Origin of the sequence: Mesorhizobium sp. M0563 (genome assembly GCF_040321065.1) — a bacterium.
In the GTDB taxonomy this organism is placed as follows: domain Bacteria; phylum Pseudomonadota; class Alphaproteobacteria; order Rhizobiales; family Rhizobiaceae; genus Mesorhizobium.
Genome location: NZ_JAMYQV010000034.1, coordinates 1 through 43337 on the forward strand (window position 1 = coordinate 1; position 43337 = coordinate 43337).

The following is a 43337-nucleotide window of genomic DNA, read 5'->3' on the forward strand; positions in this document are numbered from 1 at the left end:
GAGAAGCGGCTACGTTTCATGTCCTGGTCCTCTCGATGGGCCAGAACGAACTTCAAACCGGATTAGATCAGAGGGGCAAGGTCAGCAGCTGCCTTTCCCCCACTCCGGAGACTTTGTCCGCTGTCTAGTGGTACCCACCTGACTTGTACCCACTGACATAAGAGTCCGGCTCGGGATTTCCCTTGGCTACACGCGAAGGAGCGGGATTTTGCTTGGGCCAACTCAGTGGTCACCGTCGTGAAAAGTTCGAGTACCAATTCCATTCCCACGTTCTGCCTGCATCAGCGGAGAACGCACGGCTGTAAATCGGGGTTTGCGGGTTGCGCTTATCCCAGTGGAATTTTACGATAACGTCCTTGCCGGCCACAACCTCACGGCCGAAGAATTCGCCTTCGTCGCCATTGAACGAGCCCACCTTTCCGTCGTCGAGTTTGCCCGCGTTGCTGTCGGCCCAGTAGATCGTCCAGAGACGCGTCTTTGGATCGAACAATCGCACGGTGAGGCCCTCGAACGGCTTTCCTCCCAACTCCGTACGAAAAATGTCGAAGTTGCCCAAACCCACCAGGATTTGGCGGAACTCTTGGGTCGCGTCGAATTCCTCCCACTCGTCGCTGCCGGCCAGCGGTTCCTTCAACGTACGGTTCCTGATGTTCCAGTTGCCCACCAAATAGTCGAAGTCATTTTTGGACGACGTCTGGCTCGCCGTTATCGCAAGTTTCCCGTCCGATGAAAGAGAGAACGCACTCATCTACTTTCCTTTGGATCGACGTCGTGCCAGCACTGCCATCGCCGCGGACATGACGAATGTATGGGCGTTTCTGCGATGACTTCGGCGCGCTTCGCATGTCCAATCGCGGCAACAAGTGGATGGGACCCAACCGCGCGTCGTGAGGCACGCCCGCCGTCGCCTCCATGTTGCAACGCGTAAGCCGAAGACCCGTTCCGGACACGATCCGCTTCGGTTAGCTCCGCCACTCCGTCGCGAAGTCGCGTTGCTCCGCGCTCCACACAGGATTTGCTAACCGCCTTGAACCCCTGAACCGACCGCCCAACCGGATACCAAGTGTCAGATTCTGACCACTAGCGGCTGATCGGCTTGCTCTTCAGTGGACGGTGATGATGCCGTTTACGGCCCGCCATTCGGAGGGCTGGATCAGGTGATGATGGGCGACGCGCACCGAATGCAACGGGCCTTCGATCTCGCGCTCCCAGAAATCAAGGAAATGCTTCAGCGTCGGGAAATCAGGGGCGATATCGTATTCCTGCCAGATATAGAGCTGCAGCAGGCTTCGATGATCGGGTAGGCGGTAATGGATCTCCGCCGTGGTGAGGCCAAACCCTTGCATCTGGAGCTGAAAGTCCCTGCTGGTCATGCAATCTTCCTTCCGTTGAAATCTCCGTCCGCGAAAACGCCTCTTGTTCCACATAGGTTCCAGTCGCGTTCGGGAGAGCGACGAATGTGCAAGCAATTACAGTACATTGGCACTCTCATTGGTCGAGTGCTAAAATTTTTGCGTGACCCTCTTGAAAGCAGAAAAAAGCGCGACTAGTTCGTATGCACGCGATGCCTGATGAAGGGGTCGCGCACCCCGTGCCGGGCCGATATTGCCGGTCCGGTCAGGAGGATCTTCGAAAATCTGTTTGTCCCGAGAGGAGAACGACATGACGTTCCGTCCATTGCACGACCGTATCCTGGTCCGCCGTATCGAGGTCGACGAGAAGACCGCCGGCGGCATCATCATCCCCGACACTGCCAAGGAGAAGCCGCAGGAGGGCGAGGTCATTGCCGCCGGCCCCGGTGCGCGCGACGACAGCGGCCAATTGCAGCCGCTCGATGTCAAGGTCGGCGACCGCATCCTGTTTGGCAAATGGTCCGGCACCGAGATCAAGCTCAATGGCGAGGATCTGCTCATCATGAAAGAGAGCGACGTGCTGGGCGTTATCGAGGGCGCCGGCGAGATGAAGAGGGCTGCCTGAGGGGGGCCTGAACAAGCATTCCAGTCAACGAAAAGCTGCCTATTCGAAGGAGTGATCCAATGGCTGCCAAAGATGTGAAATTTCATACCGAAGCCCGCGAGAAAATGCTGCGCGGCGTCGATATTCTCGCCAATGCGGTGAAGGTAACGCTCGGTCCAAAGGGCCGCAATGTCGTCTTCGATAAGTCGTTCGGCGCGCCGCGCATCACCAAGGACGGCGTGACTGTCGCCAAAGAAATCGAGCTCGAGGACAAGTTCGAGAACATGGGCGCGCAGATGGTGCGCGAGGTCGCCTCGAAGACCAGCGACACCGCAGGCGATGGCACCACGACCGCGACGATTCTTGCTCAGGCCATCGTCAGGGAAGGGGCCAAGGCGGTCGCTGCCGGCATGAACCCGATGGATTTGAAGCGCGGCATCGACAAGGCGGTCGACGCCGTCGTCGCCGACCTGAAATCCAATGCCCGCAAGGTGACCAGGAACGACGAGATCGCCCAGGTCGCCGCCATCTCTGCCAATGGCGATGCCGAGATCGGCCGCTTCCTCGCAGAGGCGATGGAAAGGGTTGGCAATGAGGGTGTCATCACTGTCGAGGAAGCCAAGACCGCTGAGACTGAGTTGGAAGTGGTCGAAGGCATGCAGTTCGACCGTGGCTACCTCTCGCCCTATTTCATCACCAACCAGGATAAGATGCGCGTCGAACTCGAAGAACCCTATGTGCTGATCCACGAGAAGAAGCTGTCCAACCTGCAGGCCATGCTTCCTGTGCTCGAAGCCGCCGTGCAATCCGGCAAGCCGCTGTTGATCATCGCCGAGGACGTCGAAGGCGAGGCGCTGGCGACGCTGGTCGTCAACAAATTGCGCGGCGGCCTGAAGGTTGCGGCCGTCAAGGCGCCGGGCTTCGGTGACCGCCGTAAGGCCATGCTCGAAGACATCGCCATCCTGACCGGCGGCACGGCGATCTCGGAAGACCTCGGCATCAAGCTCGAGAACGTCACGCTGGAGATGCTCGGCCGCGCCAAGAAGGTGCTGATCGAGAAGGAGAACACCACCATCGTCGACGGTGCCGGCCGCAAGGATGAAATCCAGGCGCGCATCAGCCAAATCAAGGCGCAGATCGAGGAAACCACCTCCGACTACGACCGCGAGAAGCTGCAGGAGCGGTTAGCCAAGCTCGCTGGCGGTGTCGCCGTCATCCGCGTCGGAGGCTCGACCGAGATCGAGGTCAAGGAGCGCAAGGATCGCGTCGACGACGCCATGCATGCCACACGCGCGGCGGTCGAGGAGGGTATCCTGCCCGGCGGCGGCGTGGCGCTGCTGAGGGCGGCGAAGGCGCTCGATAACGTTGTCGTCGACAATCCCGATCAGAAGACCGGTGTCGACATCGTGCGTCGCGCCATCGAAGCGCCGGTGCGCCAGATCGCCGAGAACGCCGGTGCGGAAGGTTCGATCATCGTCGGCAAGCTGCGCGAGACGACCGACTTCGGCTATGGCTGGAACGCCCAGACCAACGAGTTCGGCGACCTGTACGGGCAGGGCGTCATCGATCCGGCCAAGGTCGTTCGCACTGCGCTGCAGGGTGCCGCCTCTGTTGCCGGCCTGCTGGTGACGACCGAGGCGATGGTGGCCGAGAAGCCGAAGAAGGAAACGCCCATGCCTCCGATGCCCGGCGGTGGCGGCATGGACTTCTAAGATCAGGCTTTCAAAGCGAGATTTCGAAACGGCAGATGGGCCGTGTCCGCCAACGCGGGCACGGGCTTGCCGGTTCGGGTCGAATGCTGAGCAGGTGTTGCCATGGATATGACGGACAGTTTTGGGAAGATCGCGGCGCCGACCCGCCCGAAGAACGATTTCAACTATGAAACCGATTGCAGGGCGGCGCTGGCGCCTTTGGTCGACGGCCTGCTGGATATGGCCGAGTCGGCCGGCTGGGACCGCCGCAAGGCTGCCTACACGCTGATGTTTTTGTCGGCTCAACGCGTGGGAGCCGGCAAGGAAAGAGCGTAAATGATCGCGGCGCGGATGCGCGATTGCCTGCTCTAGTGGGGAAATTGGCAGCTTCGCCGACAGTGCTCTAAGCCATCGGTAGTAACCGGCGCATAATCAGCGAGGCGTGGCCGCCCACCCCGTGTGCAGCCGGCCGGCGCTCGACCACTTCGAAACCGTGCTTGCGATAAAAGGCGATTGCCCGGTCGTTGCCCTCGATCACCTCCAGCGCGATGCTGGGAATCCCCGCATGCGCTGCAAGAACCGCGTGCAAAAGATCGGCCGCCAGCCCGGTGCCGTACTCGCTTTTGTCGATATGGAGCCGCTCGAGCATGACATCGCCCTTGTTGCCCATCGCGGCCATCGCGTAGCCGGCGAGCGAGCCGTCCGCCCGCTCGGCCACGAACCACATCTTGCTGTCGTCCCCGAGCTCGGTCACCAGCCGCTCCGGCGCGTGCTTCTCATCCGACAGCCGTGCCGTGGTCTCGGCACCCAGGATTGGCGAATAGGTGTGGCGCCAGGATTGGCCCAGCAGCCGCGATACCGAGGGCACGTCCTGTTCGGTCATGGTTCTTATTTGGGTCATTGGCACCTCGCCTCAGAAACCTGCCCCTTTTGAGCGGAGATGTTCGGCAGGACAGAGAGGTGCTGTCCCGCCGATCCTGCACGGCCGAGTTCAGCGCACATCCGCGCCGGCCGTCATGACTATGTGCTGGCAGACATTGTCGATATCGCGAATGACGTCGTCGTTCCAGAAGCGCAGGATAGTCCAGCCGCTGCTCTCCAAATAGGCGCTGCGTATCCTATCCCGCTCGGTGTGCTCAACGTCGGCGTGCTGGCTGCCATCGACCTCGACGATGAGGCCGTGCGTCGGGCAGGCAAAATCCACAATGTAGGGTCCAATCGGCACCTGCCGGCGAAAGCTCAAATCCATGAGCCGATGCGCGCGAAGCTCATTCCACAGTTCAGCTCGGCGTCGGTCATCGCGCGACGCATGGATTTTGCATTCTTGCGCTGGCGTGACGGAACGAGATCGTGCCCCACTAGGCGCTCCTGTCTTCGTGATTGGCGAAGTCATGGGTGACGATCTCCCCCCTTGCGGGGGAGATGCCCGGCAGGGGAGAGGGGGGTGCTGTCCCGCCAGCTTGTCAGCCATTTGCAGTCTAATCCTCCTGCTGGAATGGGCTTGGAAGCGGCTTACATTGAGACGTTGGCGATCCTTCCCACCCCCCTCTGTCCTGCCGGACATCTCCCCCGCAAGGGGGGAGATTGGCTGTTGCCAGCGCTTTCGCCAACCTCTTGCTGTCTTGCAGCGAAAATCGTCGCCCCCGCCATCACCGCCTTACCCGCGATTTCAGCCAGCGGTCGAAGGCGACGGCGAGGATGAGGATCAGGCCGATGACGATGCTTTGCGTGTATGACGAGACGTTGTTGAATTGCAGCCCGTTCTGCAGGACGCCGATCAGCCCTGCACCGACCACCGTGCCGCCGACGCTGCCGATGCCGCCGAACAGCGAGGTGCCGCCGATGACGACCGCCGAGATCACCGTCAGCTCGTAGCCGATGCCGGCGACGGCTTCGGAGGAGTTGAGCCGCGCCGACAAAACGAAGGCGGCAAGGCCGGCGAAGAAGCCGACGATGATGTAGACCGAGATCAGGATGCGGTCGACGCGCAGGCCGGAGAGCCGCGCGGCCTCGGCATTGCCGCCGACGGCGTAGACGGCGCGACCGTAGCGCGTGTAGCGCAGCACGATGTGGCACAGGATTGCGGCAATCGCGAAGATGATCGCCGGCACCGGCACCGGGCCGATCAGGCCGGTACCGAACCAGCGCATCGAGGCGTCGAAGCCGGAGATCGGGCCGCCATTGGAGATCGTCAGCGTTAGGCCGCGAAACACGGTGAGGCCGCCGAGCGTGACGACGAAGGGCGGTACTTTCAGCCTGGTGATGGCAAAGCCCTGGACACCGCCGGCCACGGCGCCGACGACGACGGCGGCGAGAAGGGCGGCGAACCAGCCATAGCCCAGCGTGCCCGTTGTCGACAGCGACAGCGTGTTGGCGGTGCCGCCCTTGGCCACCACCGCCGCGACCATGCCGCAGAAGGCGAGCAGCGAGCCGACCGACAGGTCGATGCCGGCGGTGAGGATAACGAAGGTCATGCCTAGCGCGATCAGGCCGGTGATCGAGATCTGGCGCATGATGTTGAACAGGTTGATCGGGTCGATGAAGCTCGGCTTCAGCACGGTGAAGACGACGATCAGCACCGCCAGGAACATCAGCGGGCCGAAGCTCATCAGCAGGCGCGCAAGATTGACGCCGCCGCGCTGGCTCCGTTCGGTCGTGCTGGTCATTGCGTTGCTTCCTGATTCTGGGCTTCCTGCTTCTGGTCGAGCGCCATCAGTTCCATCAGTTTCTCCTCGGTCGCCTCGATGCCAGGCATCTCGCCGGTGATGCGCCCGCGCCGCATGGTGACGATCCTGTCCGACACGGCAAGCACTTCGGGCAGCTCGGACGAGATCATCATGATGGCGATGCCGCGCGCGGCGAGCTCTACCAGGATCTGATGAACCTCCGCCTTGGCGCCGACGTCGACGCCGCGCGTCGGTTCATCGACGATCAGCACCTTGGGATCGCGTGCCAGCCAGCGGGCAAGGATGACCTTCTGCTGATTGCCACCGGACAGTCCCTCGATCGCCTGCTCGGGCGAGGCCATGCGGATCGACAGCATCTTCCTGTAGTTCGCCAGCGCTTCTCGCTCGCGCCGCTCGGCCATGAAACCGACATTGGAGTAGCGGTCGAGCGCGGCGATCGAGAAATTGGTGAGGATGGCGAGTGCGGCGAAGATCGCCTGGTGCTTGCGGTCTTCCGGCACCAGGCCGATGCCGAGCTCGATGGCATCGGCGGGTGAGGCCGGCGCGATCGGCCTGCCATCGAGCCTGATGGTGCCGGCGGCAATGCGGTCGGCGCCGAAGATGGCGCGGGCGAGCTCGGTGCGGCCGGAACCGACGAGCCCGGCGACGCCGAGGATTTCGCCCGCCTTGAGGTCGAGATCGACGCCTTCGAGCACGATGGCGTGCGGCGCCTGCGGATCGCGCACCGTGCGCAGGCCGCGCACCGAGAGCCGGACGTCGCCGGCGACATCGCGCTGCGTCGGCCTTGCATAGAGCTCGGAAGCGGCGCGGCCGACCATCTTCTCGATGATCTTCGGCAGTTTGATCGGCCCACCTTCGCGGTCGAGATGGCCGGCCAGCCTGCCGTCGCGCAGCACCGTCATACGGTCGCAGATTGCCGATGCCTCCTCCAGCCGGTGGGTGACGAACATGATGGCGACGCCGTCTTTGCGCAGCCGGCCCATAATCGCCATCAGCTTCTGCACTTCGGTTTCGGTCAGCGCCGAGGTCGGCTCGTCCATGATGATCAAGCGGCTCTTCAGCGATAGCGCGCGGGCGATCTCGACCAGCTGCTGTTCGGCCACCGACAGTGCGGAAACCGGCGTCGCCGGGTCGAGATCGAGGCCGACACGAGCGATGATCGCGCGGGAATCTTCCTCCATTCGCCGCCAACTGACCAGCCCGAACCGGCCGAGCGGTGCGCGGCCGATGAAAATATTCTCCGCCGCGGTCAGCGTCGGGATCAGGCTCAGTTCCTGGTAGATGGTAACGATGCCGTGGCGTTTCGCATCCTGCGGATTGTGCGGATTGAATTCGACGCCGTCGAAGACGATGCGACCGCTGGACGGCGGCATCACGCCGGACAGGATCTTGAGCAGCGTCGATTTGCCGGCGCCGTTCTCGCCGAGCAGGCCGAGTATCTCGCCGGGGCGGACTTCGAGCGAAACGTCGTTCAGCGCGGTGACGCCGGCAAAGCGCTTGGTCACGCCCTCGACGGTGAGCAGGGCGGGGGAGGGCACAATAGCGGCTGCCTTGGGCAAAGTTTGCTCCTCGATCATTCGGTCGTACGCAAGGCTGGCGGGACAGCACCCCCCTCTGTCCTGCCGGCCATCTCCCCCTCAAGTGGGGAGATTGGCAGCCTCGTTGGCCTCGCTTCTTCTGCAAGATCGAAAATTAGCGAAAGCCCGGGTAACATCCAATCTCCCCCTTCAAGGGGGAGATGGCCGGCAGGCCAGAGGGGGGTGCTGTCCCGCCGGCTTCGCCTACTTCGTCTCGCCCAGCCTCTCCGCCTTGTCGAGATTGTCCTTGCCGATGACGATCGGCGTCAAAAGCACCAGCTTTTCCTTCGGCTCGGTCTTGTCCCTGGCGTAGGCGACCGCGATCTGCACGGCGGTGCGCGACTGCTCGCCGGGGAATTGCTCGACCGTGCCGGCCAGCTTGCCGTCGCGCACAGCGACCAACGCTTCGGGAAGCGCGTCGAAGCCGTAGATCTTGACGTCGGTGAAGTTGCGCGCCGCGCAGGCTTCAACCGCGCCAAGCGCCATGTCGTCATTGGCGCAGATGATCGCGTCGGGCTTGCCGTTGGCGGCAAGGCCGGCCTCGGTGACGGACAGCGCCTCGGCGCGGGCGAAGTTGGCGGTCTGCTCGAAGATGATCTGGTACTTGTCCTTCATGGGATCAAGGACGTTGTGCACACCCTTGTTGCGGTCGATCGCCGGGCCGGCACCGGGCTGGCCCTGCAGATGGAAGATCTTGGCGCCGTTCGGGAACGCCGCCACCATGGCCTGTGCTTCGGCCTCGCCGCCCTTGACATTGTCGGCGCCGACATGGGCGAGGATGCCTTCGACGCCCTCGACGCGGCGGTCGATAGTGACGACGGGAACGCCGGCCTTCACCGCTTCCTCGATGGCTGGGGCCAGCGCGTTGACGTCGAGCGGCGAGATGACGATGGCGTTGACCTTTTGCACCAGTGCCGCCTCGATGTCGGCGGTCTGCTTGGGCGCCGAATTCTGGCCGTCGCTCTCGACCAGGTTGACGCCTTGCGCCTGCGCCTCAGCCTTGATCTGGTTCAGCATGTGCACGAAGAACGGAAAGCCGAGGCTCGGCACCGAACCGAGGATGGTCAGCTTGTCCTGGGCGAAAGCCAATTGCGGAGCGGCCAGCGCCAAGGCGCCCATCGCCGCGGTCGACAGCAGGAATTCACGTCTGTTGATCAATTTAGTCTCCTCCCAGATGAGCGCACGACCCCGAAACCGGAATGGGTTTTCCGGAAGGTTCCTTGCGTCGATTCAAAAATGGAGTGTCCTTCGAGCGCCCAACTCGTGTTTGAAGGGACGCAACGGCGCTCCAGCCGGTCCACCGCGACGTTCTCCTCCGCTCGGTGCCTGCCGGCGGATGCTAGCCAAGGCCGGAGCTTTGCGCAAGAACGGGAGAAGGCAAGACCTACCGATCGATCATCACCATGGTGCGCTCGCCGTAGCGCGGACCGGCGACCTTGCCCGGCGCCAGCGCGTCGTCGAGCACCTGCATCTCGGCGGCGTCGAGCCTGATCGAAGCCGCGGCGACGTTCTCCTCGAGATATTTTCTGCGCTTGGTGCCGGGGATCGGCACGATGTCGATGCCGAAGTCGCTCCCCTTGTGGAGCAGCCAGGCCAGCGCGATCTGGCCTGGCTTGACGCGCTTGGCCGCGGCGATGTCGAGTACCGTGGCTGCCGCCTGCATGTTGGCGTCATAGTTGGCGCCCTGGTAGCGCGGATCGCCGCGCCGGTAATCGCCCTCTGGATAGTCTTCGGCGCGCCTGACATCGCCGGTGAGAAAACCGCGGCCGAGCGGCGAGAACGGAACCAGGCCGATGCCGAGCTCCTTCAGCAGGGGAATGATTTCCGGCTCGAGATTGCGCTCCCACAGCGAGTATTCGCTCTGCACTGCCGACACCGGATGCACGGCATGCGCCCGGCGGATATTGGCGGCGCCGGCCTCCGAGAGGCCGAAGAAGCGGACCTTGCCCTGAGCAATCAACTCGCCGACAGCACCCGCCACCTCCTCGATCGGTACCGCCGGATCGACGCGGTGCTGATAGAGGAGGTCGACGTGGTCGGTGGCTAGCCTCCTCAGCGAACCTTCGACAGCCTCGCGGATATGCTCCGGCCGGCTGTCGCGCTCGGTGCCGACTTGCTTGCCGTTTTCGATGCGAAAGCCGAACTTCGTCGCGATCGTCACCTCATCGCGCCGGCCCTTCAGCGCGCGGCCGAGCAGTTCCTCGTTAGCGTACGGCCCATAGACTTCCGCAGTGTCGAGGAAGGTGCAGCCGAGTTCGATGGCGCGGTGCAGCGTGGCGGTCGATTCCGCCTCGTCGGCCGGGCCGTAGGACTGGCTCATGCCCATGCAGCCGAGGCCGATCATGGAAACCTGCAGCCCCTGGCCACCGAGTTTGCGTGTCGTCAACGTCATGTAAAGTTCTCCAGGTCAGCAGCGCGTTCCAAGCCGCCACGTTCAATATAGCGCGCCGGCTCGGTTTCCACAGAGCGAGAGACGCCGCCGCGCGAGGGTTCGCAGCGGTCGCCAAATTGACAGCCGACCCGCTCTCGGCCATCCTTAGGCATGCCGCCTTGCGGCTTTGTGCGTGAGTAACCAGCATGGCCAGTTCCGTCACCAGCCAGAAATCCAAGCGCGCCGCGGTGCGCGAGGCGCTCGACCGCCACAAGGTCTACATCACCGCGCAGCGTTTTTCCGCCGGCGGCTACAGTGCGCGAGTGCTGGTCGACGGCGAGGCCTATTGGGTCGACGAATTCCGGCTCAGCCAGCTGCAGCAGGGCTTGTCGCCGGCCGAGCTCGAATTGACGCCGGCCACCGACGATTGAGCGGCGTGACTTCCCATCCTTCGTCATCCCAGGGCGGAGCAGGAGCGAAGCGACGTCGCGGAGACCCTGGGATCCATGCCGTGACATTGGAGCGCCGCTGCGATGGGATTTTGATGCTGCGCTCGTTGCTTTTGCCCACCACCTACGCCTAGTCCATGCCAGCTCCTTCGAAGCTCAAGGCCTATCGCGCCAAGCGCGAGTTCACGAGGACGCCGGAACCGGCCGGTGGCCTGGCTGCCGGTGAAGGCAACCGCTTCGTTGTCCACAAGCACCACGCCACCGCCGATCACTATGATTTGCGCTTGCAGGTCGGCGACGTGCTGAAGAGCTGGGCGGTGCCGCGCGGCCCGTCGCTCAACCCGGCCGACAAAAGGCTGGCGGTCGAGACCGAAGACCATCCGCTCGAATATATCGATTTCGAGGGCGTCATTCCCGAAGGCGAATATGGCGGCGGACCGATGATCGTCTGGGACACCGGCGTGTGGGCGCCGATGGACGATGTCGAAAAGAGCCTGCGCACCGGCTCCTTCAAGTTCCGGCTCGCCGGCGAGAAGCTCAATGGCGGCTGGATGCTGACGCGGCTGAAACCGAAGCCCGGCGAGGATGAGGGCAAGAAGAACTGGCTGCTGTTCAAGGAGCGCGATCTCGCCGCCGATGCCACGCTCGACATACTGGAAGCCCGGCCGGAAAGCGTCAAATCCGGCCGTCGCATCGAGGAACTGGTGGCACCGCCGAAGCCGGCCGCCAAACCTGTCAGGCCGGTGGTGCTGAAACCCGGCGCTTTGCCGGGCGCCGTCAAGGCGCCGCCGCCTTCCCGGATCGAGCCGCAGCTGGCGACCTCCGTGGCCAAGCCGCCGGGCGGTGAGGATACTGGAGAGGAATGGCTGCACGAGATCAAGTTCGACGGCTACCGCACCATGGCGCACCTGGCCGACGGTGCGGTCAGGCTGATCACCCGCGCCGGCCTCGACTGGACGAAGCGCTATGGCGACCTGCCGCTTGCCTTCGCCAGGCTGCCGTGCCGGGAGGCGATCATCGACGGCGAGGTCGTCGCGCTCGACGCCAAGGGCATCAGCCGCTTTGCGCTTTTGCAGGACGCGCTGGCCGAAGGCGCCGGCAACAAGCTTCACTTCTACGCTTTCGACCTCGTCTATCTCGACGGCTGGGACCTGACAAAAGCGCCGCTTCGGCGGCGCAAGGCGCTGCTTTCGCAACTTCTGTCCGGTCTCGGCGCCAACTCCGCCATCCAGCTCAGCGATCATGTCGAAGGCGACGGCCAGGCGCTCTATGACCAGGCATCCGAGATGGGGCTGGAGGGTGTGGTGTCGAAACGCGCCACGGCGGTCTACCAGAGCGGCCGCACCAAAACCTGGACCAAGACCAAGGCGCTCCAGACCGGCGACTTTGTCATCGCCGGCTACACCGTCTCCGACGCGGCCGAGGGACTCGCTGCACTTGGCCTCGGCGAATTCGAAGACGGCGAGCTGCACTATCGCGGCAAGGTCGGCACCGGCTTCGATGCCGCGACCGCAGGCGAATTGCTGGCGCGGCTGGAGCCGTTGCGGGCCGGTGCATCCGCGCCCGAGGGCGTTCCGCGCGAGATCATGCGCGAGATGAACTGGGTGCGGCCGCTGCTTTCGGCGCATATCCATTACGCCAACCGGACCACCGACAATGCGCTGCGCCATGCCGTGTTCCGCGGCCTGCGTGACGTCGGCCTGTCGACGCCGGTTTCGGCCAAGCGCAAGCGGCTGATCGCCGAGGCCGACCTCGCCACAATCTGGGTGACCAACCCGACGCGGCGGCTGTTCGGCAAGACCGGCCCGACCAAGCTCGACATCGCCGTCTATTACGCGCTGGTCGGCGATTTCATGCTGCCGCACATTCTCGGCCGGCCGGTCTCGCTGGTGCGCTGCCCGACCGGCAAGCCGCAGGACTGTTTCTTCCAGCGCCACGCCTTCACCGGCATGCCTTCCTCGGTGGCGACCTTCGAGGCGACGAATTCGGAGGGCGAGACCAAATCCTATCTCTCGGTGGAAGACGCCAAGGGCTATCTGGCTCTGGCGCAGTTCGGCGTCGTCGAGTTCCACACTTGGGGCACCCATCGCACGCGGCTCGACAAGCCGGACCTGATCGTTTTCGACCTCGACCCGGGCGAAGGGATCGCCTGGCGCGAGGTGGTTGAGGCGGCGGTGCACATTAAGGGCGAGCTGGAAGCGCTAGGGCTGGTGCCGTTCGCCAAGACCTCCGGGGGGCACGGCATCCACATCACCGTGCCGGTGACGCAAAAGCAGAACTGGAAGAAACTGCACCAGGCGACCAGCGCCATCTCCACGCATCTTGCCGCCACCGCGCCCGACACTTTCACCACCACCATGGGCAAGGACAACCGCAAGCGGCGCATCTTCATCGATTTTCACCGCAATGCGCGCGGCCACACCTCGGCGGCTCCCTATTCACTGCGCGCCCGCACCAATTTGCCGGCCTCGACGCCGGTCAGCTGGAGCGATCTGGAATCCATCGATGCTCCACAGGATCTGAATTATTCCTCGCTGCCGGGCCTTCTGGCGACGTCAGGCGACCCTTGGGCCGACATGGAAGATTTCGCCAGGGATTTGCCGGCGATAGGCACCGCGACGTAGTTCTGCGAGCGCGGCCCAGACTCCATCGACGCTCCGGAAAATTTGAATTATTCTTCGCCACGGACCTCTTGCCTGCAGGCGGCTCCCAGCGGAGGAAGATTTCGCTAGGGATTTGCCGGTATTGTAAGGGGCAATGTAGGATTTCGGCAGCCGCATTCGTCCTCCGGACGAAACAGCGCTGCGAACAGTTCGACAGCACAAGGCCGCGTAGGAGTATTTCATGGCGCCCAGGGCAAGTTGGAAAGGTTACCTCAAGCTCAGTCTGGTCAGCTGTCCGGTCCGGCTCTATCCGGCGACCAGTGCCAGCGAGCGCATCAGCTTCAACCAGCTGCACAAGAAGACGCACAACCGCATCAACATGAAGCCGGTCGACCCTGAACTCGGGTTGGTCGAGCGTTCGGACCTGGTCAAGGGCTACGAATACGAGGACAAGCAATACATCATCATCGACGATACCGATCTCGACGCGGTGCGCATCGAATCCAACCATACGATGAACATCGAGGCCTTTGTCGACGAGCGTTCGGTCGACGTCATCTACCAGGACGCGCCCTATTACCTGGCGCCGGATGGCGCAATGGCCGAGGAGACCTTTGCCGTGTTGCGCGAAGCGATGCGCAAATCCGGCAAGCTGGCGATCGCCCGCCTCGTGCTGTCCAGCCGCGAGCGCGTGGTGACGATCGGCGCGCGCGAGAACGGCATGTTCGTCTGCACCTTGAGGAATCCGAACGAAGTGCGTGGCACGGCTGAATATTTCGGCAATATCCCGGCCGGAAACCCCGATCCGGAAATGCTGCAATTAGCCGAAGCGCTGATCAAGCAGAAGGAAACCACCTTCGACCCGAAGAATTACGAGGACCGCTACGAGATCGCGTTGATGACGATGATCCGCGAGAAGCTCAAGGGCCACAAGCCGATCATCGCGGCGGCGCCTGAGCGCGGCAACGTCATCAATCTCATGGATGCGCTGAAGGCGAGCCTGTCGCAGTCGGCCAAGCCACCGGCCAAGTCGAAGAGCAAGGCCGATGAAACAGCCAAGCCTGCGGTGAAATCCGCCAAGGCCGGCGCTGGCGCGGCCAAGGAAAACCCGCTCAAGGCGAACCTTCTCAAAGCCGTCGGCAAGAGCAAGGCGTGACGGCTCTTGCCGGCACGGTCTTCGGCATCGTCGGCGCGCTGGCGGCCTTTCCGCTCAGGCTGGCGGCGCGCGAGGTCGCGCGCCAGCACGGCCAGTTGCGGCGCGGCGTCACTCGGCGCACCACGCATGTCGTGTTGGGCCGCATGTTGCTCGCCAGGGCCGGCGACATCGAGATCGAGCGCCGCGTCGCTGCGGAACGTGCAGCCGGGCGCAGGCTGGTCAGCGAGAACGGCTTCCTGCGGCTGCTCGGGTTGATGAAGGCACCGGAAGCCTCGACGCTGTCGCGGCAGTCGCTGATCGATCAGTCGCGGCTGACCGGCGCCGATCTCGACCTTTTGTCGCTGTTCGACGCCTTCGAGCATGATTGCGAACCGTATTCCTTCCGCGACCTGATCCTCGCCCGCAAATATGCCGGGCTGGTCGCCGGCGGCGCCTCATGGGGCGCGATCGTGCGGTCGGTGCATCGCTCCGGCCCGATCGCCTCGCTCACCGCCAAATCGCTCAATGTCGGCTCGCAGCACGGGCGGGCCGACGCGATCTATCTCGAGGGCGGCCAGAGCGAAGTCAACGGCCAGCTGCTGTTCGATCTGGGAACGCAGGATGACGACACGCTGGAAGAGCTGTTCGCCGATGCCGAGGCGGCGGAAGAGGCTGAAGACCACGAGCAGGCCGCGGCACTCTACCAGCGCTGCCTAGCCATCGACCCGAGCGATGCCATCGCCGCCTTCAACCGCGCCAACTGCCTGCGCGCCTCCGGCCACGCGGCCGAGGCGGCGCACGACTATGCCCGCGCCATCAAGTGCGACCCGGTGTTCGTCGAGGCATGGTTCAATCTGGCCGGGCTGATGAGCGAAGAGGGGCGGGTGGCGTCGGCTCGGCGGCATCTGCTGAAGGCGATTTCGCTAGATGCGAAGTACGCCGATGCGGTGTTCAACCTTGCGAGGCTGGAGTTCGACGCCGGCAATCTAGCCGAAGCGCGGCGGAACTGGGCGCGCTACCTCGAACTCGACGCGGATTCCGAATGGGCACGTATGGCGGCCAAGGGTATCCAGTTCGTCGATTTGCAGCTGGCGCGGATGTCGGCGGGGTGAGGTAATCCAATGCCTGCGCTTGAACACCCCCCTCTGTCCTGCCGGACATCTCCCCCTCAAGGGTGGAGATCGGCAGCTTCGGCGCCCCGCGTGCCTTTCAGCTTTGGTGGTTGGCGAAAACGCAGACGTCATCCAATCTCCCCCCTTGAGGGGGAGATGGCCGGCGGGACAGAGGGGGGTGCGAAGGAACTCGGCCTTCATCTGCGGGCCACCCCATGACGACCTTCCTCTTCGACGGCCCCGACACCGCCCCAATCACCATCCTGCTCGCCCATGGCGCCGGGGCGCCGATGGATTCGCCCTCGATGACCGCGACGGCAAAAGCGCTGGCCGAGGCCGGCTTCCGCGTTGCGCGCTTCGAGTTCCACTACATGGCGGCCCGCCGCTACGGCCATCGCAAGCCGCCGCCGCGCGCCGAGACGGTGAACCCCGAATACGTCAAGGCAATCGCCGACCTCCGGGCGAAGGGCGTGAAGGGTCCGCTGATCATCGGCGGCAAGTCGATGGGCGGGCGCGTCGCTTCGATGATCGCCGAGGAGATGTTTTCGAAGGGCGAGATCTCGGGCCTGCTTTGCCTTGGCTATCCCTTCCATCCGCCGGGCAAACCGACACAGCTTCGGACGAAGCATCTCGCCGATCTGAAGACGCCGACATTGGTCTTCCAGGGCACGCGCGACGAGTTCGGGACCAAAGACGAGGTCGCGACCTATGCTCTGTCCGACGCAATCGAGATCTTCTGGCTGGAAGACGGCGACCATGATCTGAAGCCGCGCAAAAACATCTCCGGCTTCTCCACCGCCGATCATCTGAAGACGCTGGCTGATGCAGTGAAGGCGTGGACCGAACGGATCGTGCGCTGAAGCAGGCCGATGAAGATCGCCACCTTCAACGTCAACAACATCAACGGCCGGCTGCCAAACCTGCTCGCATGGCTGGCCGCCGCCAAACCCGACATCGCCTGCCTGCAGGAGCTCAAGGCCAGGCAGACGCAGTTTCCGCGCACCGCGCTTGCGGCGGCCGGCTACGGGGCGGTGTGGGTCGGGCAGCCGACCTGGAACGGCGTCGCCATCCTTTCGCGTGGCTCGGAGCCGGTGCTGACCCGCGAGGCGCTGCCCGGCGACGACGGCGACCAGCAGGCGCGCTACATCGAAGCGGCGGTCAACGGCATCGTCGTCGCCTGCCTCTACGCGCCGAACGGCAATCCGCAGCCCGGCCCGAAATTCCAGTACAAGCTGGCCTGGCACGAAAGGCTGGAGACGCATGCGGCGCAGTTGCTCGACACCGGCCTGCCGGTGGTGCTGGCCGGCGACTACAACATCGTGCCCGAGCCGCGCGACATCTACCCGACCCGCTCCTATGACGACAACGCGCTGGTGCAGCCGGAAAGCCGGGCATCGTTCCAGCGGCTGCTCGACCAGGGCTGGCTTGATGCGCTGCGCAAGAAGCACCCGACGGAGACGCTCTACACATTCTGGGACTATCGCCGCAACCGCTGGCCGCGCGATGCCGGCCTGCGCCTCGACCATATCTTGCTCAGCAAGAAGCTGTCGCGCCGGCTGGTAGCGGCGGGCATCGACCGCGACGTGCGCGGCGAGGTCGGCGCCAGCGACCACGCGCCGGTCTGGCTGGAGTTGAAGTGAGGCACGAAAGCTGGCGCCGCCTTTCCGGGCGGCAACCAGTCAGGTTGGCCGCGCCGCTTCGCGGGCGAACGCCTCGATCAAAGGGGCGTATCCCTCAAGGTCGGGCTGAGTAGCGAAACTGTAGGTAGCGGCGGTCGAAGCCCAGGGCAGCTTTTCCGAAGTGAAGACTTCGACGAAGGGCACGTACCAATGGTGCTCGTCCAGCATGGTCGCGCGCACGTTGACAAGGAAATCCAGGCCATGCGGACGCGTGAACATCCAGTTCTTGCAGTGCGGGCAATAGAGCTGCCGGTGCGGGCCGTGCAGGCCGCCGACCACCGGCTCGCCTTGCGTTATGGCGAAACCGTCGCTGGGCACGGCGATGGTCAGGGAATACGCGCTGGCGCTCAGCTTCTGGCAGCCGGTGCAGTGACACGCCGTCGTCAGCAAGGGCGGCGCGCTGATGCGAAAGCGTATTCCACCGCACAAGCAACCGCCGTCCCAAGGTAGCTTCCAATCGTCCATCGCTGGCCTCGCCTTAGCCTCTGCCAGCGATCTAGCGCGCGACCGCCAAGCTGCAATCTCACCCTTGAGGGTCCCAGAAGGGAGGAGATCGGCAGCTTCACGTCCTTCCCCCAGGAATCGTGAACACCACGTCGGCGCGGCCGTAGCCGCCATCGGCGACCTCCTCGATCAGCACCATCGTGTAGGGGCGCACGCCTTCGCCGAACATCTCGACGAACAGGGCTGTGGTCTTGTGGACGAGGTCCTCCTTCTGTCCGGCGGACAGCGCGCGCTCAGGCACCTTGAAATTTGCAAACGGCATGATGTCGATTTCCTGTTGATTGTTGGAGGTAAAGTCAGACCGTGCCGCCATTGGCGCGCAGCACCTGGCCGTTGACCCAGCCGCTGTCCGGTCCGGCGAGGAACGACACCACGCCGGCGATGTCGGCGGGCTGGCCGAGCCGCCCGAGCGGGATCATCCTGGTGATCGTTTCGACCAGTGCCTCGGACTTGCCGCCGAGGAACAGTTCGGTGGCCACCGGCCCCGGCGCCACGACATTGACGGTGATGCCGCGCGGCCCGAGTTCCTTGGCTAGCACATGGGTCATCGCCTCGACGCCGGCCTTGGTGGCAGCGTAGACACCGTAGGTCGGCTGGTAGAGCCCGACCACGCTGGACGAGAAGCTGATGATGCGGCCGCCCTGGCGCAGCCGCCTTGCGGCCTCGCGCATGCCGCGGAAGACGCCGCCGAGGTTCACCGCGACCTGTTGCTCGAAACCGGCGTCGTCCGTCTGCGCGATCGGCGCGAGCTTCATGATGCCGGCATTGTTGACCAGCACGTCGAGGCCGCCAAAGGCCTGCTCGGCTGCGTCGAACAGATGCGCGACCCCCTTGGGATCACCGACATCGGCTTGAACTGCGATCGCCGTGCCGCCTGCCGCCTCGATCTCGCGCACCACGCCTTCGGCGGCTTCTGCGCCTCTGGCATAGTTGACGACGACCGAAAAGCCGTCGCGTGCCAGGCGCCTGGCAATTTCGGCACCGATACCCTTCGAGGCGCCGGTCACCAACGCCACCTTTCCATTCCGCGCAGTCATGTCAGCTCTCCAATTCTTGTCGGCTGAAAATAGGCGATAAATCCTGCGGGATAATCGCTCGGGACTTGCCAACACCATTCGGATATGGCGAACAATGGCGATGGACAGTCTCGACCGGATGCGCCTGCTTGCCCGTGTGATCGAGCGCGGCAGCTTCACCGCGGCTGCCGCCGATCTCTCGATGTCGCGATCGACCGCCACCGAGGCGATCAAGGACCTAGAGGCGCGGCTGGGGGTGAGGCTGCTCGAACGCACCACGCGCCATGTCACCCCGACGTTGGACGGCCAGGCCTATTACCAGCGCTGCCTCGCCATCCTTGCCGATGTCGAGGATGCCGAGGCAGGCTTTCAATCGGCGCAGCCGCAGGGCCTTTTGAGGATCGACGTGCATGGCTTCATGGCCCGCCATTTCATCCTGCCGCGGCTCTCCGAGTTCCTCGACCGCTATCCCGGGATCGACCTGCATATCGGCGACGGCGACCGGCTGGTCGATCTGGTGCGCGAGGGCATCGACTGCGTGCTGCGTTCCGGCGAACAGGCCGACAGCGGCATGATCGTGCGGCGGGTGGCAACATTGCGCGAAGTCACCTGCGCCAGCCCCGCCTATCTCGAAAAGCACGGCATGCCGGCAACCCCCGACGATCTCGAAGGCCATCTGATGGTCGGCTTCCGCTCGTCGCGGACCGGCGAGGTCATGCCGCTCGAATTCACCGTTGGCGGCGCGTTGCGCTATGTCAGCCTGCCCAACCGGGTGACGGTCAACGGCTCCGACACGATGGCGGAGCTGGCGCGTCTCGGCTTCGGCCTGGTGCAGGCGCCGCATTACCGCTTCGCCGGGGATTTCGCACGCGGCACGCTTGTCGAAGTGCTGCCGGATTACCCGCCGTCGCCGACACCACTGTCGGCGCTCTACCCGCAGAACCGCCAACTCGCGCCGCGGGTACGCGTGTTCATCGACTGGGTGACCGGGATTTTTGGCGAGGATGGGACATCGGGCCGGGTGTGATCGTGCACCGGGCCGCCGGCTACTTTGCGAAGGGCGATCGGAACGAGATATGCCGTGACGGGCGGGGTTGGGTGAGGACCTAAGCTGCGCTCTCGCTGCGTTCGCGTCCAAGGGCCGGCAAACTGTAGGAGATCACCGACATCGTTGCGCTGATCGAAGCGAGGGAAGCCGAAAGCCGATGGTCGCGGAACGTACAAAAACGGACCGCGCCTCACGTTCACGATGGAAAATTCGGACAGTTAGCCGACAACTCGGCCCATGCTCGATCCAATTCGAGTTTCGATTGGGTCTTTTCAATGCTTTTCGCGGCAGCGTTGTCGATGAAGTTGCTTTCGATCCGCATGACTCGAAAATGTCCACCTGACGGCCGCTGATAGAGGACAATATAGCCGCAGTAACGATCGATGTTTTCAAACTTCGCCGCTATGTCGACCGCGGCATAAACGCCAGGAAAGGCAGCATTCGCTGGGTCCTTCAACCACGTGAATTTGAGTAGCCGGCGCTCGCGCACAGCGCCGGCTTGAGAATGAAAATCCTTACTTTGCTCCACGAAGGCGTTCGATGGGATCGAAGCTTTCGCGGTATCAGTCATCATTTCGTATGCCCGCCCATACTCTTGGTTATCGAGCGAAAGGAAATAGCGACCAACCGTTTCCGTTGCATCTCGAACCGCGTCCTCCGAGGGCGTCCACTCTTGCGATTGTGCGGGTAGGATCGCAACCAACACCGAAGTCACGATCGCAAGGAAAGCTACGGCTGCATGTGTCATGGGAATTTCGTCGCAGGAGCTTGCCACGAATGCAATCCGGTCACGGCCGATAGCCAGAATTTCGAACTGACCCACATCCCAATAGCGCGCTATGTTAGCGCTGCTGCAAGCGGACTGTCACGGAACTCCAGCCACCTGCCATTGCGCTGCGCGTCATCGCGGCCCTGATCCTTGATCAGCTCCGCCCTCGTGCTATAAAAAGCTATGTCAGGGACCAGCCCCGCGGCCACTGCGCCGCTCATCGTGATCGATCTTCAGACCGGCATGTTCGACGGCGTTGCCGAACCGCCGATCCATGATGCCGACGGCATGGTTGCCCGGACCCGCGCGCTGATCGAATGGGCACGGCGGAGCGGGCGCAAGATCGCCTTCATCAGGCACGGCGGCCCGCAGGGCGATCCTCTGGCGCCGGGTGAGCCGGGCTGGCCGGTGTGGCCGGCGCTCGGCCAGGCCGAGGACGAGCCGATTTTCGCCAAGCGTGTCGGCGACGCGTTCAGCAATGCCGCGCTTGCAGAATGGGTAGTCGGGCAGGGCGCCGGCGAGGTCATTCTGATCGGCGCGCAGACCGATTTTTGCGTGGCGGCCACGGTGAAGGGCGCCTTTGCGGCGGGCCTGGGCGTCACCGTGGTTTCCGACGCCCACAGCACGCTCGACACCACCAGCGAGACCGCGGCGGAGATCATCGTCCGGCACAATGCGGCATTTGCCGCCGCCGGGGTCAAGCTGGCGACGACAAAGGCCCTTACCGATAGCTGATCGCCGGCTCATTCGGCAGGGCTACTTAAGCCAAGACTCGTATGCGGCCATTCCGTCGTATTCCCATTCGAAGCGTTTTCGTAATGCGCGGACGCTTTCCTTCCACGTTGTTCCTTCGCATTTATCGAGAATGTTGAGGAGGCTTTGTTTGAGACTGGGCCAGTCAAACTCTTCGACGAAGATGACCGCGCGCCGATTGAGATTTATCTGGTCTCTGATCTGGTTAGCGATGACGTACACCTCGAAGTAATCGCTTCCAATATCCTCGTCCCACCCGATCGCCAGGGTTAGTGCTAGAGCGAAGCTCTTGGGATCCGTCGGCCGCCACTGTTCCAGTATTTTCTCGCTGTCCGGGATTTTCATGCCGGAGCGGATTTCCTGCTCGGTACACCCCTCGCTGATCAGGCTTTCCGTAACAAGATGACCGTTTTTCAATATTGGACCGAGATTCCCTGCGCTAACGCCTCTCAACCTCAGCCGGGATGGATAGACGATATTTGACATGGCCGTCTTTGCAAGCTTGCAATCACCGCAAGGTAGTGACCAATTCTCGGCCGGGCAATCGATGTCCATCGACCCTGAAGGCTTTGGGCGATTTGGCGCAGGCGTTCATGATTTGCAGGCTTCCTCTGAGGGGGCCGATCGCGTAAGGCGCGGGGAAAATCCCTGAAGCCTCGCGTGGAAGCATGATTCGTCTCGAAAGCATCAGCAAGCAGAACGGCAGGCAGATCGTCTTCATCGAAGCTTCGGCCGCCTTGCAGAAAGGCGAGAAGGTCGGGCTGGTCGGTCCCAACGGCGCCGGCAAGACGACGCTGTTTCGCATGATCGACGGCGAGGAGCAGCCTGACGAAGGCCAGGTCTCGGTCGATCGCGGCGTCACCATCGGCTATTTCAGCCAGGATGTCGGCGACATGTCCGGCCGCAGCGCCGTCGCCGAAGTGATGGACGGCGCCGGGCCGGTGAGCGAAGTGGCGGCCGAGATGCGCGAGCTCGAGCACGCCATGGGCGACCCTGACCAGGCCGACCAAATGGACGAGATCATCGCCCGTTACGGCGAGGCGCAGCATCGTTTCGAGGAGCTCGACGGCTATGCGCTGGATGGGCGCGCCCGCGAAGTGCTGGACGGGCTCGGCTTCAGCCAGGAGATGATGGACGGCGATGTCGGCAAGCTGTCCGGCGGCTGGAAAATGCGCGTGGCGCTGGCCAGGATCCTTTTGATGCGGCCCGACGCCATGCTGCTCGACGAGCCGAGCAACCATCTCGACCTCGAAAGTCTGATCTGGCTGGAGCAGTTCCTGAAGAACTATGACGGCGCGCTGCTGATGACCTCGCACGACCGCGAGTTCATGAACCGCATCGTCAACAAGGTGGTCGAGATCGACGGCGGCTCGCTGACCGCTTACTCCGGCAACTACGAATTCTACCAGCAGCAGCGGGCGATTGCCGACCGGCAGCAGCAGGCGCAGTTCGAGCGCCAGCAGGCGATGCTGGCCAAGGAGATCGCCTTCATCGAGCGCTTCAAGGCGCGGGCGTCACATGCCGCCCAGGTGCAGAGCCGGGTGAAGAAGCTGGACAAGATCGACCGTGTCGAGCCGCCCAAGCGCCGCCAGAAAGTGTCGTTCGACTTCCAGCCGGCGCCGCGCTGCGGCGAGGACGTGGTGACGCTGAAGAACATCCACAAAAGCTATGGCAGCCGCTCGATCTACGAGGGGCTGGATTTTCAGGTGCGTCGCCGCGAGCGCTGGTGCGTGATGGGCATCAACGGCGCCGGCAAGTCGACGCTGCTGAAGCTGGTGGCTGGCGCTTCCGAGCCGGATAATGGCACGGTGGCGCGCGGCCCGAGCGTCAAGATGGGCTATTTCGCCCAGCACGCCATGGAAGTGCTGGAGGGCGAGCGCACCGTGTTCCAGACGCTGGAAGACGCGTTTCCGCAGGCCGGCCAGGCGCCGCTCAGGGCGCTGGCCGGCTGCTTCGGCTTTTCCGGCGACGAGATCGAGAAGAAATGCCGCGTGCTGTCGGGCGGCGAGAAGGCGCGGCTGGTGATGGCACTGATGCTGTTCGATCCGCCCAATTTGCTGGTGCTGGACGAGCCGACCAACCACCTCGACATCGCCACCAAGGAGATGCTGATCACGGCACTGTCGCAGTACGAGGGGACCATGCTGTTCGTCTCGCATGACCGGCATTTCCTGGCGGCGCTGTCGAACCGGGTGCTGGAACTGACGCCCGAGGGGATTCATACCTATGGCGGCGGCTATACGGAGTATGTCGAGCGCACCGGGCAGGAGGCGCCGGGGTTGAGGAGCTGAGGCGCCGACCCAGCTCTGCCGCTCGATTCCTGAGGCTAAGCACGAGCTGTTCAGCCGTGTATCGCAATTTCGCGCAGCGGATCGCCGCCGTCGATGAACAGCCGGCCTTGCGCGGTCAACACAGCGCCGAGCCGTTGCAGGGCGATTTTTCCCGCTTCGGGATGACGACCGTCCAGCGCGCCGACGCGCACCGCAACGGCAATGTCGAAGCGCTTCTCGTCGGCCTCCAACTCGAAATCTTCGATCGCGACCTGGCGAAGACTCAACCGGCCTGCCGCAATCTCGGCGCGCGAGGCGGCTCCGGCCTGTGCGATGGCCTTGGCGGAGCGATCGATCGCCAGCACATGCCCGCCGCCGATCCGGCGCGCGATCTCGCGCGCCGCAGCACCTGGTCCGCACCCGATCTCCAGCACGCGCATGCCCGGCCGCAAAGGCAGCGCGTTGATGATCGCCAAAAGCCTTGGCGACAAGTCGTTCGCCATTCCCTGTTCTCCAGCTTTTTCGCGATCCGAGATTAGCGACCGCGGCCGGCGACGGGAAGAGACGCGGACATCGCCGATGCATTCACCCAGCTGCCGGGTCGAGGAGGGACATGATCAACATCGAAGAGAACTGGTCGGTCGCCTCAATTGCGGCGGCCGAGCGGCCCGGCGTCGTTGACCTGAGGGGTAGGGAGGGACTGGCGCCGAGCCTAACCGGTGGGGGGTAGATTACCGGCCGTTTATGTGTATACGCTCAAGCTAATATAAGAGCAAGCTAATGTTATGCGTCAGCGGGCGGGACGTTGGTTTCTGATCAGTGGACGGCCGCCGCCTCCTGGCCGCGCACTCCAACCGGCCCAACACCGCTTATTGCCTTCAAGTCGTGGCTCCAATGCTGTACCCAGCCCGAATTCAAGGAGCCTCCATGACCTCACATCCCGACATCCCCGACGCCAGCATGGCCGTCGATGCGGCCGGCATGACAGCCGATGACGAGCGTGCCGACGAGGCGGATGCCGCATGGCAGGACGATGTTCGCGAGGGCGTGCGGCACATAGGCGATCTGGATTCCCTGCCGCTGTCGCCTGCCGAGCGCGCGGCGGCCGAAGCCGCGGCCACGCGTCACAAGGTTCGCATTCCCAAGGCCTATCTCGACCTGATCGACTGGAGCGACCCGGCCGATCCGATACGGCTTCAGGTCATCCCGTCGCCCAATGAACTGACGGAGCAGGAGGGCGAGCTCGACGATCCGATCGCCGACCACGCCTTCAGTCCGGTGCCGAGATTGACGCATCGCCATGCCGACCGGGTTCTGCTGTTCCCGACCTATCAATGCGCGGTCTATTGCCGGTTCTGCTTTCGCAAGGAGTCGCTGACCTCGATCGGCCGGGGTTTTTCGCGCGAGGCGCTGGAGCCGGCGTTCGCCTACATCGAGTCCCATCCGGAAATCCGCGAGGTGATTCTGACCGGCGGCGATCCGCTCTCCCTGCCGGACAAGACGCTGACGGAAATCCGCGCCCGCGTCGAGGCGATCCAGCATGTGCGGCTGTTGCGCATCCACACCCGCGTGCCCGTGGCGCTGCCCTCGCGCGTCACCGGCGGGCTGGTTCAAGCCTTGCAGGGCCGGCTGATGGTCACGGTCGTCACCCATTTCAACCATCCGCGCGAGATCACCGAGGCGACCGAGCGGGCCTGCCGTACTTTAAGGCAGGGCGGCTTCGTGCTGCTGAACCAGAGCGTTCTGCTGAAAGGCGTGAACGACACGGTCGAGGTGCTGGAAGAGCTGTGCCGCGAGCTGATGTACCGCCTTGGCGTCAAACCCTATTACCTGCACCACGGCGATCTCGCGCGCGGCATGGCGCACCGGCGCACCACGATCGCCGAGGGCCAGGCGCTGGTCAGCGCCTTGCGTGCGCGCCTGTCGGGCATCTGCAACCCCGTCTATGTGCTGGACCTGCCGGACGGCGGAGGGAAAGTGCCGCTCGGCCGGTCCTATCTCGAGGCGCGGGACGGGGAGACGTGGCAGATACGTGGGCTTGATGGGGTTGTGAGGGCGTACAGGGAGGTTGCTGGGGAGTAGGGGACGCGCAGCCACCGAACCGTCGAGGTCGCGTTCAGCTTATGTAGTAATGTCCCATATAGATATCATGGTCTAGACAGGACATGTTCGGTTCTGGGAATGTGCATTGGACGTTCCGCTAGTTTAGTCAACTAATATATATCGCCCAACTCATATCGTCGGTTTTGGGCTAGCGGGAAAACCTGCCTCCTGCTTGTACGACGGTGCCTGAGGCCACACTTTACAACCGGCTGGCAAAGCTCCCTTTTGTTGATGTCAGCCTAAATCCGGCTGGTGTTTCGATGCGGCGTTGAGGCTATAGAGCCGTTCAACCGGGCGGCCTTGAGATGCATTTCGGTCGGTCGAGAGGGGGTATGGTGATCGACGGAACGCCAAACGTGATTCTGCTGATCGGCAGCGCCCCCGATGTGGTGCGCTGCGCGGCCTGGCCCAAGCAGGCCTTCGGCAAGATCGTCGCCATCAACAATGCCTGGCGCGTGCGCCCCGACTGGGATTTCCTCGTCCATGCCGGCGATTTCCCGGCGGAGCGGATGCCGCAAGGCGATCCCCTGCAGCAGGCGCAGATCTTCAGCGCCTCGCATTACGTTCCGGCGCAAAACAGCTTTGGCGGCTTCGTCTATGCCGGCGGCACCATGTCGATGACGGCGGCCTACTGGACGATCCACAGCCAGAAGCCCGACGTGCTGGCATTCCTTGGCTGCGACATGATCTACGACCAGCCCGGCAACACGCATTTTTACGGCGTCGGCCGCGCCGACCCTTTGCGCAACGACGTCACGCTGCGCAACCTCGAGGCGAAGTCGGCCCGCCTGCTCATCCATGCGCTCCGGCGCGGGTGCCTGTGCGTCAACCTATCCGACCTGCCGCGCAGCCGGCTGATCTTCCCGCGGCTGACGCTCGACGAGCTCGGCGCGCTGTCTTCCTCGCAGCTTTCGGAAATGAAGGCGGAGATGCTTGCCGGCCTGCAACTCGATCAGGCGGAGGAGGCCGACAGGATCGAGAAGGAACTCGGCTATTTCTTCGAGGACGGCATGTACTGGAAGCACCTCGACAAGCTCGACGAGAAATTCCTGGCCGATATCGACAGGCTGTGGATGGCGGCGGTGGAGGCGAGCCAGCCGAAGCTGCCAATCTCCCCCACGAGGGGGGAGATCGGCGTGGCATCCGCTTAGCTTTTGGCCGCCTCGAGCTTGTCTTGCGTCTTCGTCTCGAAATCGCTGGCGTCATGGCGCTCGTGCAGCTGCATCGAAGGCTCGCCGAAGGTGCGATTGACCATGCGGCCGCGCTTGATCGCCGGCCGGGCGTCGATGGCGTCGGCCCAGCGCTGCACGTTCTTGTACTCTTCCACCTGCAGGAACTCGCCGGAATCATCATACATGCGGCCCTTGGCCAGGCCGCCATACCAGGGCCACACCGCGATGTCGGCAATCGTGTAGTCGCTGCCGCCTAAATACTCGCTTTCGGCCAGGCGCCGGTCAAGCACGTCCATCTGCCGCTTGGTCTCCATGGCGAAGCGGTCGATGGCATATTCGATCTTCATCGGCGCATAGGCATAGAAATGGCCGAAGCCGCCGCCGAGATAGGGCGCCGACCCCATCTGCCAGAACAGCCATGACAGGGTTTCGGCACGAGCCGGCTGCTCTGTCGGCAGGAATTCGCCGAATTTTTCGGCGAGATAGAGCAGGATCGAACCGGATTCGAAGATGCGGATCGGCTTTTCGCCGCCGCGGTCCATCATGGCCGGGATCTTGGAGTTGGGGTTGACCTCGACGAAGCCGCTGCCGAACTGGTCGCCGTCATTGATCCTGATCGGCCAGGCGTCGTATTCGGCGCCGCTGTGGCCGAGCGCCAGAAGCTCCTCCAGCATGATCGTCACCTTGACGCCGTTCGGCGTCGCCAGCGAATAAAGCTGCAGCGGATGCTTGCCGACCGGCAGTTCCTTGTCATGCGTCGGGCCGGCGATCGGCCGGTTGATGCTGGCGAAAGCGCCGCCATTTGGCTTGTTCCAGGTCCAGACTTTTGGCGGCGTATATTGGTCCGTTGTGTAGTCGTTCATGTCGGGAGGCCTTTGGATTGGAAGGATTGGGGATTGGAAGGATTGGGGAGGATCTCAGGGTATCAACTTGGGTGATGGAGGAGGAACTTTGCATAGGACAGCTTCGGATAGCCGTAGGTACAGATAGGGCGGCCGGCGCTGTTGCAAAACCCCGGCGCCAACGGCGAGGCGCCGGTCCACACCAAAGCCGGCGCCGCCTCTTGCGCCTGGTCACCTGCGCCATACCTATAGCCCATATCGGCCTGCGAACCTCATATCAGCCTGCGAACATTGCCAGGAACCAAAGCATGAATATCGAGCCCCTTTTGCGATCCATCGTGGCCGTCCGCGCCACCGTCCCCGAAGACGCCTTCACGGCAGACGCGCTGGGCACCCGCCGCGAAGGCAGCGGCGTCGTCATCCGCGGCGACGGGTTGGTGCTCACCATCGGCTATCTCATCACCGAGGCCGAGGAGGTCTGGCTGGCCGACCAGGACGGCCGCGTGGTGCCCGCCCATGCGCTCGCCTACGATCAGGAATCGGGCTTCGGCCTGGTGCAGGCGCTGGCGCCGCTCGGACTGCCCGCCATTGCGCTCGGTGATGCGTCCAGGGCGAAGATCGGCGATCCCGTCGTGCTCGCCGACGGCGTCGGCCGCTCGGTGCGGGCGCAGATCGTCACCAAGCAGGAATTCGCCGGCTATTGGGAATATCTGCTCGACGAAGCGATCTTCACGGCGCCGGCCCACCCCTCATGGGGCGGCGCCGGCCTCATCGGCGCTGATGGCAGGCTGCTCGGCATCGGTTCGCTGCGCCTGCAGATGAGCCGCAACGGTGAGGTCGCCGACATCAACATGGTGGTGCCGATCGATCTGCTGCCGCCTATCCTCGACGATCTCCTGACGCGCGGCCAGGTCGCCAGGCCGCCGCGGCCGTGGCTCGGCGCCTTCTCGGCCGAGAGCGACGGCAAGGTCGTGGTGATGAGCGTCGCCGAGGGCGGCCCGGCCGCCCAGGCGGGCCTACGCCAGGGCGACGTCATCTCGGATGTCCGCGACGCGGCGGTCGACGGGCTCGCCGATTTTTATCGCAAGCTGTGGAAGAGCGGCCCGGCGGGCGCCGAGATCCCGATCCGCGTGCTGCGCGACGGCCGCGAAACCTGGCTGCGCGTCAAATCCGCCGATCGCAACAGCCTGCTGTGGAAGCCGCCGCTGCAGTGAGGCAACCGAAACCTCTCACGCTCCGCAAGCGCTGAAGCCAGTGCCTGGGGTCCACTCCGCGAACGGGATGACCTTGCCTTCGACCGATACGGTCGCGTGCCTGGTGGTGCCGTCCGCCAGCTTCTTGCTGCTTTTGCCCTTGCCGGTCAGCACATTGTAGTCGCAGTCGCCGGCAACATTGTCGTCCATGTAATCCCAATATTCGTAGGCGAAACCGGCGACGACGAACGTGCCGTTGCGCCAGGCGAGCGCCAGCGTCTTGTTGGTCCGCTCGCTGCCGATCTCCATCGCCGGAATATAGAGCTTGATCGAGCCGTTGGGGAGCGCGGTGAGTTCGGGCTCGGCGTCGGATGTGGCGGGGCCTGGCCGGTCGTAGTCCTTCCATTCCGCGTAAATCTGTTCATGCACGACCCCGGCAGGCCTGAGAAAATTGCCGTCGCGGTCCCTGAGGAACAAATGCAGGTCCATGGAATAGCCGGGCTCGGTCTCAACGATCATCGCCAGATCGGCGGCGCCATCGCCGTTCCAGTCGCCGGTCGCCGCCGTGATGATCTTCTGGGTCTCGATCGGCTCCGCCAGGGCGGCGGCCGGCAGCAACAGGACCAGACCGAATATTGTCGATCGCATGTAAATCCCCCGAGCTTGGGCAGGCCGCGCTTCTCAGGAGGCCCGGCTCTGCCGCGTCTCGGAACGGCTCGTCTCGTTGAGCAGCCGGCAGAGCGAAACCGCTTCACGACGGCTCAGGCCGATCAGCGCGATCTGCGAAAATTGCGCCGGCAGATCGTGAACGATGTCCCACACCATCCATCGTCCGTTCGGCTCCAAGACACATTCGTAGCGCAATAGTTGTTCCTGCATCCGACCCCCCGGCTTTGCTCACCGGACTGGTACAGTGTCGAGGTAAATGAGTTGTTGCGCCGCGAGAGTATTCCACGGCTATCAAAACCAGGCGTTGAATCCCGCAGCGGCGAGCCTGACACACAGCAGGCCGCCCGGCGGGGCGGATCTCGACAAGGCGGCAGGGCAGGGACGCTTCTGGCGTGAGCGGCGCCGGCCGCCAACGTGGATCAGGCGTTGCGGCTCGCCATATGCGCGTCGAGCTTCCTCCTCGAGGGGCCGTAGCGCTTGATAATGGTCGCGGCCTCGCTTTGCGGTATGCCGTATTTGCGGGCAAACGCAGCGACCTCGTATGGCTCTTCGCCGGAGACCAGTTTGCGATCCTGCTTGGTCTTGGATTTGTCGTCGGCCATGGCGTCCTCCATCACATCTGGTCGTTATAGGGCTCCTTGGTCCGGCCGACCATCCTGGCCAGTTCGGCAAAGGACGGCACGCCGGTTTCGCCCTGGGCATTGTTGGCCGCCTGCAGCAGCCTGAGCGGAAAGCAGACGGCGTCGCGGTTGGACGGCGACATGTCTTCATAGAGACGCTCGTCGCTGGTCATCGCCGCCTCGGCCCGGCGCAACGCCATGTCGACTTCGTCGACCGATAACAGGCCCTTGTGGACCAGCGCGTTGTTGACGGCCGCGATTGCCATCATCAGTCCTTCGAGCTGGAGATTGGCGACGTTCATCGTCTTGCGTCCTTGCCGGGCTTCTTGACGGTAGCCTTGCCGTCTGGACGGATCGCTGCGCGCGGCGGGTTCTGGCCCTCCGAATGCCGGGTCTTGTCGTCGAAATCGTCAGCCGGCCTGGTCAATCCCATGCCGCCGGGAGGTGGCTTGTTGCCGGCCGCATCCTGCGAGAATTCGTCGGCCGCGTCGGGGCTCGTCTTTGCCGGATATTTCCTCGCTCCGGTCTCGTAGCGGTTCTGGTCGTCGGCCATGTCCTGTGCTCCGGTTGCAATGAGCAGATAACTTTCATGCGACGGCAGCGGTTCCGTGGCGAAATCGACCTTGCCGGTGCCGCAGCCTTAGCAATCTGTCGGGTTTTCGTGCATTCTTGTGCATGCCAACGATGCTTCGCTCCGACGCGCCGGCAAAATGCTGCTCCTACTGCGGTGGGCGCGACCACAATTACGAGGATTGCCCGAAGCGCAAAAGCGATGCCGAACGGCAGAAGGACGCGTCAGGCAACGCCTACCAGCGCGGCGCTGCGGCTGGAGTGGAAGTCCGCTAAAGCGGTTCCAGAAAAGTGTCGGCGGTTTTCCGTCCGGAACTGCGTCAAACAGACAAGCGGTTTTCAAAGCCAATCTCCATTGTCCGCCTAGCCTGATGGCGAGCTACCAATCGCTACCTTGCATAAACAGGTAGCGTGTTATATACAGCCATTGAATTGGAAGTTACGCATGACCGACTCGATCCAGGTGCAATTGCGAAAAGGCGCTCTCGAGTTGTGCGTCCTGGCCGTGCTGTCGCGGGGCGAAAGCTATGGCTACGAGATCGCCAGCACGCTGGTCGCCGCTGTGAACATGGGAGAAGGCACGATCTATCCGCTGATGCGGCGGATGCAGAATGACGGCCTCGTCGCCACCCGCATCGTCGAGTCGAGCAGCGGGCCGCCGCGCAAATATTACCGGCTCACGCCGCTCGGCCAGCAGGCTTTCGAAGCTCATCGCCGCGACTGGCGCTCGCTCGCGGGCGCAGTCGACAAACTTCTTGAGGATTTGCCATGACCAGGGATGCCTTGCTGCGAAAATTGAGACTGGGGCTCGCCGGCCTGCCAACTCAGGAGATCGAGGATATTATTGGCGACTACGCCGCCTATTTCGCCGATGCCTCGGGCCGCAGCGAAGCGGAGGTCGCGGCGGCCCTGGGTGACCCGGCCAGGCTTGCCCGCGAACTCCGCGCCGAAGCTGGGCTGCGCCGTTTTGAAACTCATTGGAGCGTGTCGAACATGTTGGCGGCGACGTTCGCGCTTGCCGGCCTTGCCTTCGTCGACATCGTCTTCCTGCTGCCGCTGCTCATCACCGCGGTCGTGCTTGCGCTCGGCCTTGGCATCACGCTTGTCGCCATCGGTGCGCTGGGCATCAAGATCATTCTGACCACGCTGCTGTTCGAGCCCGGCGGCACGCTCACGGCGATGCTTGGCCGCGTCTTCATCGGCGCCGGACTGGTGTGCGGGTTCCTCGGCGGCGGCGCCCTGCTGTTGCTGGGGTCGAGCGCCGGCATACAGGTCTTCGGGCGCTATGCCCGGATGCATTCCCGTCTGACCCACCCGGACCGCAACCAGGCTTGAGCGGTGCCAAGATCGCAATTTGTCATCACGTTGAAGGAAACGGACCATGACTGGAAAACTGGCATTCGTCGCAGCGGCGGGACTGGCCGGCGCCGCGCTCTTCCTGGCCGTCGGCATCGGGCTGGCCGGGCCGGACTGGATCAACGCCGGGGGTTCATGGATTGGCGGACAATCCACCTGCGGAGCAACCACATCGACCAGAAAAGAGGTCACGCTGCCGTTCCGCAACGACGGCAGTTTCACGATCGCTTTGCCGGCTTCAGTCCGTTATCAGCCGGGTGACAAGGCCGAGGCCGTCGTCAGCGGCGAGTCGACCCTGATCGACCATGTGCGGATGGAAGGCAGCAGGCTCACCTTGGATTGCGAACCGGGCTGGTTCGCGTCCCGGTTCGATGTCAGCGTGTCGGGGCCGGCAATTTCAGACTGGAAAGTGGTCGGCAGCGGCGACCTTGCCCTGTCGCAGATCAATCAGCCCGGGCTGCAGCTGAACATCCGCGGCAGCGGCAGCGTTACCGCAACCGGAACCGCCCAGACGGTCGATCTGGATATCCGCGGTTCGGGCACCGGCCGGCTCAGGAACCTTATCGCCCAATCCGCGCGGATCGAGATCCGCGGCAGCGGCGATGCGGAGATTACCGCACAAGCGTATGCGGACGTCACGATTTCCGGCAGCGGTGACGTCGACGTCTATGGGCGCCCGACCATGCGGCGTTCGGAGGTCAGAGGCAGCGGCAGCATTACGCAGGTGCCGTGAAGCAATTTCGGCGTAGGGAATTGCCCTGGCCGGCCCGAACCACCCGGCCGGTCCGACCGGCCGGCGCGAACATCCTTCCATGTCCAGAGGATTGCAATGCCGCCACTATTGTGGGCAAAACCAGCACGGGCAATCAAGTTGGGGTGGGGCAATGACCGATACGCAAGGCAATTCGGGCCGTCCGCAGGGCAAGCCGGGGACGGCGTCGATCGGTTCCGGCCTGATCGCCCTCGTCATCGTGGCGCTCGGCGTCTTTGCGCTCCTGGGATCCTGGTACACGATCGACCAGGGCGACCGCGGCGTGCTCTTGACCAACGGGGCGCTGAGCTCGGTCGTCGATCCCGGGCTGCATTTCAAGCTGCCATGGCTGCAGCGCGTCGAGAAGATCAGCCTGCGCCAGCAGGTGCTCAAATGGGGCTGCGAGAACCAGAACGATTGCAGCGGCCTGCCGGCCATGCAGGCCTATTCGCGCGACCAGCAGCCGGCGGACATGCGCGTCACCGTCAATTTCCACGTGCCGGCCGCCGAAGTCAGCAACGTCTACACCAATTACGGGTCGATCGAGGCACTGGCCGACCGTGTCATCGCCAGGAAAGCACCGCAGGAAATCAAGACGGTGTTCGGCCAGTACGACGCGGTGTCGGTGATCCAGAACCGGGCGAAGTTCAACAAGGACGTCGCCGAGGCCATTGCGGCGGTAACCGATGGCCCGGTGATGATCGACAGCGTGCAGGTCGAGAACATCGACTTCTCCGACGCCTACGAGCAGGCGGTCGAAGCCAGGATGACGGCGCAGGTCGAGGTGCAGAAGCAGGAACAAAACCTGCAGCAGGAAAAGATCAAGGCCGACATCGCCGTCACCCAGGCCAAGGGCCGCGCCGACAGCGTCAAGGCCGAAGCCGAAGCCAGCGCCTACAAGACCAGGATCGAAGGCGAGGCGACCGCGGAAGCCATCAAGGCCCGCGCCGCCGCAATCGCCAACAATCCGCTGCTGGTCGAACTGACCAAGGCGGAGAGATGGAACGGGGAATTGCCGAAGTCGATGATCCCGGGCTCAACCGTACCGTTCCTCGAACTCAGCTCGCCGGCCGCAGCATCGAACTGAGGCGCGGCATCGCGGCGCAACCAGGTCAGAGCGGCGGCGCGGTAGCCGTCCTGATGCGGTCACGGCTGAAGCACGGCGCCTCGGGCGCTTGCTTGCGTTTGCCCGAGAAAAGCCGTCAGCAGCTCCATTCCCGCCGGCCAGTCGCCGAGCCCGCTGTCGCCATTGATGTGGCCAAGCGGTCCGGCGATATGGAGATCGCTGCCCCAGCGCTCGGATTTTGCCCTGACATAGTCCAGCGAGCCGTAGGGATCGTTGGTGCTGGCGACAATCAGCGAGGGAAAGCGAAGCCGTTGTTGCGGTGTCTCGGCGAAGGCGCGGGCGGAGGAGGGGAAGGCCGGCGACGCAGGGTCCGGAACCGCAACCAGCAACGCGCCGCCGACCTCGCGGGGCGAGATCCGCTGCCAGTGCGCGACCAGCAGGCAGCCGAGGCTATGGGCGACGAGCACCGGTGGTGTCCTTGCCAGGCCTACAGCGGCTTCCAGCGCAGCCACCCAGTCGTCGAAGTCCGGCGCGTCCCAACTCGCCGGGCTGAACCGCCGCATCGCCAGGTCCGCCTGTTGCCAACGTGTCTGCCAGTGGGCTTTGCCCGATCCGCCGATGCCCGGCACAATGATGAATTCGGTCATGCGAAGCCCTTCTCTCCTGATGCAACGCGCGCAATTCTAGGTCTTCTCCCAGGCGGCGGAATGAGAGATCATCGGAAAGCAGCGAAGAAATCCGATGGATTAAAGGTGATCATGCGGAACGGCGATTATCGGCCAAGGCTCGATCCCACCGATCTGGCGATCATCGAGATCATGCAGGAGGATGGCCGCATCGGCATCTCCGAGCTTGGCCGCCGCGTCGGCCTGTCCCAGCCCGCCGCTTCGGAACGGGTGAAGCGGCTGGAGGAGCGCGGCGTCATCACCGGTTACAAGGCGGTGATCAATTCGGCAGCGCTCGGGCTCGGCACCATGGCGGTCATCCGCTTGCGCACCACGCATGAGCATATCCAGGCCTGCCTGAAGAAGTTCGCCCAGTTGCCGGAGGTGATCGAGGTACTGCGGGTGACCGGCGAGGACTGTTTTCTGGTCAAAGTCGTAGTCCCGTCACCGCCCGACCTTGAAAGCATCGTCGACAGCATCGGCCACTACGGCACGGTGACGACAAATGTGGTTCTGCGCGCCGAGCCACCGAAGCGGCTGGGGCGCGAATTGGTGACGAGGGCCTGACCGGGGCGCCGCCCCGCCGCCCGTCTATCGCTTTGTCTGCGTATGCCCGACGGCATTGGCGAACGAGATGCCGCCCTTGATCTCGCGCATCGCCATCGAGGTAATCGTGCGCCGCACGCCGGGTAACCGGCTGAGCTCCTCGCGCAGCATCCTGTCGAGCGCCATCATGTCGACGGTGACGATCTGCAGGAGATAGTCGGCCTCGCCTGTCGTGGCGTGGCAGCGGCGGATCAGCGGATGCTTCTGCACCGCCGCCTCGAAGGCGTCCGACAGCTCGAAATCGATCGACACCTGGATAAAGGCTTCGATGCCGAAGCCGAGCTTGGCCGGGTCGATGCGGGTCGAGTAGCCGCGGATGACGCCGGCGTCCTCCAGCGCCTTGACCCGCTTCCAGCACGGCGTCTTGCTCAGGCCAACCTCGTCGGCGAGCGCGGCAAAGGAGATGCGGGCATCGCGTTCGAGCGCCGCGACGATCTTCCGGTCGACCGCATCCAGCAGCATTCGTTCTTTCCTTCCGCTTCAGATGCAGTTTTTGTCCTTTGTTTCCCGCCAGCCGAATAACAGAAAGGGACAATGTTCGGCAAGAAAGCGATTAGACTCGGGGACCGGGACCCAACAAGCGCCTGCGGCCCGACGGCCGGGGCAAGGAGCATGGCCATGGACAAGCAGGACTATTATGCCCGCATCGAAACGCCTGAGATGCGCGACTATGGCGTCTACCTCAAATGCGACAGGCTGCTCGCCTGCCAGAAGCCGCTGGCCGAGATGGTCAATGCCGACGAGCTGCAGTTCCAGATCGTGCATCAAGTCGAGGAACTGTGGATGAAGCTCATCGCCTATACGCTGGTCGACGTCGTCGATTTCCTGGAAAAGCAGGACACGCATCGCATCGTCACGCTGATGGGGCGCGTGCACCGGCTGATGCGCATGATGACGGCGCAGCTCGACCTGCTCGAAACCATGTCGCCCAAGGAATACCAGCAGATCCGGTTGCAGCTCGGCAATGGCAGCGGCCAGGAATCGCCGGGCTTCAAGCAGCTGCTGCGGCTGCCGCCCGATCTGTGGCGGGCCTTCAAGGCGTCCTACCTCGATGGCCGCGGGCTCTCGGTCGAGGACGTCTACGATGCCGGCTACGATCACGGCGACAGCTATGTCGTTGCCGAAGCGCTGGTCGAGTTCGACGAGCTGTTCCAGAAATTCCGCGCCAACCACCTCTACCTCATCCACCGCACGATCGGCCTCGGCGCGAAATCGCTGAAGGGCCGGCCGGTCGAATTGCTGGAGGCCGGCGCCCGCCACCGCTTCTTCCCGGAGCTCTGGGACATACGCTGGGCGATGACCGACCGCTGGGGCAGCCAGTATGGAACGATACGGGAGCCGATCAGCAAGCCGGGGGCCAAGGTGGGGTAGTCCTGAACCTGGTTCCTCGCCCTAGTAAAGGCAGGCAATCGATAGGGAGTCCCCCTCATCCGGCCGCGGAGCCTGTCCTCGGGCTTGCCGGAGGCAAGACCCGTGGGCGGCCACCTTCTCCCCGCTGGGGAGAAGAGGCTGGCATCAACGCAGGCGACCTCCTCTCCCCTCGGGGAGAGGTCGGACTGCCCCGAATTGCCCTTCGCAATTCGGTTGGCAATCCGGGTGAGGGGGCACTTGCCCATATGCGCCCTGCCTCCATTGGGCGAGGAACCAGGTTCTGCAATGTCTGGCCCGCTACGCGCTTGTATCCTGCAGGTTTTTCGGGGGATGATGTCGGGCTTGCGGCTGGTGGTGCGTCCTTGGGGCGAAACCGTCGCAACTCTTGGGAGGACATCATGACCTTGGAAACCACTCAATCATCCGTTCAGTCGCCGTGGCAGACCGCGGCAATCCTTGTCGCCCGCCTGATCTTTGCCGCCGTCTTCCTGATGGCCGTGACCTTCAAATTCATCGATATCGGCGCCACCGCCGGCTATATCGCGGCGGCCGGATTTCCGTTCCCGCTGTTCCTGGCCTGGTGCGCAGCCCTGCTCGAGGTCGTCCTCGTCCTATGCTTCCTGACCGGCGCCTTCTTCTCCTGGGCAGCACTCGTCGCCGGCGCCTATGTGCTGTTCCTGGGCTTCGCCTTCCACGGGCCATCGCACTGGGCCGGCAACCAGGCGGAGTTCGGCTTCTTCGTCGACCATTTCACCTTCCTGGCCGGGCTGCTGTTTGCCGCCGTGCACGGGCCAGGCCGCGTCCTGGCGCTGAAGCTTGGCAGGGGTGATGCCGGAATTTCGGATCCGGCGTCTCGATCCGCACCAGCATCGTCGTGACATCGAGGACGGCCGGGTCCCGTCATTCAGGCCATCGCAGGTCGAGTGCAATAAAAGCGACAGCTAAAGTAACGGGCGTTCTAGGTTTATGCTTTTTGTAGAGGCGCCTGCATTCCCTCTGTACTTCCAACTTTCGACGGGCTAAGCAAGACACGGGTCTTTAGGGGGAATTCATGAACATCGCCACGCGTTTTGCTGCCGCCATGATCGGCGCGTCACTGCTTGCCGGCTGCACCACGTTGACCGAAGGCGAATTCAACACGATGCATGCCACGCTTGAAGGCAGCCCTGCCGTGAAGCGCCTGGTCATCAAGGACTGCATTGCAAGAGAGAAATCCACGTCGCTCGGCGAAAAGAAAACGTACGCTGCGTTCATGAATGTGAGCGTGGCGAAGTACGAGACGGCCCTGTGCAGCCGTATCAGCAATGCCATTGCCAGTGGCAGACTGACCTACGCCGACTATGTGAAGCTGCATTCGCCAACCGCCGACAACAGCAAGGTCATCAGGATCATGCAGGGCCGCTAGCAGTCGCCGCCAGCCCGGCACGGCAGCCGTTATCGCTGTGTCAACTCCGATCGCGGCGCCAGTTATGATCGCCGCGTCACATCTGGTCGTTGTAAGGTTCCTTGATCTGACCGACCATGCGCGCCAGTTTCGAGAAGGACGGCATGTCCGTCTCCGGCTGACACTGATTGGCCAACTCCAGCAGTCGGATCGGGAAGTTGACGGCGTCGCGGCTCGACGCCGACATGCCTTCGGACCTTTCCTCGTTGGTCTCGCTGGCTTCGGCCTTGCGCAAGGCGATGTCTATCTCCTCGACAGAGAGCACGCCCTTGCGGACCAGCACCTGATTGATCGATGCGATGGCCATAAGCAGGCCTTCGAGTTGCAGATTGGCGACATTCATGGCTTTTGCTCCCATTGGCTAAGCTTCAAACGCGCGAATGCCTGTTCTGATCCGGACGGTGGCGTCTCGCCGGCCGGTGTGCCTCGCCCACCACCTCGCATTTTTTGCTGCCGCCACATTTTGTTCTTGCTTTGTGCCGGCAGCTATGCTACTAATCTGGGTATGGTGCTGATTCACACCGACGACCCGCCTCCCGAGGCGGGTTTTTTGTTTCAGGCCGGTTTGGAGACTATCACGGCGAGCGAGGCGAGCTTTCCGTCACTCAGGCTTCGGATGTAGTTGCGGCGGCGCTGCAGGAATTCCGCGCCCATGACGATTTCATTTGCCTGCTGCTGCGCCGGCGAGGGCACGATGCCGGAATTGGCTCTCTTCAGCGCCAGCTCAACATGTTCGCCGGTTTCGTCGACGATCTCGTCGATGCGAAACCCGGCATCGCCAAACAGGGCTTTCAATTTTTCCCGATCGGCGAGGTGACTGGTCGCCGGCGAAACCGCCCATGGCATGGGGTAGTATGGCGCGCCGCCGGCGAGCACGGCCTCGGTCCAGATCAGCCTGCCCCGCGGTTTCAGCACGCGCCAGGCCTCGTCGATGACCGCGGCCTTATTCTCGATGTTCATGCCGACATAGAAGCAGATCGCCGCATCGAAGGTGCTGTCGCCAAAAGGCAATTTCGTCGCGTCGGCCTGATGGAAGCGAACCTTGTCGGACAATCCGCTGAGGGCGGTCAGTCGGCTCGACGCGGCGACAAAGGCCGGCGTCAGGTCGATGCCGTCGACCTGGCAGCCATAGGTCGAGGCCAGAAACCTTGCCGGCCCGCCAATGCCGCTGCCGATATCCAGGATCCGATCTGTCGGCGAAGGCGCAAGACGGGCCGCATGCTCCCGCGTGGCGATCAGTTCGCGGCCATGGAGCTGATCGAATGGATAGAGTTGCGCGGCGGCGAGTTTGCCGGCCGGGTCGGCGTCCGGGATCGCGGCCAAGATGCGATCGATGATGCCGTCGCTGCCGTAGTGACTGGTGACATTGTCCATGACGCGTTCCCCTCAAGCGCAAACACCATCCCATCAACGCAAGTCTCACGCAATGCCCCGCCTTTCTCGCCAAAGAACCCCTCTTTCCAGCCGTCCACCGATGAAGGGTGCGAGGTCGTCAGTGCATTTTTTTCCGCTGATGCCACATTTTGTTCTTGCTTTGTGCCGGCAGCTATGCTACTAATTTGGGTATGGTGCCAATTGGCTCCAACGACCCGCCCGCCGAGGCGGGTTTTTTGTTTCAGGCTTCCTTTTCGACCAAACGTTACGTGAGCTGCCAGCTGTGGGGCCGGCAGGACAGGGGCGCGAAGGAACGCGACCTGACGATCGTCGGAACCGCGAAATCACCAACCATGAATCCCGCAACGCGCTCGTGCGCCCACCCCAGAGAACATCCCCATGTCCAACCGTTACGCCACCATCATCACCGACGATGACGGCCACGAGGTCGTCAGCGCCATTGGCGAGTTCGCCGGCGCCGCACCCTATGCACGCATCGGCCGCTTCGAACTGGTCGCCGCCGGCGTGCGGATCGGTATGCTGCGTGGCGGTATCGTCGATGCGGTCGGCGGCTTCGGCTTCCCGTCGGAAGCACTCGACGGCAAGGCGGTGGCAATTCTCAGGGCACGGCTGAATGCCTTGCTTGACGCCGGTGCGATGAAGCCCGGCACGCTGACTGATGCGAAGCCGGCGAGCCAGCCGCACAAGCCGAAGTCGGCACGCGCCGGCAAGAAGGCCAAGCCGCGCAAGCGCATTGTGCGGCCAGCCAACAAGAAGCCGGCGATCTCCGCCGGGACGGCAGAGTAGGGCATGGCCAAGGCTCCTTCCACCGGCGATCCCCAGCCGCACGATCAAGCACCCGGCAAGCGAACCAAGCGGGCGAAGAAGACGCTGGCCGACGGCTTCCTCGAAGCGATCCGCGCCGATTTCCGCGCCCATGGCGCCGGCGTCATCGCCGAGGTGCGCGCCGAAAAGCCCGATCAGTATCTGAAGCTCGTGCTCTCGGTGCTGCCCAAGGATCTTAGTGTCAACATCAACAATCTGGATGCATTGAGCGATGACGAAATCAGGCAGCGCATCCGCGGCCTCGAAGCCGTCCTTAGGCCGTTCCTCGAGAAGCCGGACTTCGCAAAAGGCTTCGCCCAGCCGGGCGGCAAGGAAGGAATATCTCAGCCTGCTGGCGGAGCTGGACCGGAGGCGCCGCACTAACCAGCTTGCCGCCTATCGGCCTTATCCCCGACAGGCCGAATTTCACGCAGCCGGCGCGACCAATCGCGAGCGCCTGTTCATGGCCGGCAACCAGCTCGGCAAGACCAGGGCGGGCGGCGCCGAGTGGGCGATGCACCTCACCGGCCGCTATCCCGATTGGTGGCAAGGCAAGGTTTTCGATTGTGCGGTACGGATGTGGGCGGCCGGCGTCACCGGTGAAAGCACGCGCGACAACCCGCAGCGCATCCTGATCGGCCCGCCGCAGCAGCAGGCGGCCTGGGGCACCGGGATGATCCCGGCCGACGCGATCGTCAGCACGATGGCGGGACGGGCGCCGGGCGCGCTCGACAGCATCGTGGTGCGCTGGGGCGGCGGTGGCGATGTCCAGGCCGACGAATCGGTGCTGTCGTTCAAGAGCTACGAGAAAGGCCGCGAGAAATGGCAGGGCGAAACGCTGCACGGCGTCTGGTTCGACGAGGAGCCGCCGCTCGACATCTATTCCGAGGGACTGACCCGCACCAACGCCACCGGCGGCATCACCATCGTCACCTTCACGCCGCTGCTCGGCATGTCGGACGTGGTGCTGCTGTTTTTGTCCGCGGAGCAGGTGGGAGGGATGGGGAGGGGATGACAGGGCTGCGAAATCGCGCAACTCGCGTTCCTTCGCGCCCCCTCTGTCCTGCCGGACATCTCCCCTCTAGTGGGGAGATTGGATGTCGCATTGGCTTTCGCCAATCTCCAATGCTTGCGGATAAGCGAGACGCTGAAGCTGCCATCTCCCCCCCCTTGAGGGCCCCTTGAGGGGGAGATGTCCGGCAGGACAGAGGGGGGCGCTGTCCCGCCATCATGAAAACATCTTACCGAACAGCAGCATACGTCCAACACCTGCCACCATGATTCAATGCCGCGAGGGTGAAAACAATGACCCGTCACGTCACCTTCATGACCATCGACGATGCCGAGCATTATACGCCGCAGCAGCGCGCCGAGATCATTGCCGCCTATCCGGCGCATGAGCGTGAGGCGCGGGCCAAAGGCATTCCGGTGCTCGGCTCCGGCCGCATATTTCCGGTGGCCGAGGAGCTGATCGCCTGTGAGCCGTTCCCGCTGCCGCGCTATTGGCCGCGGCTCGGCGCACTCGATTTCGGCTGGGACCATCCCTCGGCGGCGGTCGAGCTCGCCTGGGATACGGAGGCCGACGTCGTCTATGTCACAAAGGCCTGCCGCGCTTCGCAGCAGACTCCCGCCATGCAGGCGCTGACTCTGAAACCGTGGGGCGAATGGCTGCCATGGGCATGGCCGCGCGACGGCCGCCGCGAGACACTGGAGGGTGCCGGCACCGCGCTTGCCAAGCAATATTCGGCACATGGGCTGAACATGCTCGCCAGCCATGCGCAGTTCGCCGACGGTTCGGTATCGGTCGAGGCCGGGCTGATGGACATGCTCGATCGCATGCAATCAGGCCGCTTCAAGGTGTTTTCGACGCTTTTGCCGTGGTTCGAGGAGTTCCGGCTCTATCACCGCCGGGATGGCCAGGTGGTGAAGTTGCGCGACGATTTGATGGCGGCGACCCGCTATGGCGTGATGATGCTGAGGGAAGCGGTGGTCGACCCGGCGGTGTTCAAAGCCGCGCGGCGGAAGGCGGGGCAGGCCGATCCGCTGGGGGCGTTTCGGTGACCATCCGCATCATCCCCGCCACACTGCGCGATCTCTCCTATATCGCCGCCAACCTGCGGCCGGAGGACCGAGCCGAGATCGACTGCCAGTTCGACGAGTGGTCGCCGGCTTTGCTGGCGCTGACGGCGCTGCAGGGGTTTGCCTATGTTGCCGAGCTCGACGGCAATCCGGAGGCCGGCTTCGGCGCCGCCGAACAGCGCAGCGGGCTGTGGATCGCCTGGAGCTGGGGCACGCGCCGCATGAGGCGCTGCGTGCCTGGGATTACGGAATTCTTTCACGCCGTGCTCGGGCCGCAGGTTGCGGCGCACGGCGCCTGGCGGGTCGAGGCGCGAGCGCTGGCCGCCAATGAATTGGCACTGCGCTGGCTGGCCCGGCTTGGTGCCACGCAACGCTGCCGCCTGCCGGGCTACGGCCGGAACGGCGAGGATTTTCTGCTCTACGACTGGACGAGAATCTCTCACTTTGGAGCAAACCATGTGCCTTTTTCAAAAGCCGCCGGCGCTGAAGCCGTTGCCGCCGACACCCGACCATTGCCGACAAGGACGTGCAGGCGCGCGAGGCCGCGTTGCGGGCCCAGCTGGCGGCCAATGATGGGACCGCGGGAACGGTGAAGACCGATTTGTCGCCCAGTGAGCTCACCGGCCAGCGCCGCGTGCTGCTGGGGGTTTGACATGGGCGCGATGAGAAGAGTGTTCCGCAACCGCGTGCTGGCGTGGTGGTACTGGCGCCGGCACGCAAGGTTGGTGAAGAAGAGAGGCGGGTGATGCTGCCGATCTCCCCCCTCGTGGGGGAGATGCCCGGCAGGGCAGAGGGGGGCACTGTCCCGCCGGCCTTGGTGATCAATTTGTAAGTTGCCGCCATCGGCTCATTCCGGCGGGAAACGAAAACAGAGGCTGGCGTTCCTTCGCGCCCCCCTCTGGCCTGCCGGCCATCTCCCCCCTCGAGGCAGGGGAATCGCATATGGCGATTTTGGGGTTGAGTTTAGGCTGAGAAAGGATTCTTTGGAGAGGCAGTTGAGCGAAGGAGCGA

General features: G+C 63.7%; 52 protein-coding genes and 1 pseudogene. 29 read left to right on the forward strand and 24 right to left on the reverse strand.

The annotated features are described in order from the left end of the window. Positions 1-229 precede the first annotated feature (229 nt). Together NKI50_RS28710 and NKI50_RS28715 are read right to left on the reverse strand one after the other, a co-directional pair. Positions 230-748 (reverse strand): hypothetical protein, encoded by a 519-nt coding sequence (locus NKI50_RS28710; RefSeq protein ID WP_352592758.1) that lies wholly within the window; start codon positions 746-748, stop codon positions 230-232. Positions 749-1103: 355 nt separating this feature from the next. Continuing rightward, positions 1104-1373, reverse strand: a complete 270-nt coding sequence (locus NKI50_RS28715) for an usg protein (protein ID WP_023718102.1) — start codon at positions 1371-1373, stop codon at positions 1104-1106. Positions 1374-1662: 289 nt separating this feature from the next. Here NKI50_RS28715 and NKI50_RS28720 point away from each other — a divergent pair, with 289 nt between their 5' ends. The 3 genes from NKI50_RS28720 (at position 1663) to NKI50_RS28730 (ending at position 3983) form a co-directional block, all read left to right on the forward strand. Beyond that, the gene (locus tag NKI50_RS28720) at positions 1663-1977 is read left to right on the forward strand and encodes a co-chaperone GroES (protein ID WP_023718103.1); all 315 of its coding nucleotides are present in this window, start codon (positions 1663-1665) and stop codon (positions 1975-1977) included. Positions 1978-2036: 59 nt separating this feature from the next. Further along, entirely contained in the window at positions 2037-3668 is a 1632-nt protein-coding gene (groL, locus tag NKI50_RS28725) for a chaperonin GroEL (RefSeq protein WP_023718104.1), read from the forward strand. 102 nt (positions 3669-3770) lie between these two features. Beyond that, entirely contained in the window at positions 3771-3983 is a 213-nt protein-coding gene (locus NKI50_RS28730) for a hypothetical protein (RefSeq protein WP_352643628.1), read from the forward strand. A 67-nt stretch (positions 3984-4050) separates the two neighbouring features. Here NKI50_RS28730 and NKI50_RS28735 read toward each other — a convergent pair whose 3' ends face one another. From NKI50_RS28735 to NKI50_RS28760, 6 genes and pseudogenes are all read right to left on the reverse strand, one after another. After that, positions 4051-4530 carry a GNAT family N-acetyltransferase gene (locus NKI50_RS28735; RefSeq protein ID WP_023718106.1) on the reverse strand — a complete coding sequence of 160 codons (480 nt, stop codon included), beginning with the start codon at positions 4528-4530 and terminating at the stop codon, positions 4051-4053. Positions 4531-4638: 108 nt separating this feature from the next. Then, positions 4639-5006 (reverse strand): annotated as a pseudogene (locus tag NKI50_RS28740) (endonuclease domain-containing protein). Positions 5007-5296: 290 nt separating this feature from the next. Further along, complete coding sequence (locus NKI50_RS28745) at positions 5297-6313, reverse strand: ABC transporter permease (protein ID WP_023718108.1); 1017 nt, start codon at positions 6311-6313, stop codon at positions 5297-5299. Further along, positions 6310-7893, reverse strand: a complete 1584-nt coding sequence (locus tag NKI50_RS28750) for a sugar ABC transporter ATP-binding protein (protein ID WP_352643626.1) — start codon at positions 7891-7893, stop codon at positions 6310-6312. The genes NKI50_RS28745 and NKI50_RS28750 overlap by 4 nt, the downstream gene beginning before the upstream one ends. 222 nt (positions 7894-8115) lie before the next feature. After that, complete coding sequence (locus tag NKI50_RS28755) at positions 8116-9066, reverse strand: substrate-binding domain-containing protein (protein WP_023718110.1); 951 nt, start codon at positions 9064-9066, stop codon at positions 8116-8118. A 229-nt stretch (positions 9067-9295) separates the two neighbouring features. Next, entirely contained in the window at positions 9296-10303 is a 1008-nt protein-coding gene (locus NKI50_RS28760; RefSeq protein ID WP_352589665.1) for an aldo/keto reductase, read from the reverse strand. A 185-nt stretch (positions 10304-10488) separates the two neighbouring features. On the opposite strand from NKI50_RS28760, the gene NKI50_RS28765 reads away from it, so the two are divergent. The 6 genes from NKI50_RS28765 to NKI50_RS28790 all read left to right on the forward strand — a co-directional run bounded on the left by NKI50_RS28765 (position 10489) and on the right by NKI50_RS28790 (position 17221). After that, positions 10489-10713: a hypothetical protein gene (locus tag NKI50_RS28765; RefSeq protein WP_352589668.1), complete on the forward strand. Its 225-nt coding sequence runs from the start codon at positions 10489-10491 to the stop codon at positions 10711-10713. Between the two features lie 155 nt (positions 10714-10868). After that, a complete protein-coding gene (gene ligD / locus NKI50_RS28770) occupies positions 10869-13355 on the forward strand; it encodes a DNA ligase D (protein WP_352589671.1) in 2487 nt (828 codons plus the stop codon). A 220-nt stretch (positions 13356-13575) separates the two neighbouring features. Continuing rightward, positions 13576-14490 (forward strand): non-homologous end joining protein Ku, encoded by a 915-nt coding sequence (ku, locus tag NKI50_RS28775; RefSeq protein ID WP_352643621.1) that lies wholly within the window; start codon positions 13576-13578, stop codon positions 14488-14490. Next, positions 14487-15581 carry a tetratricopeptide repeat protein gene (locus tag NKI50_RS28780; RefSeq protein ID WP_352481636.1) on the forward strand — a complete coding sequence of 365 codons (1095 nt, stop codon included), beginning with the start codon at positions 14487-14489 and terminating at the stop codon, positions 15579-15581. The genes ku and NKI50_RS28780 overlap by 4 nt, the downstream gene beginning before the upstream one ends. A gap of 215 nt (positions 15582-15796) precedes the next feature. Continuing rightward, complete coding sequence (locus NKI50_RS28785) at positions 15797-16441, forward strand: alpha/beta hydrolase family protein (protein ID WP_352496061.1); 645 nt, start codon at positions 15797-15799, stop codon at positions 16439-16441. A 9-nt stretch (positions 16442-16450) separates the two neighbouring features. After that, positions 16451-17221 carry an exodeoxyribonuclease III gene (locus tag NKI50_RS28790; protein ID WP_352496062.1) on the forward strand — a complete coding sequence of 257 codons (771 nt, stop codon included), beginning with the start codon at positions 16451-16453 and terminating at the stop codon, positions 17219-17221. A 39-nt stretch (positions 17222-17260) separates the two neighbouring features. Here NKI50_RS28790 and NKI50_RS28795 read toward each other — a convergent pair whose 3' ends face one another. The 3 genes from NKI50_RS28795 to NKI50_RS28805 all read right to left on the reverse strand — a co-directional run bounded on the left by NKI50_RS28795 (position 17261) and on the right by NKI50_RS28805 (position 18801). Next, entirely contained in the window at positions 17261-17725 is a 465-nt protein-coding gene (locus NKI50_RS28795; protein WP_352481634.1) for a GFA family protein, read from the reverse strand. 97 nt (positions 17726-17822) lie between these two features. After that, complete coding sequence (locus NKI50_RS28800; RefSeq protein ID WP_292656388.1) at positions 17823-18026, reverse strand: tautomerase family protein; 204 nt, start codon at positions 18024-18026, stop codon at positions 17823-17825. Positions 18027-18060: 34 nt separating this feature from the next. Beyond that, the gene (locus NKI50_RS28805; protein WP_352643618.1) at positions 18061-18801 is read right to left on the reverse strand and encodes an SDR family oxidoreductase; all 741 of its coding nucleotides are present in this window, start codon (positions 18799-18801) and stop codon (positions 18061-18063) included. 100 nt (positions 18802-18901) lie between these two features. Here NKI50_RS28805 and NKI50_RS28810 point away from each other — a divergent pair, with 100 nt between their 5' ends. Continuing rightward, on the forward strand, positions 18902-19807 hold the full coding sequence (locus tag NKI50_RS28810) for a LysR family transcriptional regulator (protein WP_352643633.1): 906 nt from the start codon (positions 18902-18904) through the stop codon (positions 19805-19807). Positions 19808-20024: 217 nt separating this feature from the next. Here NKI50_RS28810 and NKI50_RS28815 read toward each other — a convergent pair whose 3' ends face one another. After that, positions 20025-20576 (reverse strand): DUF4019 domain-containing protein, encoded by a 552-nt coding sequence (locus NKI50_RS28815; protein ID WP_352496063.1) that lies wholly within the window; start codon positions 20574-20576, stop codon positions 20025-20027. A gap of 204 nt (positions 20577-20780) precedes the next feature. On the opposite strand from NKI50_RS28815, the gene NKI50_RS28820 reads away from it, so the two are divergent. After that, complete coding sequence (locus NKI50_RS28820) at positions 20781-21332, forward strand: isochorismatase family protein (protein WP_502897775.1); 552 nt, start codon at positions 20781-20783, stop codon at positions 21330-21332. Between the two features lie 21 nt (positions 21333-21353). Here NKI50_RS28820 and NKI50_RS28825 read toward each other — a convergent pair whose 3' ends face one another. Beyond that, the gene (locus tag NKI50_RS28825; RefSeq protein ID WP_352643614.1) at positions 21354-21836 is read right to left on the reverse strand and encodes an Imm8 family immunity protein; all 483 of its coding nucleotides are present in this window, start codon (positions 21834-21836) and stop codon (positions 21354-21356) included. A gap of 182 nt (positions 21837-22018) precedes the next feature. Between NKI50_RS28825 and NKI50_RS28830 the strand changes: the two genes are divergently transcribed. Then, complete coding sequence (locus NKI50_RS28830) at positions 22019-23641, forward strand: ABC-F family ATP-binding cassette domain-containing protein (protein ID WP_352643612.1); 1623 nt, start codon at positions 22019-22021, stop codon at positions 23639-23641. A 50-nt stretch (positions 23642-23691) separates the two neighbouring features. On the opposite strand, the gene NKI50_RS28835 is transcribed toward NKI50_RS28830, so the two are convergent. Then, a complete protein-coding gene (locus NKI50_RS28835; RefSeq protein ID WP_352496066.1) occupies positions 23692-24123 on the reverse strand; it encodes an SAM-dependent methyltransferase in 432 nt (143 codons plus the stop codon). A gap of 424 nt (positions 24124-24547) precedes the next feature. Between NKI50_RS28835 and NKI50_RS28840 the strand changes: the two genes are divergently transcribed. Both NKI50_RS28840 and NKI50_RS28845 read left to right on the forward strand, forming a co-directional pair. Then, complete coding sequence (locus NKI50_RS28840; RefSeq protein WP_502895809.1) at positions 24548-25702, forward strand: KamA family radical SAM protein; 1155 nt, start codon at positions 24548-24550, stop codon at positions 25700-25702. A gap of 377 nt (positions 25703-26079) precedes the next feature. Further along, the gene (locus tag NKI50_RS28845) at positions 26080-26874 is read left to right on the forward strand and encodes a hypothetical protein (RefSeq protein WP_198030471.1); all 795 of its coding nucleotides are present in this window, start codon (positions 26080-26082) and stop codon (positions 26872-26874) included. On the opposite strand, the gene yghU is transcribed toward NKI50_RS28845, so the two are convergent. Beyond that, positions 26871-27758: a glutathione-dependent disulfide-bond oxidoreductase gene (gene yghU / locus NKI50_RS28850; protein ID WP_352642918.1), complete on the reverse strand. Its 888-nt coding sequence runs from the start codon at positions 27756-27758 to the stop codon at positions 26871-26873. The genes NKI50_RS28845 and yghU overlap by 4 nt on opposite strands. Positions 27759-28045: 287 nt before the next feature. Between yghU and NKI50_RS28855 the strand changes: the two genes are divergently transcribed. Continuing rightward, positions 28046-28951, forward strand: a complete 906-nt coding sequence (locus NKI50_RS28855; RefSeq protein WP_023718127.1) for a S1C family serine protease — start codon at positions 28046-28048, stop codon at positions 28949-28951. Positions 28952-28966: 15 nt separating this feature from the next. Here NKI50_RS28855 and NKI50_RS28860 read toward each other — a convergent pair whose 3' ends face one another. The 5 genes from NKI50_RS28860 to NKI50_RS28880 all read right to left on the reverse strand — a co-directional run bounded on the left by NKI50_RS28860 (position 28967) and on the right by NKI50_RS28880 (position 30772). Then, complete coding sequence (locus tag NKI50_RS28860; protein WP_352718367.1) at positions 28967-29578, reverse strand: hypothetical protein; 612 nt, start codon at positions 29576-29578, stop codon at positions 28967-28969. Between the two features lie 33 nt (positions 29579-29611). Further along, complete coding sequence (locus NKI50_RS28865) at positions 29612-29809, reverse strand: hypothetical protein (RefSeq protein ID WP_031193725.1); 198 nt, start codon at positions 29807-29809, stop codon at positions 29612-29614. Between the two features lie 209 nt (positions 29810-30018). Further along, the gene (locus NKI50_RS28870; protein ID WP_023675702.1) at positions 30019-30201 is read right to left on the reverse strand and encodes a DUF3606 domain-containing protein; all 183 of its coding nucleotides are present in this window, start codon (positions 30199-30201) and stop codon (positions 30019-30021) included. A gap of 11 nt (positions 30202-30212) precedes the next feature. Then, the gene (locus tag NKI50_RS28875) at positions 30213-30521 is read right to left on the reverse strand and encodes a hypothetical protein (RefSeq protein WP_023675703.1); all 309 of its coding nucleotides are present in this window, start codon (positions 30519-30521) and stop codon (positions 30213-30215) included. After that, positions 30518-30772, reverse strand: a complete 255-nt coding sequence (locus NKI50_RS28880) for a hypothetical protein (RefSeq protein ID WP_023718130.1) — start codon at positions 30770-30772, stop codon at positions 30518-30520. The genes NKI50_RS28875 and NKI50_RS28880 overlap by 4 nt, the downstream gene beginning before the upstream one ends. Positions 30773-30894: 122 nt before the next feature. Here NKI50_RS28880 and NKI50_RS28885 point away from each other — a divergent pair, with 122 nt between their 5' ends. The 5 genes from NKI50_RS28885 (at position 30895) to NKI50_RS28905 (ending at position 33983) form a co-directional block, all read left to right on the forward strand. Beyond that, positions 30895-31065, forward strand: coding sequence for a hypothetical protein (locus NKI50_RS28885; protein WP_352642923.1), 171 nt, complete (start codon positions 30895-30897; stop codon positions 31063-31065). Positions 31066-31234: 169 nt separating this feature from the next. Next, on the forward strand, positions 31235-31561 hold the full coding sequence (locus NKI50_RS28890) for a PadR family transcriptional regulator (RefSeq protein WP_023718132.1): 327 nt from the start codon (positions 31235-31237) through the stop codon (positions 31559-31561). Next, entirely contained in the window at positions 31558-32124 is a 567-nt protein-coding gene (locus NKI50_RS28895; protein WP_352642925.1) for a DUF1700 domain-containing protein, read from the forward strand. The genes NKI50_RS28890 and NKI50_RS28895 overlap by 4 nt, the downstream gene beginning before the upstream one ends. 46 nt (positions 32125-32170) lie before the next feature. Beyond that, positions 32171-32878, forward strand: coding sequence for a GIN domain-containing protein (locus NKI50_RS28900; protein ID WP_352642927.1), 708 nt, complete (start codon positions 32171-32173; stop codon positions 32876-32878). Positions 32879-33029: 151 nt separating this feature from the next. Continuing rightward, a complete protein-coding gene (locus NKI50_RS28905) occupies positions 33030-33983 on the forward strand; it encodes a prohibitin family protein (RefSeq protein ID WP_023718135.1) in 954 nt (317 codons plus the stop codon). 59 nt (positions 33984-34042) lie between these two features. On the opposite strand, the gene NKI50_RS28910 is transcribed toward NKI50_RS28905, so the two are convergent. Continuing rightward, entirely contained in the window at positions 34043-34609 is a 567-nt protein-coding gene (locus NKI50_RS28910; RefSeq protein WP_352481625.1) for an RBBP9/YdeN family alpha/beta hydrolase, read from the reverse strand. Between the two features lie 111 nt (positions 34610-34720). On the opposite strand from NKI50_RS28910, the gene NKI50_RS28915 reads away from it, so the two are divergent. Further along, a complete protein-coding gene (locus NKI50_RS28915; protein ID WP_023718137.1) occupies positions 34721-35194 on the forward strand; it encodes an Lrp/AsnC family transcriptional regulator in 474 nt (157 codons plus the stop codon). 24 nt (positions 35195-35218) lie between these two features. On the opposite strand, the gene NKI50_RS28920 is transcribed toward NKI50_RS28915, so the two are convergent. Next, on the reverse strand, positions 35219-35695 hold the full coding sequence (locus tag NKI50_RS28920; protein WP_031193729.1) for an Lrp/AsnC family transcriptional regulator: 477 nt from the start codon (positions 35693-35695) through the stop codon (positions 35219-35221). A 156-nt stretch (positions 35696-35851) separates the two neighbouring features. Between NKI50_RS28920 and NKI50_RS28925 the strand changes: the two genes are divergently transcribed. From NKI50_RS28925 to NKI50_RS28935, 3 genes are all read left to right on the forward strand, one after another. Further along, entirely contained in the window at positions 35852-36604 is a 753-nt protein-coding gene (locus tag NKI50_RS28925; RefSeq protein ID WP_352481624.1) for a tryptophan 2,3-dioxygenase family protein, read from the forward strand. A gap of 398 nt (positions 36605-37002) precedes the next feature. After that, complete coding sequence (locus NKI50_RS28930) at positions 37003-37482, forward strand: DoxX family protein (RefSeq protein WP_352718370.1); 480 nt, start codon at positions 37003-37005, stop codon at positions 37480-37482. Positions 37483-37655: 173 nt separating this feature from the next. After that, entirely contained in the window at positions 37656-38009 is a 354-nt protein-coding gene (locus tag NKI50_RS28935) for a hypothetical protein (RefSeq protein WP_023718140.1), read from the forward strand. A gap of 76 nt (positions 38010-38085) precedes the next feature. Here the strand turns inward: NKI50_RS28935 and NKI50_RS28940 are convergent, their stop codons facing one another. Both NKI50_RS28940 and NKI50_RS28945 read right to left on the reverse strand, forming a co-directional pair. After that, complete coding sequence (locus NKI50_RS28940; RefSeq protein ID WP_023675713.1) at positions 38086-38391, reverse strand: hypothetical protein; 306 nt, start codon at positions 38389-38391, stop codon at positions 38086-38088. 212 nt (positions 38392-38603) lie between these two features. Continuing rightward, positions 38604-39422 carry a class I SAM-dependent methyltransferase gene (locus NKI50_RS28945; RefSeq protein WP_023718142.1) on the reverse strand — a complete coding sequence of 273 codons (819 nt, stop codon included), beginning with the start codon at positions 39420-39422 and terminating at the stop codon, positions 38604-38606. Positions 39423-39821: 399 nt separating this feature from the next. Here NKI50_RS28945 and NKI50_RS28950 point away from each other — a divergent pair, with 399 nt between their 5' ends. The 5 genes from NKI50_RS28950 to NKI50_RS28970 all read left to right on the forward strand — a co-directional run bounded on the left by NKI50_RS28950 (position 39822) and on the right by NKI50_RS28970 (position 42919). Further along, positions 39822-40229, forward strand: coding sequence for a hypothetical protein (locus tag NKI50_RS28950; protein WP_023718143.1), 408 nt, complete (start codon positions 39822-39824; stop codon positions 40227-40229). A 3-nt stretch (positions 40230-40232) separates the two neighbouring features. Then, complete coding sequence (locus tag NKI50_RS28955; RefSeq protein WP_023718144.1) at positions 40233-40631, forward strand: hypothetical protein; 399 nt, start codon at positions 40233-40235, stop codon at positions 40629-40631. 79 nt (positions 40632-40710) lie between these two features. Beyond that, complete coding sequence (locus NKI50_RS28960; RefSeq protein ID WP_352642931.1) at positions 40711-41262, forward strand: terminase large subunit domain-containing protein; 552 nt, start codon at positions 40711-40713, stop codon at positions 41260-41262. A 290-nt stretch (positions 41263-41552) separates the two neighbouring features. Further along, positions 41553-42308, forward strand: coding sequence for a phage terminase large subunit family protein (locus tag NKI50_RS28965; protein ID WP_051409635.1), 756 nt, complete (start codon positions 41553-41555; stop codon positions 42306-42308). Then, on the forward strand, positions 42305-42919 hold the full coding sequence (locus NKI50_RS28970) for a hypothetical protein (RefSeq protein ID WP_352642933.1): 615 nt from the start codon (positions 42305-42307) through the stop codon (positions 42917-42919). The genes NKI50_RS28965 and NKI50_RS28970 overlap by 4 nt, the downstream gene beginning before the upstream one ends. Positions 42920-43337: the final 418 nt, after the last annotated feature.

Coding starts and splice junctions, on each gene's coding strand:
- NKI50_RS28710 (WP_352592758.1), bottom strand. CDS start 748: ATGAGTGCGTTCTCTCTTTCATCGGACGGGAAACTTGCGATAACGGCG.
- NKI50_RS28715 (WP_023718102.1), bottom strand. CDS start 1,373: ATGACCAGCAGGGACTTTCAGCTCCAGATGCAAGGGTTTGGCCTCACC.
- NKI50_RS28720 (WP_023718103.1), top strand. CDS start 1,663: ATGACGTTCCGTCCATTGCACGACCGTATCCTGGTCCGCCGTATCGAG.
- groL (WP_023718104.1), top strand. CDS start 2,037: ATGGCTGCCAAAGATGTGAAATTTCATACCGAAGCCCGCGAGAAAATG.
- NKI50_RS28730 (WP_352643628.1), top strand. CDS start 3,771: ATGGATATGACGGACAGTTTTGGGAAGATCGCGGCGCCGACCCGCCCG.
- NKI50_RS28735 (WP_023718106.1), bottom strand. CDS start 4,530: ATGACCGAACAGGACGTGCCCTCGGTATCGCGGCTGCTGGGCCAATCC.
- NKI50_RS28745 (WP_023718108.1), bottom strand. CDS start 6,313: ATGACCAGCACGACCGAACGGAGCCAGCGCGGCGGCGTCAATCTTGCG.
- NKI50_RS28760 (WP_352589665.1), bottom strand. CDS start 10,303: ATGACGTTGACGACACGCAAACTCGGTGGCCAGGGGCTGCAGGTTTCC.
- NKI50_RS28765 (WP_352589668.1), top strand. CDS start 10,489: ATGGCCAGTTCCGTCACCAGCCAGAAATCCAAGCGCGCCGCGGTGCGC.
- ligD (WP_352589671.1), top strand. CDS start 10,869: ATGCCAGCTCCTTCGAAGCTCAAGGCCTATCGCGCCAAGCGCGAGTTC.
- ku (WP_352643621.1), top strand. CDS start 13,576: ATGGCGCCCAGGGCAAGTTGGAAAGGTTACCTCAAGCTCAGTCTGGTC.
- NKI50_RS28785 (WP_352496061.1), top strand. CDS start 15,797: ATGACGACCTTCCTCTTCGACGGCCCCGACACCGCCCCAATCACCATC.
- NKI50_RS28790 (WP_352496062.1), top strand. CDS start 16,451: ATGAAGATCGCCACCTTCAACGTCAACAACATCAACGGCCGGCTGCCA.
- NKI50_RS28795 (WP_352481634.1), bottom strand. CDS start 17,725: ATGGACGATTGGAAGCTACCTTGGGACGGCGGTTGCTTGTGCGGTGGA.
- NKI50_RS28800 (WP_292656388.1), bottom strand. CDS start 18,026: ATGCCGTTTGCAAATTTCAAGGTGCCTGAGCGCGCGCTGTCCGCCGGA.
- NKI50_RS28805 (WP_352643618.1), bottom strand. CDS start 18,801: ATGACTGCGCGGAATGGAAAGGTGGCGTTGGTGACCGGCGCCTCGAAG.
- NKI50_RS28810 (WP_352643633.1), top strand. CDS start 18,902: ATGGACAGTCTCGACCGGATGCGCCTGCTTGCCCGTGTGATCGAGCGC.
- NKI50_RS28815 (WP_352496063.1), bottom strand. CDS start 20,576: ATGACACATGCAGCCGTAGCTTTCCTTGCGATCGTGACTTCGGTGTTG.
- NKI50_RS28820 (WP_502897775.1), top strand. CDS start 20,781: ATGTCAGGGACCAGCCCCGCGGCCACTGCGCCGCTCATCGTGATCGAT.
- NKI50_RS28825 (WP_352643614.1), bottom strand. CDS start 21,836: ATGTCAAATATCGTCTATCCATCCCGGCTGAGGTTGAGAGGCGTTAGC.
- NKI50_RS28830 (WP_352643612.1), top strand. CDS start 22,019: ATGATTCGTCTCGAAAGCATCAGCAAGCAGAACGGCAGGCAGATCGTC.
- NKI50_RS28835 (WP_352496066.1), bottom strand. CDS start 24,123: ATGGCGAACGACTTGTCGCCAAGGCTTTTGGCGATCATCAACGCGCTG.
- NKI50_RS28840 (WP_502895809.1), top strand. CDS start 24,548: ATGACCTCACATCCCGACATCCCCGACGCCAGCATGGCCGTCGATGCG.
- yghU (WP_352642918.1), bottom strand. CDS start 27,758: ATGAACGACTACACAACGGACCAATATACGCCGCCAAAAGTCTGGACC.
- NKI50_RS28855 (WP_023718127.1), top strand. CDS start 28,046: ATGAATATCGAGCCCCTTTTGCGATCCATCGTGGCCGTCCGCGCCACC.
- NKI50_RS28860 (WP_352718367.1), bottom strand. CDS start 29,578: ATGCGATCGACAATATTCGGTCTGGTCCTGTTGCTGCCGGCCGCCGCC.
- NKI50_RS28865 (WP_031193725.1), bottom strand. CDS start 29,809: ATGCAGGAACAACTATTGCGCTACGAATGTGTCTTGGAGCCGAACGGA.
- NKI50_RS28870 (WP_023675702.1), bottom strand. CDS start 30,201: ATGGCCGACGACAAATCCAAGACCAAGCAGGATCGCAAACTGGTCTCC.
- NKI50_RS28875 (WP_023675703.1), bottom strand. CDS start 30,521: ATGAACGTCGCCAATCTCCAGCTCGAAGGACTGATGATGGCAATCGCG.
- NKI50_RS28880 (WP_023718130.1), bottom strand. CDS start 30,772: ATGGCCGACGACCAGAACCGCTACGAGACCGGAGCGAGGAAATATCCG.
- NKI50_RS28885 (WP_352642923.1), top strand. CDS start 30,895: ATGCCAACGATGCTTCGCTCCGACGCGCCGGCAAAATGCTGCTCCTAC.
- NKI50_RS28890 (WP_023718132.1), top strand. CDS start 31,235: ATGACCGACTCGATCCAGGTGCAATTGCGAAAAGGCGCTCTCGAGTTG.
- NKI50_RS28895 (WP_352642925.1), top strand. CDS start 31,558: ATGACCAGGGATGCCTTGCTGCGAAAATTGAGACTGGGGCTCGCCGGC.
- NKI50_RS28900 (WP_352642927.1), top strand. CDS start 32,171: ATGACTGGAAAACTGGCATTCGTCGCAGCGGCGGGACTGGCCGGCGCC.
- NKI50_RS28905 (WP_023718135.1), top strand. CDS start 33,030: ATGACCGATACGCAAGGCAATTCGGGCCGTCCGCAGGGCAAGCCGGGG.
- NKI50_RS28910 (WP_352481625.1), bottom strand. CDS start 34,609: ATGACCGAATTCATCATTGTGCCGGGCATCGGCGGATCGGGCAAAGCC.
- NKI50_RS28915 (WP_023718137.1), top strand. CDS start 34,721: ATGCGGAACGGCGATTATCGGCCAAGGCTCGATCCCACCGATCTGGCG.
- NKI50_RS28920 (WP_031193729.1), bottom strand. CDS start 35,695: ATGCTGCTGGATGCGGTCGACCGGAAGATCGTCGCGGCGCTCGAACGC.
- NKI50_RS28925 (WP_352481624.1), top strand. CDS start 35,852: ATGGACAAGCAGGACTATTATGCCCGCATCGAAACGCCTGAGATGCGC.
- NKI50_RS28930 (WP_352718370.1), top strand. CDS start 37,003: ATGACCTTGGAAACCACTCAATCATCCGTTCAGTCGCCGTGGCAGACC.
- NKI50_RS28935 (WP_023718140.1), top strand. CDS start 37,656: ATGAACATCGCCACGCGTTTTGCTGCCGCCATGATCGGCGCGTCACTG.
- NKI50_RS28940 (WP_023675713.1), bottom strand. CDS start 38,391: ATGAATGTCGCCAATCTGCAACTCGAAGGCCTGCTTATGGCCATCGCA.
- NKI50_RS28945 (WP_023718142.1), bottom strand. CDS start 39,422: ATGGACAATGTCACCAGTCACTACGGCAGCGACGGCATCATCGATCGC.
- NKI50_RS28950 (WP_023718143.1), top strand. CDS start 39,822: ATGTCCAACCGTTACGCCACCATCATCACCGACGATGACGGCCACGAG.
- NKI50_RS28955 (WP_023718144.1), top strand. CDS start 40,233: ATGGCCAAGGCTCCTTCCACCGGCGATCCCCAGCCGCACGATCAAGCA.
- NKI50_RS28960 (WP_352642931.1), top strand. CDS start 40,711: ATGGCCGGCAACCAGCTCGGCAAGACCAGGGCGGGCGGCGCCGAGTGG.
- NKI50_RS28965 (WP_051409635.1), top strand. CDS start 41,553: ATGACCCGTCACGTCACCTTCATGACCATCGACGATGCCGAGCATTAT.